Annotated in this window: 55 protein-coding genes and 2 tRNA genes (1 of these 57 cut by a window edge); 33 read left to right on the top strand and 24 right to left on the bottom strand. The window is 70.7% G+C overall.

Annotated elements, in window-relative coordinates:
• Both ACFFBG_RS11975 and lat read left to right on the top strand, forming a co-directional pair.
• Positions 1-100, top strand: partial view of an Lrp/AsnC family transcriptional regulator gene (locus ACFFBG_RS11975; protein WP_375478928.1) — the 3' portion only. It extends 401 nt beyond the left edge of the window; the window shows 100 of its 501 coding nt (coding positions 402-501); its start codon lies beyond the left edge, outside the window; its stop codon occupies positions 98-100.
• Between the two features lie 91 nt (positions 101-191).
• Positions 192-1,553, top strand: a complete 1,362-nt coding sequence (gene lat / locus ACFFBG_RS11970; RefSeq protein WP_375478926.1) for an L-lysine 6-transaminase — start codon at positions 192-194, stop codon at positions 1,551-1,553.
• Positions 1,554-1,571: 18 nt separating this feature from the next.
• On the opposite strand, the gene ACFFBG_RS11965 is transcribed toward lat, so the two are convergent.
• Positions 1,572-3,764, bottom strand: coding sequence for a thiamine pyrophosphate-dependent enzyme (locus tag ACFFBG_RS11965; protein WP_375478924.1), 2,193 nt, complete (start codon positions 3,762-3,764; stop codon positions 1,572-1,574).
• 54 nt (positions 3,765-3,818) lie between these two features.
• Here ACFFBG_RS11965 and ACFFBG_RS11960 point away from each other — a divergent pair, with 54 nt between their 5' ends.
• Positions 3,819-4,304 carry a MarR family winged helix-turn-helix transcriptional regulator gene (locus ACFFBG_RS11960; RefSeq protein WP_375478922.1) on the top strand — a complete coding sequence of 162 codons (486 nt, stop codon included), beginning with the start codon at positions 3,819-3,821 and terminating at the stop codon, positions 4,302-4,304.
• Positions 4,292-5,731 carry an MFS transporter gene (locus ACFFBG_RS11955; RefSeq protein ID WP_375478920.1) on the top strand — a complete coding sequence of 480 codons (1,440 nt, stop codon included), beginning with the start codon at positions 4,292-4,294 and terminating at the stop codon, positions 5,729-5,731. The genes ACFFBG_RS11960 and ACFFBG_RS11955 overlap by 13 nt, the downstream gene beginning before the upstream one ends.
• A gap of 185 nt (positions 5,732-5,916) precedes the next feature.
• Here the strand turns inward: ACFFBG_RS11955 and ACFFBG_RS11950 are convergent, their stop codons facing one another.
• Positions 5,917-7,758, bottom strand: a complete 1,842-nt coding sequence (locus tag ACFFBG_RS11950; protein ID WP_375478918.1) for a fibronectin type III domain-containing protein — start codon at positions 7,756-7,758, stop codon at positions 5,917-5,919.
• A gap of 197 nt (positions 7,759-7,955) precedes the next feature.
• Here ACFFBG_RS11950 and ACFFBG_RS11945 point away from each other — a divergent pair, with 197 nt between their 5' ends.
• From ACFFBG_RS11945 to ACFFBG_RS11930, 4 genes are read left to right on the top strand one after another with little or no spacing between them, the layout of a single operon-like run.
• Complete coding sequence (locus ACFFBG_RS11945; protein WP_375478916.1) at positions 7,956-8,333, top strand: group 1 truncated hemoglobin; 378 nt, start codon at positions 7,956-7,958, stop codon at positions 8,331-8,333.
• A gap of 20 nt (positions 8,334-8,353) precedes the next feature.
• A complete protein-coding gene (locus ACFFBG_RS11940) occupies positions 8,354-11,359 on the top strand; it encodes a BTAD domain-containing putative transcriptional regulator (RefSeq protein WP_375478914.1) in 3,006 nt (1,001 codons plus the stop codon).
• A gap of 56 nt (positions 11,360-11,415) precedes the next feature.
• Positions 11,416-11,649 (top strand): type II toxin-antitoxin system CcdA family antitoxin, encoded by a 234-nt coding sequence (locus ACFFBG_RS11935; protein ID WP_375478912.1) that lies wholly within the window; start codon positions 11,416-11,418, stop codon positions 11,647-11,649.
• Positions 11,624-12,028: a type II toxin-antitoxin system VapC family toxin gene (locus tag ACFFBG_RS11930; protein ID WP_375478910.1), complete on the top strand. Its 405-nt coding sequence runs from the start codon at positions 11,624-11,626 to the stop codon at positions 12,026-12,028. The genes ACFFBG_RS11935 and ACFFBG_RS11930 overlap by 26 nt, the downstream gene beginning before the upstream one ends.
• 164 nt (positions 12,029-12,192) lie before the next feature.
• Here the strand turns inward: ACFFBG_RS11930 and ACFFBG_RS11925 are convergent, their stop codons facing one another.
• The 6 genes from ACFFBG_RS11925 to ACFFBG_RS11900 all read right to left on the bottom strand — a co-directional run bounded on the left by ACFFBG_RS11925 (position 12,193) and on the right by ACFFBG_RS11900 (position 22,121).
• The gene (locus tag ACFFBG_RS11925) at positions 12,193-12,573 is read right to left on the bottom strand and encodes a hypothetical protein (RefSeq protein ID WP_375478908.1); all 381 of its coding nucleotides are present in this window, start codon (positions 12,571-12,573) and stop codon (positions 12,193-12,195) included.
• Positions 12,574-12,635: 62 nt separating this feature from the next.
• Positions 12,636-13,781, bottom strand: a complete 1,146-nt coding sequence (locus ACFFBG_RS11920; RefSeq protein ID WP_375478906.1) for a hypothetical protein — start codon at positions 13,779-13,781, stop codon at positions 12,636-12,638.
• A 36-nt stretch (positions 13,782-13,817) separates the two neighbouring features.
• Positions 13,818-16,451, bottom strand: coding sequence for a transglutaminase family protein (locus ACFFBG_RS11915; protein ID WP_375478904.1), 2,634 nt, complete (start codon positions 16,449-16,451; stop codon positions 13,818-13,820).
• 33 nt (positions 16,452-16,484) lie between these two features.
• Entirely contained in the window at positions 16,485-17,624 is a 1,140-nt protein-coding gene (locus tag ACFFBG_RS11910; protein WP_375478902.1) for a DUF58 domain-containing protein, read from the bottom strand.
• 25 nt (positions 17,625-17,649) lie between these two features.
• On the bottom strand, positions 17,650-18,639 hold the full coding sequence (locus ACFFBG_RS11905; protein WP_375478900.1) for an AAA family ATPase: 990 nt from the start codon (positions 18,637-18,639) through the stop codon (positions 17,650-17,652).
• 20 nt (positions 18,640-18,659) lie between these two features.
• A complete protein-coding gene (locus tag ACFFBG_RS11900; RefSeq protein ID WP_375478899.1) occupies positions 18,660-22,121 on the bottom strand; it encodes a hypothetical protein in 3,462 nt (1,153 codons plus the stop codon).
• Between the two features lie 334 nt (positions 22,122-22,455).
• Between ACFFBG_RS11900 and ctaD the strand changes: the two genes are divergently transcribed.
• Together ctaD and serB are read left to right on the top strand one after the other, a co-directional pair.
• Positions 22,456-24,249 carry a cytochrome c oxidase subunit I gene (ctaD, locus tag ACFFBG_RS11895; RefSeq protein ID WP_375478897.1) on the top strand — a complete coding sequence of 598 codons (1,794 nt, stop codon included), beginning with the start codon at positions 22,456-22,458 and terminating at the stop codon, positions 24,247-24,249.
• 133 nt (positions 24,250-24,382) lie between these two features.
• Positions 24,383-25,597, top strand: a complete 1,215-nt coding sequence (gene serB, locus ACFFBG_RS11890) for a phosphoserine phosphatase SerB (protein WP_375478895.1) — start codon at positions 24,383-24,385, stop codon at positions 25,595-25,597.
• A 112-nt stretch (positions 25,598-25,709) separates the two neighbouring features.
• Here serB and ACFFBG_RS11885 read toward each other — a convergent pair whose 3' ends face one another.
• The 4 genes from ACFFBG_RS11885 to ACFFBG_RS11870 form a co-directional block, all read right to left on the bottom strand.
• Positions 25,710-26,468, bottom strand: coding sequence for a hypothetical protein (locus ACFFBG_RS11885; RefSeq protein WP_375478893.1), 759 nt, complete (start codon positions 26,466-26,468; stop codon positions 25,710-25,712).
• Between the two features lie 54 nt (positions 26,469-26,522).
• Positions 26,523-27,092 (bottom strand): isochorismatase family protein, encoded by a 570-nt coding sequence (locus tag ACFFBG_RS11880; RefSeq protein WP_375478891.1) that lies wholly within the window; start codon positions 27,090-27,092, stop codon positions 26,523-26,525.
• A gap of 133 nt (positions 27,093-27,225) precedes the next feature.
• Complete coding sequence (locus tag ACFFBG_RS11875) at positions 27,226-28,584, bottom strand: nicotinate phosphoribosyltransferase (protein ID WP_375478889.1); 1,359 nt, start codon at positions 28,582-28,584, stop codon at positions 27,226-27,228.
• Positions 28,581-29,117 (bottom strand): hypothetical protein, encoded by a 537-nt coding sequence (locus ACFFBG_RS11870; protein ID WP_375478887.1) that lies wholly within the window; start codon positions 29,115-29,117, stop codon positions 28,581-28,583. Before ACFFBG_RS11870 ends, ACFFBG_RS11875 begins: the two co-directional genes overlap by 4 nt.
• 90 nt (positions 29,118-29,207) lie before the next feature.
• On the opposite strand from ACFFBG_RS11870, the gene clpS reads away from it, so the two are divergent.
• From clpS to ACFFBG_RS11820, 10 genes are all read left to right on the top strand, one after another.
• Positions 29,208-29,510 carry an ATP-dependent Clp protease adapter ClpS gene (clpS, locus tag ACFFBG_RS11865; protein WP_375478885.1) on the top strand — a complete coding sequence of 101 codons (303 nt, stop codon included), beginning with the start codon at positions 29,208-29,210 and terminating at the stop codon, positions 29,508-29,510.
• A complete protein-coding gene (locus tag ACFFBG_RS11860; RefSeq protein WP_375478883.1) occupies positions 29,507-30,025 on the top strand; it encodes a DUF2017 family protein in 519 nt (172 codons plus the stop codon). The genes clpS and ACFFBG_RS11860 overlap by 4 nt, the downstream gene beginning before the upstream one ends.
• A 60-nt stretch (positions 30,026-30,085) precedes the next feature.
• Positions 30,086-30,493, top strand: coding sequence for a Mov34/MPN/PAD-1 family protein (locus tag ACFFBG_RS11855; protein WP_375478881.1), 408 nt, complete (start codon positions 30,086-30,088; stop codon positions 30,491-30,493).
• A gap of 95 nt (positions 30,494-30,588) precedes the next feature.
• Positions 30,589-30,864 carry a MoaD/ThiS family protein gene (locus ACFFBG_RS11850; RefSeq protein WP_375478879.1) on the top strand — a complete coding sequence of 92 codons (276 nt, stop codon included), beginning with the start codon at positions 30,589-30,591 and terminating at the stop codon, positions 30,862-30,864.
• A gap of 88 nt (positions 30,865-30,952) precedes the next feature.
• Positions 30,953-31,915: a PLP-dependent cysteine synthase family protein gene (locus ACFFBG_RS11845; protein WP_375478877.1), complete on the top strand. Its 963-nt coding sequence runs from the start codon at positions 30,953-30,955 to the stop codon at positions 31,913-31,915.
• A gap of 292 nt (positions 31,916-32,207) precedes the next feature.
• A complete protein-coding gene (locus ACFFBG_RS11840; protein ID WP_375478875.1) occupies positions 32,208-32,765 on the top strand; it encodes a rhomboid family intramembrane serine protease in 558 nt (185 codons plus the stop codon).
• A 32-nt stretch (positions 32,766-32,797) separates the two neighbouring features.
• Complete coding sequence (gene murI / locus ACFFBG_RS11835; RefSeq protein ID WP_375479233.1) at positions 32,798-33,589, top strand: glutamate racemase; 792 nt, start codon at positions 32,798-32,800, stop codon at positions 33,587-33,589.
• Positions 33,590-33,597: 8 nt separating this feature from the next.
• Positions 33,598-34,353: an MBL fold metallo-hydrolase gene (locus tag ACFFBG_RS11830; RefSeq protein WP_375479231.1), complete on the top strand. Its 756-nt coding sequence runs from the start codon at positions 33,598-33,600 to the stop codon at positions 34,351-34,353.
• A 111-nt stretch (positions 34,354-34,464) separates the two neighbouring features.
• A complete protein-coding gene (locus ACFFBG_RS11825; RefSeq protein ID WP_375478873.1) occupies positions 34,465-34,641 on the top strand; it encodes a DUF1059 domain-containing protein in 177 nt (58 codons plus the stop codon).
• Entirely contained in the window at positions 34,619-35,803 is a 1,185-nt protein-coding gene (locus tag ACFFBG_RS11820; RefSeq protein WP_375479229.1) for an EAL domain-containing protein, read from the top strand. The genes ACFFBG_RS11825 and ACFFBG_RS11820 overlap by 23 nt, the downstream gene beginning before the upstream one ends.
• Positions 35,804-35,806: 3 nt before the next feature.
• Here ACFFBG_RS11820 and ACFFBG_RS11815 read toward each other — a convergent pair whose 3' ends face one another.
• Positions 35,807-36,220 (bottom strand): secondary thiamine-phosphate synthase enzyme YjbQ, encoded by a 414-nt coding sequence (locus ACFFBG_RS11815; RefSeq protein WP_375478871.1) that lies wholly within the window; start codon positions 36,218-36,220, stop codon positions 35,807-35,809.
• A 72-nt stretch (positions 36,221-36,292) separates the two neighbouring features.
• On the opposite strand from ACFFBG_RS11815, the gene ACFFBG_RS11810 reads away from it, so the two are divergent.
• Positions 36,293-39,460 carry a BTAD domain-containing putative transcriptional regulator gene (locus ACFFBG_RS11810; protein ID WP_375478869.1) on the top strand — a complete coding sequence of 1,056 codons (3,168 nt, stop codon included), beginning with the start codon at positions 36,293-36,295 and terminating at the stop codon, positions 39,458-39,460.
• Positions 39,461-40,300: 840 nt separating this feature from the next.
• Here ACFFBG_RS11810 and ACFFBG_RS11805 read toward each other — a convergent pair.
• Both ACFFBG_RS11805 and ACFFBG_RS11800 read right to left on the bottom strand, forming a co-directional pair.
• The gene (locus tag ACFFBG_RS11805) at positions 40,301-41,146 is read right to left on the bottom strand and encodes an ABC transporter permease (protein ID WP_375478867.1); all 846 of its coding nucleotides are present in this window, start codon (positions 41,144-41,146) and stop codon (positions 40,301-40,303) included.
• Positions 41,147-41,201: 55 nt separating this feature from the next.
• Positions 41,202-42,167: an ATP-binding cassette domain-containing protein gene (locus tag ACFFBG_RS11800; RefSeq protein WP_375478865.1), complete on the bottom strand. Its 966-nt coding sequence runs from the start codon at positions 42,165-42,167 to the stop codon at positions 41,202-41,204.
• A gap of 102 nt (positions 42,168-42,269) precedes the next feature.
• Between ACFFBG_RS11800 and rph the strand changes: the two genes are divergently transcribed.
• From rph to ACFFBG_RS11775, 5 genes are all read left to right on the top strand, one after another.
• Positions 42,270-42,992: a ribonuclease PH gene (gene rph / locus ACFFBG_RS11795; RefSeq protein WP_375478863.1), complete on the top strand. Its 723-nt coding sequence runs from the start codon at positions 42,270-42,272 to the stop codon at positions 42,990-42,992.
• On the top strand, positions 42,989-43,579 hold the full coding sequence (gene rdgB / locus ACFFBG_RS11790) for an RdgB/HAM1 family non-canonical purine NTP pyrophosphatase (protein WP_375478861.1): 591 nt from the start codon (positions 42,989-42,991) through the stop codon (positions 43,577-43,579). Before rph ends, rdgB begins: the two co-directional genes overlap by 4 nt.
• Before the next feature lie 357 nt (positions 43,580-43,936).
• On the top strand, positions 43,937-44,203 hold the full coding sequence (locus ACFFBG_RS11785) for a hypothetical protein (RefSeq protein WP_375478859.1): 267 nt from the start codon (positions 43,937-43,939) through the stop codon (positions 44,201-44,203).
• 54 nt (positions 44,204-44,257) lie between these two features.
• Positions 44,258-44,656, top strand: coding sequence for a VOC family protein (locus ACFFBG_RS11780; RefSeq protein WP_375478857.1), 399 nt, complete (start codon positions 44,258-44,260; stop codon positions 44,654-44,656).
• 140 nt (positions 44,657-44,796) lie between these two features.
• A complete protein-coding gene (locus tag ACFFBG_RS11775) occupies positions 44,797-45,207 on the top strand; it encodes an ATP-binding protein (protein ID WP_375478855.1) in 411 nt (136 codons plus the stop codon).
• Positions 45,208-45,410: 203 nt separating this feature from the next.
• Here ACFFBG_RS11775 and ACFFBG_RS11770 read toward each other — a convergent pair whose 3' ends face one another.
• Positions 45,411-46,532 carry an ice-binding family protein gene (locus tag ACFFBG_RS11770; RefSeq protein ID WP_375478853.1) on the bottom strand — a complete coding sequence of 374 codons (1,122 nt, stop codon included), beginning with the start codon at positions 46,530-46,532 and terminating at the stop codon, positions 45,411-45,413.
• A gap of 412 nt (positions 46,533-46,944) precedes the next feature.
• On the opposite strand from ACFFBG_RS11770, the gene ACFFBG_RS11765 reads away from it, so the two are divergent.
• Complete coding sequence (locus ACFFBG_RS11765; RefSeq protein WP_375478851.1) at positions 46,945-47,289, top strand: hypothetical protein; 345 nt, start codon at positions 46,945-46,947, stop codon at positions 47,287-47,289.
• A gap of 300 nt (positions 47,290-47,589) precedes the next feature.
• On the opposite strand, the gene ACFFBG_RS11760 is transcribed toward ACFFBG_RS11765, so the two are convergent.
• Complete coding sequence (locus ACFFBG_RS11760) at positions 47,590-48,168, bottom strand: hypothetical protein (RefSeq protein ID WP_375478849.1); 579 nt, start codon at positions 48,166-48,168, stop codon at positions 47,590-47,592.
• 677 nt (positions 48,169-48,845) lie between these two features.
• On the opposite strand from ACFFBG_RS11760, the gene ACFFBG_RS11755 reads away from it, so the two are divergent.
• Positions 48,846-49,151 carry a hypothetical protein gene (locus ACFFBG_RS11755; protein ID WP_375478847.1) on the top strand — a complete coding sequence of 102 codons (306 nt, stop codon included), beginning with the start codon at positions 48,846-48,848 and terminating at the stop codon, positions 49,149-49,151.
• Between the two features lie 1,136 nt (positions 49,152-50,287).
• On the opposite strand, the gene ACFFBG_RS11750 is transcribed toward ACFFBG_RS11755, so the two are convergent.
• Both ACFFBG_RS11750 and ACFFBG_RS11745 read right to left on the bottom strand, forming a co-directional pair.
• Positions 50,288-50,899: a hypothetical protein gene (locus tag ACFFBG_RS11750; protein WP_375478845.1), complete on the bottom strand. Its 612-nt coding sequence runs from the start codon at positions 50,897-50,899 to the stop codon at positions 50,288-50,290.
• Positions 50,900-50,954: 55 nt separating this feature from the next.
• Positions 50,955-51,473: a hypothetical protein gene (locus tag ACFFBG_RS11745; protein ID WP_375478843.1), complete on the bottom strand. Its 519-nt coding sequence runs from the start codon at positions 51,471-51,473 to the stop codon at positions 50,955-50,957.
• Between the two features lie 177 nt (positions 51,474-51,650).
• Between ACFFBG_RS11745 and ACFFBG_RS11740 the strand changes: the two genes are divergently transcribed.
• Both ACFFBG_RS11740 and ACFFBG_RS11735 read left to right on the top strand, forming a co-directional pair.
• The gene (locus tag ACFFBG_RS11740) at positions 51,651-51,875 is read left to right on the top strand and encodes a hypothetical protein (RefSeq protein WP_375478841.1); all 225 of its coding nucleotides are present in this window, start codon (positions 51,651-51,653) and stop codon (positions 51,873-51,875) included.
• 288 nt (positions 51,876-52,163) lie between these two features.
• Complete coding sequence (locus tag ACFFBG_RS11735) at positions 52,164-52,328, top strand: hypothetical protein (protein ID WP_375478839.1); 165 nt, start codon at positions 52,164-52,166, stop codon at positions 52,326-52,328.
• Positions 52,329-52,587: 259 nt separating this feature from the next.
• On the opposite strand, the gene ACFFBG_RS11730 is transcribed toward ACFFBG_RS11735, so the two are convergent.
• Positions 52,588-52,803, bottom strand: coding sequence for a helix-turn-helix domain-containing protein (locus tag ACFFBG_RS11730; RefSeq protein WP_375478838.1), 216 nt, complete (start codon positions 52,801-52,803; stop codon positions 52,588-52,590).
• 82 nt (positions 52,804-52,885) lie between these two features.
• Here ACFFBG_RS11730 and ACFFBG_RS11725 point away from each other — a divergent pair, with 82 nt between their 5' ends.
• On the top strand, positions 52,886-53,251 hold the full coding sequence (locus ACFFBG_RS11725) for a helix-turn-helix domain-containing protein (protein ID WP_375479227.1): 366 nt from the start codon (positions 52,886-52,888) through the stop codon (positions 53,249-53,251).
• Here ACFFBG_RS11725 and ACFFBG_RS11720 read toward each other — a convergent pair.
• The 4 genes from ACFFBG_RS11720 to orn all read right to left on the bottom strand — a co-directional run bounded on the left by ACFFBG_RS11720 (position 53,213) and on the right by orn (position 54,740).
• A tRNA-Lys gene (locus tag ACFFBG_RS11720) sits at positions 53,213-53,285 on the bottom strand. The genes ACFFBG_RS11725 and ACFFBG_RS11720 overlap by 39 nt on opposite strands.
• Positions 53,286-53,355: 70 nt before the next feature.
• Positions 53,356-53,955, bottom strand: a complete 600-nt coding sequence (locus tag ACFFBG_RS11715; RefSeq protein WP_375478836.1) for a pentapeptide repeat-containing protein — start codon at positions 53,953-53,955, stop codon at positions 53,356-53,358.
• Positions 53,956-54,026: 71 nt separating this feature from the next.
• Positions 54,027-54,102: transfer RNA gene (locus ACFFBG_RS11710), tRNA-His, on the bottom strand.
• 20 nt (positions 54,103-54,122) lie between these two features.
• Positions 54,123-54,740 (bottom strand): oligoribonuclease, encoded by a 618-nt coding sequence (orn, locus tag ACFFBG_RS11705; RefSeq protein WP_375478834.1) that lies wholly within the window; start codon positions 54,738-54,740, stop codon positions 54,123-54,125.
• Positions 54,741-54,806: 66 nt separating this feature from the next.
• Here orn and ACFFBG_RS11700 point away from each other — a divergent pair, with 66 nt between their 5' ends.
• Together ACFFBG_RS11700 and ACFFBG_RS11695 are read left to right on the top strand one after the other, a co-directional pair.
• Positions 54,807-55,115, top strand: a complete 309-nt coding sequence (locus tag ACFFBG_RS11700) for a 4a-hydroxytetrahydrobiopterin dehydratase (protein WP_375478832.1) — start codon at positions 54,807-54,809, stop codon at positions 55,113-55,115.
• Positions 55,116-55,550: 435 nt separating this feature from the next.
• Positions 55,551-55,842, top strand: a 292-nt coding sequence (locus ACFFBG_RS11695) for a hypothetical protein (RefSeq protein WP_375478830.1), incomplete at its 3' end; no start/stop codon positions are given.

Below are 55,842 nucleotides of genomic sequence, written 5' to 3'. Positions count from 1 at the left end.
CCGCGAGATCCGCCGCCGCGCGCACGTCTCGACCCGCACGACGGTTGTGTTGCAGACGTTCTTCGAACGCCGGGCAGCGCCGCGGCCAAAGACCAGTTGAGCGGACGAATCAGCGTGTTGACCCGCCTCAACCGGAATATTTCCGGTGAATAAGGCTGACCGACGCAAGAATGCCTAGTATCGTCGCGGACATGACTGCGTCGACCACGGACCCCCAGACCCTCCCCGCCGCCGATGTGCCCGCCGCCGATGTGCCCGCTGCTGATGTGACTGCCGCTGACGTCCACGCCATGATCGGCGCGCACATGCTCGCCGACGGCTATGACCTCGTGCTAGACCTCGAGGCATCGCATGGGTCGACGCTCGTCGACGCCCGCGACGGCGGCGAATACCTCGATCTGTTCACCTTCTTCGCATCGTCGGCCCTGGGCATGAACCACCCGGCGCTGACCAGCGCCGCGGCGCGCGCCGAACTCGCCGCCGCCGCGGTCAACAAGCCCAGCAACTCCGACGTCTACACCGTGCCCATGGCGCGCTTCGTCGACACGTTCGCCCGGGTGCTGGGCGACCCCCGCCTGCCGCACCTGTTCTTCATCGACGGCGGCGCGCTCGCCGTCGAGAACGCGCTCAAGGTCGCCTTCGACTGGAAGAGTCGTTGGAACGAGGCGCACGGCATCGATCCCGCGCTCGGCACCAAGGTGCTGCACCTGGCGAAGGCGTTCCACGGTCGCACCGGGTACACGATGAGCCTCACCAACACCGATCCGAACAAGGTCGCGCGGTTCCCGAAATTCGACTGGCCGCGCATTCCGTCGCCATCGGTGAATGGCAACGCCGACGTCGAGGCGGCGGAGCGCGAGACGCTCGCCGCCGCGCGGCGGGCGTTCGAGGCCAACCCGCACGACATCGCCTGCTTCATCGCCGAGCCCATCCAGGGCGAGGGCGGTGACAACCATTTCCGGCCGGAGTTCCTGCAGGGCATGCAGGCCCTGTGCCGGGAGTTCGACGCGCTGTTCGTCATGGACGAGGTGCAGACCGGCGTCGGGATGACCGGCACCACCTGGGCCTATCAGCAGCTCGGCGTCGAGCCGGACGTCGTCGCGTTCGGCAAGAAGGCGCAGGTCTGCGGGATCATGGCCGGCGGACGGGTCGACGAAGTTGCCGACAACGTCTTCGCGGTGTCCTCGCGGATCAACTCCACCTGGGGCGGCAATCTGACCGATATGGTCCGCGCCCGGCTGATTCTCGAGACGATCGAGCGGGACGCCTTGATCGAGCGCGCCGCCTCGATCGGCGCGCACCTGCAGCAGCAGCTGCGATCCTTGGCGCGCCGGCATCCGGTGGTCACCGAGGTCCGCGGCCGTGGGCTGATGTGCGCGTTCACGCTGCCGTCGGCGCACATCCGCGACGACCTCGTCGCCCGGCTGCGCGATGACGAGCGGGTGCTGGTGCTGGGCGCGGGTGAGCGCAGCCTGCGGGTGCGTCCCGCGCTCACCATCACCCTGGACGAGCTGGACCGTGGCCTCGCCGCGCTGGACCGGGCCCTGCCGTAGTCCCCTGACACCGGCGAGTCAGCGCGCGAGCAGCACCCGCGCGGCCCGCTCGATCTCGGCCTCGCCGAGCAGAACCAGGTTCGCGGCGTCGCCCAGCGGGACGAAGCTGTCCCGGCTCGCCACCCGGGCCAGCCGCCGTGACGGGTAGCCCGCCTCCACCAGCATCGCCAGCACGCCCTCGCCGACGCCGCCGCTGTGCCGCGTCTCGTCGGCCACCAGCACCCGCGTCGTGCCGGACACCGCCTCGAACAGGTTCGCGAAGCGCAGCGGCGTGATCCAGCGCAGGTCGACGACCTGCGCGGCGACGCCTTCGTCGACCAGCCGCTGGGCGACTCGCAGGCTCATCCGCACGCCGTTGCCAAAGGTGAGGATGGTGAGGTCGCTGCCGTTCGTGCCGAGGTCGTGGACGCGCGGCTCGCCGATCGGCGTGACGGCGTCGGGGGAGTACTCGCCCAGCCAGCCGCGGTCGCCGTCGGCATGCAGGTCGCGCTCGTGGTACAGCGCGATGGGCTCCAGGAACACGCCGACCTGGCCCGTCTCGGCGGCGGCGGCCAGCAGGCTGCGCAGCATCGGGGCGGCGTCCTCGGGCCGCGCCGGCACGCCGACCACCAGCCCGGGGACGTCACGCAGCACCGCCACGGCGTTGTCGTTGTGGAAGTGGCCGCCGAAGCCCTTCTGGTAGGCCAAGCCGGCGATCCGCACGACCATCGGGTTGGTGAACGCGCCGTTGGAGAAGAACCGCAGGCTGGCCGCCTCGCCGCGCAGCTGGTCCTCGGCATTGTGCAGGTAGGCGAGGTACTGGATCTCCGGCACCGGCAGCATGCCGCTGAGGCCGAGGCCGAGGCCGAAGCCGAGGATCGACTGCTCGTCGAGCAGCGTGTCGAACACCCGGGCGGCGCCGAAGCGCTGCTGCAGCCCGCGGGTGAGTCCGTACACGCCGCCCTTGCGCCCGACGTCCTCGCCGAACACCAGCATCGACGGCCGGGTGAGCATCGCGTCCGTCAAGGCGGCGTTGATCGCCTGCGCGAGCGTCAGGCGGCCGGCCCGCTCGGGCGGCTTGCCGTCGAAGGCCTCGGCCCGCGTGCTCGCAGCGGCAGGCTGCGTCGAGCGGACCGTGCCGCCCCGCGGCGCGAGCGGCGCCATGACCTCGCCGGCATCGGCCAAGGTCGGCGTGTCGGCGAGCTCGACGGTCAGCTTCTCGACCCGCTCGCAGATCTCGGCGTAGCGGTCGGCCAGCCCGGGCGCGCCGAGGCGCCTGGCAAGAGCGACCAACGGGTCCCGCTCGGCGTCGGCCAGCAGCTCGACGGAGCTGCGATACGCGGTCTCGAGATCGGACCCGGCGTGGCCGAGGTAGCGCACGGTGCGCAGGTGCACCAGCACGGGCGTCCGCTTGCGGCGCGCCTGTTCGGCGGCTTCCTCGGCTGCGGACCGCACCGCGTCCGGGTCGTCGCCGTCCGCCGCGAGGTACGCGACTCCCGGACGCTGGGCGGCCGAGGCCACCCAGCCCCGCGGCGTCGGCACCGAGATGCCCAGGCCGTTGTCCTCGCAGACGAAGACGACGGGCAGCGGCAGGCCCTGCGCCACCGCGTAGCCCGCCGCGTTGAGCGCGCCCGCGGCAGTGGAGTGGTTGATGCTCGCGTCGCCGAACGAGCACACGGTCACCGCGTCACGTGGCCAGCGCGACGGCAGGCCGAGCCGGCGTGCCCGGCCGATCGCCAGCGCGACGCCCAGCGCGCGCGGCAGGTGCGAGGCGATCGTCGACGTCTGCGGGATAATTGCCAGCGAGGCGTCGCCGAAGACCTTGTGCCGCCCGCCGGAGGCCGGATCCGCGGTGCCGGCGAGCATCCCGAGCAGCACCGCGCGCAAGGCGTCGTCCAGCGAGCGGCCGGCCTGCAGCGCCCGGGCGAGGAAGAACGCGCCGGAGCGGTAGTGCAGCAGCGCCGGATCGGTTGGCCGCAGCGCGGCGGCGACGAACGCGTTCGACTCGTGCCCGGCCGAGCTGATCGTGTAATGGCCGATGCCGCGATCGCGCAGCCGGCGGGCGCAGATGTCGAGCGCCCGGCTGCCGGCCATCGCGTCGAACAGCGGCAGCAGGACGCTGCTGGCCGAGTCCGCCGAGGCCCGCGGCGCGTCGTGGTCGAGGTCGTGGAGCGCGGCCCGGACGCGCCGGTCGAGGTCGTCGTGCGGAGAGGTGGCGCCGGCGCGGGTCACGCGCCAGATAATGCCAGACGCGGGTTGTGCATAAGGACGTTATATATTGCCGCTATGGGAAAACCGCTGCGCCAAAGTGACGTCGAGTCGCTGGCGTCCGGCATCGACCGCTTGGCGAACTCGCTTCGCCGCGAAGCGCCCGCGCGGGTCAGCATCTCGACGATCAGCGCCCTGGACCGGCTTCGCCTGGAGGGCCCGTTGCGGGTGTCCGAACTCGCCGCCCGCGAGCTCATGACGCAGCCGGGTGTCACGATCCTGATCAACCGGCTCGCCGAGGCGGGGTATGCCGTCCGGGTGCCCGATCCCACGGACGGCCGTGCCACCCTGGTTCGGATCACCGATGCCGGACTGGCTGTGCTGGCCGAGCGGCATGCGGCGCGCACTCGCGTGCTGCGCCAGCGGCTCGCCCGGCTGAGCGACGACGACCGGGAACTGCTCACCGCGGCGCTGCCGGCCGTCGAGCGGCTGGCCTCGTCGGCGCCCGCCGCCCCGGGCGCCTCCGGCGGCCCGCCGACGCCACGAGCGCCATGCCTGAGCTGAGTCCGCGCCGCCGCCTGCTCATCCTGGCGATCTGCTGCCTGAGCCTGTTGATCGTCGGCATGGACGCGACGATCGTGAACGTCGCGCTGAGCGCGATCCACCACGACCTGCACGCGTCGCTGCCCGACCTGCAGTGGACGATCGACGCCTACACGGTGGTGATCGCGAGCCTGCTGATGCTGGCCGGCTCCACCGCCGACCGCGTCGGGCGCAAGCGCACGTTCCTGACCGGCCTGGTCGTCTTCACGCTCGGCTCGCTGCTGTGCAGCCTGGCGCCCAGCCTGGGCTACCTCGTCGGCTTCCGTGCCGTGCAGGCGATCGGTGGCTCGATGCTCAACCCCGTCGCGCTGTCGATCATCACCAACATCTTCACCGAACCGCGCGAACGCGCGCGGGCCATCGGCCTGTGGGGCGGCGTCGTGGGACTCAGCCTCGGCCTCGGCCCGGTGGTGGGCGGCGCGCTGATCGACTCCGTCGGCTGGCGCGCGGTGTTCTGGGTGAACATCCCGGTCGGCGCAGTCGCATTCGTCCTCGCCGCCCTCTTCGTCCCTGAGTCCCGCGCGCCGCGGGCCCGTCGGCCCGACCCGGTCGGGCAGCTGTTCGTCATCCTGATCCTGGCCGGGACGACCTTCGGGATCATCGAGTCGCCACGGGTCGGCTGGTCGTCGGCGCAGACGATCGCCTCGCTGGCCGTCGCGCTGATCGCGCTCGTCGCCCTGCTGTATTACGAGCCACGCCGCGCTGACCCGCTGCTCGACCTGCGCTTCTTCTCCAGCGCGCCGTTCTCCGGAGCTGCGGTGATCGCGGTCTGCGCGTTCGGCGCCTTCGCCGGTTTCCTGTTCCTGATCACCCTGTACCTGCAGCAGGTGCGGCAGCTGAGCGCGCTCGCTGCCGGCGCGTGTCTGCTGCCGCTCGCCGCGGCGGCGATGATCGGCGCGCCGACGAGCGGCCGGGTGGTCGGCGCACGCGGTCCGCGGCTGCCACTGGCCTTCGCCGGCGCGATGCTGACCGCCGGCGGCCTGCTGCTGGCGCGGACGACCGCACACGAGTCCTACGGCGTGCTGATCGCGTGCATGCTCGTGTTCGGGCTCGGGTTCGCCGCGGTGAACGCACCGATCACGAACACCGCCGTGTCTGGCATGCCGCGCGAGCAGGCCGGGGTGGCGGCGGCGGTCGCCTCGACGAGCCGGCAGGTCGGCACCGCCCTCGGCGTCGCGGTGGTCGGCACGGTGCTGGCCAGCGGCGGCGCGACATCGCTGGGCACCGGATTCGTCGACGCCGCGCGGGTTGGCTGGTACGTGGTCGCCGGCTGCGGTTTCGCGGTGCTGGTGCTCGGCCTGCTGACCACCGGCCCGAGAGCCAGGGCATCGGCCGCGCGCACTGCCCGGCGCGTTGCCGAGCCGGCGCCGCTCGCGCGGGTCGGCTGACCCGCCAGCCCGGGTTGTCGGCAACGCCGGTTTGACCGGTGCCGAACCGCCCCGCATGAACGCGGCAGTGACGGGCGCACGAAGCGGGCTTGGCGCCTGACGAACCGCGTGGCCCCGCATCTCGTCTCGGACCGCGCAAAGGGCGGGCACCCGGTGGAGTGCCCGCCCTGGTCCTGCGCGTCGGGTCAGGTGCCGGTGATCGTGCGGACGGCCGTCACCGCCGCGGTGCCGTGGTAGGCCGCGGCGGGGACGTTCACGGTCCACTCGTACTTGCCGGACTGCACGGGCTCGGTCAGCGTCGCCTTGCCGGTCGCCCCGGCCGTGAGCTGCTTGGAGAGCTTCCAGGCCGTGGTGCCAGCCTTGCGGTATGAGAGGTTGAGCATCCGGCCCGCGCCGGGCGTGATGGTGATGGTGTTGCTGAGCTGCGAGCCGGTCTTGGCGGTCTTGCTGGTGCTGTCGAACCCGGCGATGGCTGTCTTGGCGACGAGCATGCGGGCCGAGGTCGCCTGCTCGGCGTACGAGCCGTTCGCCAGGGCGTGCAGTCGCCACATGGTGTACCCGGCGCCGAGCTTGATCGCGACGGTGAGCTGGCCGGTGGAATCGGTGTGGGCCGTCGAGTAAACCGTCCACGGCAGACCAGTTTGGTGGTACTGGATCTCGACCGGACGTCCGGCCGCGCCGTCCACGTGCACCTTGGCGGTGACCGTGGCGCCGAGCGGCTTCGTGACGGTGTCGGTCGGCCAGTTGTAGATCGTCGTCGTCTGGGCCGCCGTGGTGAAGGTTGCCCGGCTGGCGAGGGCGGTCAGTCCGTTGCCCAACACGCGGCTGACCACAAAGTCGTACGTCGTGGCCGGCTTCAGGTTTTCCATCGGGAATTCATGCTCGTCAACGTCGAGGAAACCCATGCTGTTCCAGGTGTTCGTGCCCTGCGCGCGCCATTGCACCTGGCTGGCGGACGGTCCGCCGACGGCTGGGAACGCGGTCGGGTTCCAGGACACGGTTGCCTCGGTGGGGAATTCGCCGGCCTCGATCGTCACGCCCAGGGTTGCCGGGCCGCTGGCGTCGGACTTGACGGGGACGTCCGGCACCACGTGCGTGAAGGAGGCGATGCCGGTGACCCAGTAGCGCATGTTGGCCACGTAACCGAGGGGGTCGTAGCCGGGCGACACGGCGTAGAGCGGGGTAGTGGCCGAACCGGTGGCGGTGGGCGCGAGCGGGTCGGCGATCGTGGTTCTGGTGTAGGCCTCGTCGAAGTTGGACTGGGTCCATTTCTCGTAGTAGGACGGGGAGTCCGGGACCCACCTGTCCATGTTGGTGTCGAAGTAGCCCCAGTAGTCGTCGTCGGCTGCGGCTGTCTGCGCCTCGATCGTGGGCCCCACCGTCCCGTGGCACGGCGTCTTCTGGAACAGCGGGATCTCCTGACCGTCGCTCAGCTCGATCTCGTGGTCCGGGTCCGAGTTCAATGGGCTGAGCGCGTGGTCGCCGGCCGTCGCGTAATCGTTCCAAGTGTCGTCGTTGCCGCACCGGCTGCGGCCCTCGAAGTCGCCGGCGCCGATGCTGTCGCCGTCCTTGATGACGTGGAACTTGTTGTAGGTGACCGATGCGTAGCGGATCAGCGTGGCGAAGCCGCCTGCGCGCATCCACGTCGAGCCGCCGGTGTCGGTGGCGTAGATCAAATAGCGGTAGGCCTTGCCCTGCGTGAAGCGGCTGGCGTCATTGACCGGCAGGTCGTAGCTCGAGCCCCAGCTGTTGTCATCCTTGACGAGGTAGGGCTTGGTGCCGTCATCGTCTGTGACGATGACCTTGACCCGCGACAGCGCTGAGGTGTCGAAGTCGAATCGCACTCCCTCGGGGGTTCCGCCGACAGTCAGGTTGGTGATGCAGTTGGTCTGGCAGGCGGTGCTCGCGGATGCGGCGGCGCTCGCGGACGCGGCGCCAGCGCCGACGCCGGCCCCGGCCAGGAGGGCGCCGGTCGTGATGGCGAGCGCGGTGGCCGTGCCGAGCGTCCGCTTGATGACGATGTGCATGAGGTGTTCCTTCGTCGATGGGTGTCGGTTGACTTCGGAACTGTGCGCCGGCGGCCTTGCACGCTCTTTGACGCGGCCGCCGCCGGGGCCGGCCGGCGAGTGCAAGGATCTTGCAAGTTCTGTGCAGGCGGCTCGGACGACGTTGGACACCTGCGCGGTGCTTCACTTGCACCGGGATGAGCGAAGGGAGCCGTCCGATGACTCTGTTGGACGCCATTGGCGGGCGCTCGGCTCTGACCCGCCTCGTGGACGAGTTGTACGAGCGAATCTGCGCCGACCCCGCGGTTGCCGGTTATTTCGACGGCGTCGACCTGGTCCGGGTGCGGAGTCACATGGTCGATCTGCTGACGGCCGTGGCCGGCGACGATCCGCACGCCTATCACGGCCGCGACATGCACGAAGCGCACGCGGCACTGGGCATCACGGACGACGACTTCGACCGGGTGGCCAGCCACATCGTGGACGTGCTGGGCGCGCTGCCGACCTCGGAACCGCTGGTCGATGAGGTGCTCGAGCGCATTGCTCCGTTGCGCGCCCTCATCGTGGTGCCGGCCCACCGGCCCACTCGCGCCTGATCGGCCGCGGCAGGCGCCTCATGCTCTCAGTTCGGTTGTACGGCGCGGTCGGCGTATTCGCTGACGGCGTCGAGGTGCCGATGGGATCGCTCAAACAGCGTGCTGTGCTTGCGCTGCTCGCCCTCGAGGCAGGACGAGTCGTCTCCGTCGACCGGCTACTCGACGAGCTGTGGCCGGACACGCCGCCCACGACCGCCATCTCGACCTTGCAGGTCTACCTTTCGCGGCTCCGGCGGCTGTTCGGGGACGACGCGGCGGTGCTGCGGCGGCGTCCTGGTTACGCGTTGGAGATGAGCGCGGATCGGATCGACGTGCACCGTGCCGTGCGGCTGCTCGACGCCGGCCGAGCGGCGCTGCAGGCCGGGGACGCAACCGCGGCACTCGCCGCCTTGACGACGGCCGGCGAGTTGACGTCCGCTCCGGCGCTGCTCAACCTGCGTGACCAGGCAGGCCCGGTCGTCGAGCGCGAGGTCGGCCACCTCACCGACATCGACCTTTCCGTACGCGAGCTGCACGTCGAGGCGCTGCTGGCCACCGGGCAGGCCGCCCCCGCAGTCGACCGCAGCCGGGCGCTGATCGCCGCCGCGCCACTACGCGAAAACGCCCATGTCCTGCTGATGCACGCGCTTTATCGAAGCGGACGCCAGGCCGAGGCTCTAGGCGCGTTCGACAAGGTCCGGCGACTGCTGGCCGAGGAACTCGGCGCCGATCCCGGCCCGGCGTTGCGACGCCTGCACGGCCAGATCTTGCAGCACGACCCGTCGATCGAGGACGCGGCCGGCGGTGGCTCGGCAACCCTCGCAGAACACGACGACGGGATCGTTCTCGGCTCGCCGTCGGCGCCGCCCGCGACCGGGATTACCCCGACTGTGGCGACTACTCCGACTGTGGCGATTGCGGGCCGAGTGGCGGGCGCGGCCGGGCTCGAGCCCGATGGCGGGTTGTTGGTCGGACGCGACGCGACGCTGCAGCAGCTCCAGGTCGCTCTCGACGCGGCCAGCGCGGGACACGGGTCGTTGTGGGTTGTCGAGGGCGAGGCGGGCGTCGGCAAGACAACGCTGGCCGGCGCGGTGGCCCGACACGCGAGCGCGATCGGTTTCGACGTTGCCTGGGGGCGGGCCGACGAGGCCGCGCTCGACGTGCCGTACTGGGTGTGGCAACAGTTGCTGCGCGCGCTGCCCGACCTGCCTGGGGAGGGCGGCATCGCGGCCCTTGCCGGTTTCCCCGCCCCGTCCAAGCCGCCCCCGGCCGGCTGGCTGCCGCTCGTCGCAGCGGTTGCGGACCGGCTGGCAGCGGTGCCGAGTGCCACGCTGCTGGTCGTCGACGACGTGCAGTGGGCGGACGACGCGTCGCTTGCGCTGCTCGTCGAACTCGGCGAGCGGGCGGGTCTGGCGCGCCTGGTCGTGATGTGCACTCACCGCACCGACGCGACTGACAGCCGCCTCCTGCCGTTCTTTAGCCGCCTCGCCCGCACCGGAGTGGGGCGCCGAGTCGAGCTGGTCGGCTTGGCGCCGGCGGATCTGCCGGCGATGATCGGCGCGGCCGTCCCGCCGGATGTCCTCGCGGCCGTGCACGAGCGGACCAACGGCAATCCGTTCTTCGTTGCCGAACTGGTCAAGGCGGCGACGACCGCCGATGGGCTGGACGTGGCGACGCTCGCCACGGCGTTGCCCGGCTCGGTGCGCGACGTGGTGCTGGCGCGTTGCGCAGCGCTGCCCAGCGGGACGCGCCGCCTGCTGGACACCGCGGCAGTCGCGGCCCCGACCGGTGATCTCGGCGTCGTCGAGGCCGTGGCGCGCCTCGACGACGCCATCTTCGACAACGCCCTGGACGCTGCGGTGCGGGCCGGCCTGCTCGTAGAGCACATGACTACGCACCCAGTAGTGCGGTTCGGGCACTCCCTCATCCGAGAGGTGATGCTTGCGCAGTTGCGGCCGAGCGCGCGAGCACGCCTGCACGCGGCCGTCGCGATGGAGCTGCTCGCTCGCCCCGTCGCCGACGGAGCGGACAGCGATCTCGTGCACCACCTGCTCAACGGCTCGGCCTACCTCGAACCGTCCGTCGTGGTGTCGGCGCTGGTGACGGCGGCGACCACCGGGCTGTACCGCTTCTCGATCGACACTGTCGAACGGCTGTTACGCCGGGCTCTGCAAGTGCTCGCGGCCACGCCGCAAAGCCCCACGAGTCCAGGGCAGGAACTGGCTGTGCAGCTCATGTTCGGCCGCACCGTCGCCGCCCGCATCGGCTGGCCGGCCGCCGAGGCGCAGGCCGCCTTTGCCCGTGCCGCTGATCTGGCCGTCGCCGCGCTAGCTGTCGGAGAGCCGGTAGACGAACTTTGTCTTACCGCGGTTGCCTACGTTGCGACCGCGCTGGCCATTCCCGGGGAGTCGTCCTCGTTGGCGGTTCTCGCCGACAGGCTGCAGCCGCACGCTGACGACGTCGCGTTGGGCCGGTTGCTGGACTTCATTCTCGGTTGCCGATGTCTAGTCGACGGCGCAGCCGAGGCAGCGGTCCCGCTCTTGCGCGCTGCGCTCGACCACGAGAAGTCGGACGCCCGCTGGTCGCTGCTGCTGCGTACGTTCGGCCGTGCCTACCTGGGTCTCGCGCTGTCCGCCGCGCCCGACGGCGCTGGCGCCGCGCTCGCGGTCGCCGCCGAGGCGGTCGAGGTCGGGACCGGAGAGTCGCCGCAAGACCGCGGCGCGATGCTGACCTGGCGCGCCGTCATCGCGGCCGCCGTCGGCGACCATGCGATCGCCGAGGCCGACGCCGCCGAGGCGCTCGAGCTCACCCGGGCCGGTGGCATGGCGGTATATGAGTCGTTCGCGGGCGTAGTACACGGTTGGGCGCAGGCGACAGCGGCGATGACAGAGGTAGACGCCGGGGCAGCGCTCGCCGCTCGGGTCGCCGCCGTCGACCGGGTGATCGCCGCACATGCGCGCTACCGGGCGGCCGGCCGGCACGCGATCGACCCCCTCATGGATCGCTTGAAGGCCGAGTCGTTACTCGCGGCCGGGCGGTCGAACTGACATCTCGATGCGGCAGCGCCGAGGCGCCCAGATCGCATGTGTGTATATAGTGTGTCGTGACTCGATTGAACGTCTACCTGCCGGACGAGCTCGCAGCAGAAGCAAAAGAGGCGGGCTTGAACCTCTCTGCGGTGACGCAGGAGGCCGTGAGACGAACTCTCGCCCAGCGCTCGACCGACGGTTGGCTCGCGATGACGACCACCACCTACTCGGCCGACAGCGTGCCGCACGACCGCGCCCTGAACGCCCTCGACGCCGCTCGGGATGAGGCGCCTACGCGACATGGCTGAGGTAGTCATCGACGCCTCCGCGATGGTGGATCTCCTACTCGACAACGAGTTGGCTGGCGCCGTCCGGCGGCGACTCGCCGGTAACGCGCTGCACGCACCGGCGCACCTCGACGCCGAAGTTTTAGCTGCGCTGGGACGATTACACCGGGCAGGCGAACTCGAGGCCGAGGATGTGGAGTCCAGGCTTCGCGCGCTCGTCGCTGCTCCGATCCAGCGCCACAATGTCAGTGACCTCCTCATCGGCTCCTGGTCGCGGCGCCACCAGTTGCGGCTGGCTGACGCCTTGTACGTCCAGCTGGCGGTCTCGCGCGGCCTCGCGCTGGTCACCACTGACCGCCGTCTCCATGCCGCGCCCGCCGCGGACGTCGTGGTCACCTGAACCTCGTCGCGCCTTTCGCGGTGGGACACGGGTGACAGCGGCGACAACGCCGTCTCCGGCGTGATCGACCGCGTCCGTCAATTGGCAGTTGTCAGCACCCGGCGCATTGGTCGGGCGCATTGTGCGTGATGCGGGTCAACGCGGGCCTGAGTAACGTGCGGCGGCTAGCGGGCGCGCCGGCGGACGCGCAACGCCCAGCCGATCAGCGGCGCCTGCAGCGGCACCCGCAGGATCGTGCCTGCGCGATACGCCGCCGAGTCCGACCCGCGCGCGTCGATCGCCATCTTGATGTTCGCCGGCAGGACGCCGGTGAACAGCAGCGCGGCGGCGAGCGCGCCGTGCCGGCGGGTCCGCCGCGCGAGCACGGCCGTGGCCACTGCGATCTCGACGACGCCCGAGCCGTAGGTCCACGTGCGCGGCTTGCCGGGCAGCTGCCGCGGGATCATCGGGTCGTAGAACGCCGGAAACGCGAAGTGCGTCGCGCCGGCGCCGACGAGCAGGCCGCCGAGCGCGACGGCGGCCAGCGGCTGGGGTGTCGGCGGCACGGCGACACTCTGCCATGAAACGCCGCCCCCCGCGCGGGGATTGCTCGGCGGCCGACCCGCGGTCAGTTCCCGCCGAGCAGTTCGGCGACCTGCGCCGAGCCGAAGAACGGCTCGAGGCGTTCACGCACGAGCCGTTCAAGCGATCCGTCGGCGCGCAGCCGCTCGAGCACCGGCGGCGCGAATCGCCTGATGTCATCGCGGATCCCGTCGCGATCGACGCCGAGCTCGGCCAGCAGCGCGTGCAGCTCGAGGTCGCCGTAGCGGGCGAAGAAGACCTCGACGCCGGCGTCGAGCGCGGCCGCCATCCACTCGGCGTCGCGCGCGGAGGACACCAGCCGCATCGTGATCTCGACGAGGTCGCGCAGGTCCTGCTTGCCGAGGTACTCACGCAGGCGGCTGATCGGCTCCTCGGCGTGCAGATCCCACAGCTCGAGCGCCGCTTCGTGCAACGGAGCGTCGTCGATGAGCTCGCGGGCGGCGTTGTTGGTGCGGCGCAAGGCGAACGACGCGCCCTTGCCCGCCGCGTCCCCGAGCAGTTGATCGAGATGCCGGTCGGTCACGCTGCGCACCCGGGACGCGGCGCCGCTGCCGAGGGACAGCAGCGACGACATGCCCGGCAGCTTCTCCGCGCGCGCCCGGTTCTGCGCCACGACATCGGCGATGATCTTGCCGACGAACTTGGCCGACACGTCGGCGACGAGCGGACTCTCCGTCAACCGATCCAGCGCGCGATCGCGCAGCTGCCGCATGGACAGCAGCTTGGCCACGAGGTCGACCACCGGGTCGCGCGGCACGACGTCGCCGAGCAGGTGGTCGTCGCTGGCCGCCAGGTCGTAGACCGCGTCGGCGACCTCGACGGCCAGTTCGGTGACGAGGGGGCTGCCGACGATCTGGTCGAGCACCCGCCGAGCGGTCAGCCGGACGTCGTCCGGCGACACGAGGTCAGCGACTTGCGACCCGCCGAGCGCATCGAGGAGGTCCTCGACTGCGCGGCCCAGCATGGCGGCGAGCCGCTCGCCGGTCAGCTCGCCGACGGCCCACGCGACCTGCGCCGCCAGCAGCCGCTCGGCGAGCTCGGCCCCGTCGGTCGCCACGGCTTCCGATGCGGGGTTGGCCGTGGGTTTGGGCGTGGGTCTGGCCACGGCTTTGCGCGCGGCTTTGCGCGCGGCTTTGGGCGCGGCTTTGGGCGCGGGACGAGCCGTTGGCATGCAGCGCAGGCTACGGCCCGTCCCGCGGCCAGCCGGTCACGGGCGCCGGCGGCCCGGTCGGTGGCGGGCGTGCTTGCCGCCGGCGTCGTTCGAGGCGGAGCGCGCCTTTGCGGCAGCCGCCCACGACTCGGGGCCGACCGGGAGGGCGGCCAGGCGCGGGCGGTGATAACGCAGTTCGGCGCCGATGCGCCGGCGCCAGTCCAGGCGGCGGCGCACCTCCCGGCTGAGCCTTCCGTGCGTCTGCCAGGCCGCGTCCGCCTCGTCGGCGCCGATCCACGACGTCGGGCTGAAGATGGCCGCGTTGGCCACCGCGCCGAGCTCGCGCACCTGCTCGGCCGGCTGCTCGCCGAAACGTCGGGCGGTCGCCGCGGACACCTCCCGGCTCGTCAGCGCCGTGAGGTCCGGCAAGCCGGATTCCTGTAGCACGTCGAGGGTCTCCTGCCAGGCGGCGAGCAACCGTCGGCGCGGGTCGCCGTAGCGGCGGCGGCGACGCGTGCGCAGCCGCTTGCGGGCGAGCAGCGTGAGGAAGAACAGCACCAGCGCCGCGGCCACAATGGCGATGATGAGGAGCACGAGGCCGACGACCTGTTCCTGATGTCCGGTCGGCTTGACGCTCGCCCGGCCCGTCGCATGGCCGCCGTCCGAGGCGCTGGTGACGAGCGCGTTCGACGGGGTCGCCGACGGCGTCGACGCCGCCGTCGCGCCGGCGGTCGGCTGTTGCGAACGGTTCGTGTAGCTGCTGGGCGAGGGGTCGAGCACCACCCAGCCCTGGCCCTCCACCGGGATCTCCACCCACGTCCACGCCTCGGCCGTGGTGACCGAATGCGTGCCCGCGCCGAGCCTCGTGGCGCCGCTGGCCAACGGCAGCCGGAAGCCGGTGACCAGCCGGGCCGGCACCTGGATCTGCCGGGCGATGAGGCACATCAGCGTGGCGTACTGCTCCGGCGTCGCCGCGTGGAACTGGCGGATCGAGGCGAGCACGTCGGCGAAGCTGGTGCCACCGGAATGCTGCGCGGCCGCCGACGCGCCGGCCGACGCGGCCGCTGACGCGCTGGATCGGGAGGCTGGCTGCTCGCCCGGTCGCGGAGTCGCCGAGGCGGTGGTCGAACTCGCTGAACCGGCCGCCGTCGGCGCGCTGTTCGCGCCGGTGCCGCCCGTGCCGCCGGACAACGAGGATTTGGTCTGGAACTCTCGCGCGACCGCCTTCAGGAACTGCACCTGCTCGGTCGGGGGGACGCCGGTCTCCTGTTGCAGCGAGGACACCAGCGGGCCGAGCGCGTTCTGCACCGTCAGGTTCGCCCCGGTGCTGAAGTCGACGGCCGGGGCGGACGAGCTGATCACCGCGTTGGCGCCCAGGGCCGCGAAGGTCGTGGTGGTGTCCGCCGAGGTGACGGTGTACGTGGCGCCTGCGCGCAGGCCGCCGCTCGGGACGATCATCCCATTGTCCGGGTCGACGTCCACCGACGCCCCGGTGACGTTCTGCGCCCGGTACACGTAGGGCATCCAGGGCGTGTCGGTCAGCGCGCCGGCGCGGATCAGGTAATTCTGGGTCAGCGGCGGCCCGGCCGGCCGCAGCTGGCGGTCGGCGTCTGCGGGCACGACGCCGCCGGACGGCCGGAAGGTCTGATCCGGGGCGAAACCCCAACTGTCGCCGTTGTAGACGTCGACGCTGCCGATCGAGATGTAGTTCGTGCCGGGGCGGTCGGTGGTGACCTGGAAGACGGACGTGCCGGCGCTGCGTGGGGTCTTCGGCCGCAGCCCGGACACGAACGCGAGCGGCGTCAGCGGGCGGGTCTGGTTCAACGGCGGGACCCGCGCGGGTGTCGTCGACGGCCCGGTGAACACCGAGGACTGCCCGAGCGCGGCGGCGGCGAGCGCGATGACGAGCGCGACGCTCGCGCCGATGGCGAGCCCGCGCAGCGGCAGGACGCCGTCCGGCTGCGTCGTCTCGGCGGCCCCTTCCTGGCTGATCCAGGCCTGCGCGGCGCGCATCAGCAGCAGCGCGAGCAGCATCGCGCCGGCCAACACGGTGTCGTAGCGTCGGCCGTCGTCGGCGCTCATCACGGCGCGGGCCGAGCCGGCGTAAGCGAGGCCGAAAGTGACCAGCAGCGTCCCGTAAGGCACGACCGTCTGCCAGCCGCGCGCGATGCACTCCCCGACGATTGCGCCGCAGACCCAGCCCAGCGCCACCGGCGCGACCAGGAGCGTGCGCGGGCTGACGAGTGGCAGCGCGAACGTCAGCACCTCCGACGGCCCGTGCACCAGGCCGGTCCACAGCTGGCCGAAACCGGCGGGGGCGCGCAACACCACGAGAAGCTCGTAGAATACGAACAGCGCCAGGTCGATCAGCGCGGTCGACCAGAGCCGCCGCACGCCGACCCCCACGACGATGAGCGGCGTGAGCACGCTGAGCACCGCCGCCCCGAACAGCGGCACCGCCAGCACCGACGAGGGGAACGCGCGCAACCAGGGCGAGCTCGCCAGCGCCGTCGCGATCAAGCCCAGCGGAAGCAGCAGCCACGGCACGGCACGGCGCATCAGCCGCATGAGCCAGCCGCGGCCGGGCCTCGGCACTGCGCCGCCGATCCGACGCGGCCCACGTCCGGACCGCGCGCCGCCCTGAGGGTCGCCGTCGGCGCGCGGAGGCCTGGCCGGCGTGACGGTGGTCATCTACGCCGTCTCATGCGAGGCGCCGCACGCACGTCATGTCAGCGCCTCGTGGTTCCACGCGGCCGCCGCGGTGTCCGCGTCGGGGGCGACGATCACCCGGACACCGGGGAACTCCACCGGCGCGCGATGATCCTCCGGGTCGATGGACACGACCACCAGCCGATCGAACCGGCGGCGCAGCGCCGCGACGGCCGGCAGGTCGCGCGGCTCGATCTCACCGGTGACGACGACGAGCGATGTGCCGCCGCGGGCCTGGCGCAGCAGCAGCAGTTGCGCGGCGAGCGAGCCCGCCGGGTCGGCGGAGATCCCGGTGAGGTGATCCAGCAGCGGTGTCACCTCATGCACGCGCGGGCCGCCGAGGGCCGAGCCGTCGGTCAGCCGCAGCTCGATCGGCGACTTGTGCGCGGAGGCGGCGACGAGCACCGACGCGGTGACATCGACGGCCTGCTCGAAGGACGCCTCGGTGTACAGGCTCGGTCGTTGGTCGAGCACCACGACGGTGTACGGCTGCGAAGTGTCGACGTTGTGCTTCACCAGCAATGCCCCGGCACGCGCGGAACTCCGCCAGTGCACGAGCCGCAGGTCGTCGCCGGGCACGTACTCGCGCAGCCGGTGGAAGGTGATGTTGCCCTGCGGCGAATTGTCCGACGACGGCCCCTCGAGATTGCGGATCTGCCCGGTCGCGAGGTCGCGCAGCGCCACGATGCGCGGATACACCCAGATGCGCTCTGGCTCGGCGTAGCGCCGGGAGAGCCGGAAGAACTCGAACGGGTCGCGCCGGGTGAGCTCCACCGGCTCGACGTCGAAGATGCCGCGCTGCTTCGTCGGCAGCCGGTAGGCGCGGGTGCCGCGCTCGCCGCCGCGCAGCTTCGGGATCACTGTGCGCACCAGCTGGCCGCTGAAGTGCTGGGTGGCGACGGCGACCGGCGCAGTGCGGCGGCCGCGGTTGACGAAGGACAGGAACGCGATGGCCGGCGAGCCTTTGGGCACCCGCGGCGGCTGGATCTCGCGCGTGATCGACAGCTGGGACGGCCGGGCCACGACCGCGAGCCCGATCGCGACGACCGTCAGCAGGCCGAGGCCGAGCAGGTCGAAGGTGAGCCAGCCGAAGGACAGGCCCAGCCCGAGCGACGCTCCGGCCGCCACCAGCGCGGCGAGTCCGAACAGCGTCACGGCGAACGTCTCATGGCGTGCGCGTTCAGGCCAGGACCGACCGCGGGACTGGCACGGTCTGCAGCGCGCGGGTGACGAGCTCGGCGCCGGTGCGGCCCTGCAGCTCTGCGTCCGGCTGCAGGATCACCCGGTGCGCGAGCACGATCGGCGCCATGTCCTTGATGTCCTCGGGCGTCACGTAGGGCCGGGCCGCGACGGCGGCGGCAGCGCGGGCCGCGCGCAGCAGCGCGAGGCTGCCGCGCGGGGAGATGCCCAGCCGAAGCTCGGACATGGTCCGCGTCGCGGCGGCGATCGAGACGATGTAGTGCTCCAGCGCGGGGGCGACCTCGACGGTCCTGATGACCTCGATCATCGTCCGGACGTCTTGTTCGCTGAGCACGGGGGACAGCCGGTCGATCGTCGAGCCCATCTTCTGGGTGCGCAGGATCTCGCTCTCGGCCTCGGCGCTCGGGTAGCCGACCGCCAGCTTCATCAGGAACCGGTCGAGCTGCGCCTCGGGCAGCAGGTAGGTGCCCTCCATGTCGATCGGGTTCTGCGTCGCGACGACCATGAACGGTCGCGGCAGCTGATGCACGACGCCGTCGGTGGAGAGCGTCCCCTCTTCCATGACCTCCAGCAGCGCCGACTGGGTCTTCGGCGAGGCGCGGTTGATCTCGTCGGCGAGCACGATGTTCGCGAACACCGGGCCCGGTTTGAACTCGAATGCGCCGTTCTGCTGGTTGTAGATCGACACTCCGGTGACGTCGGAGGGCAGCAGATCCGGGGTGAACTGGATGCGGTGCCAGGTCAGCGAGATCGAGGACGCGAGCGCGCGGGCGAGCGAGGTCTTGCCGGTGCCGGGCACGTCCTCGAGCAGCAGGTGACCTTGAGCGAGCATGCAGATGACGGCGTTGCGGACGACGTCGGACTTGCCCTGGATGACCTGGCCGATATTGCGGCACAGCTTGTCGACATCGGCGGCGACGCGGGTGATGCCGTCCGCCGCGACACGCGTGCTGCGATGTGGGCTGGGCAAGGTCGCTCCTGATCGGGTCGTCACTGCGGCGGCGGGCCAAGGGGGATGTCGGAGGGTATTTGGTCGTCGTTGCCGGTGTCGTCGTTGTGCCAGGTGATGTGGACGGTCCAGCCGTCGGCGGGGGCCGGTGAGCTGCATTGGACCACGACCGGCTGCCGCGGGTCGACGTCATCGACTTCGGCGCACGGTGTGTTGTTGTCCTGGTCGGAGAACACCTGGTAGTCGAAGTGCGAGCAGCCGCCGAGCTGGCCGACGTCGCCGGTGTAGCTGACCTGCACGCCGTCGCTCGCCGGCGTCTGCCACTCCGCGACGAAACCGGTCGGGTCGCAGGGCTGGTAGCCCGGCGGCGGGTTGTCGAGCGAGCTCGAGAAGTCGTGCTCGTCCTGGGTGGTGGCGTCGTGGTAACTCCAGCGCACCGTCCATTGCCCGCTCAGCCCGCCCAACGAGTCGACGCAGGCCTGCGAGACGTACAGGTGCAGCGTCGCGCCGGAGCTGCTGACGCCGTTGCCGCAGTCGGACTCGCCGTTCGGCGCGACGATCGAGCCGGTGTAGTTCGTCGTCAGCACCGCGAACAACGGATTGGACCCGGTGTAGGTCACCTGTGCGTTCGTCCCCCCGCCGGAGTCCCACTGGACGGCGAAGTCGCCGCTCGCGGCGGAAAGGACGCTGGGCGGGCCGAGGTCTAGTGGCGCAGTGAGGGTCTTGACGACCCCGCCGAAGACCTGCGGGCTCGCCGTCCCCGCCGTCTCGCCGACCGAGCCGGACAGCGTGCACGCGCCGAAGAACTGGTCCAGCTGGGACAAGGCGCCGATGTCGATCGTCGCCGGCAGGGTGAGCCCCGTCCGCTGGAAGTCCCGGCCGACGGACCCGCACTGCAGCGTGCCGGCGACGTCGAACTGCTCATCGTGCGCGTCGGCGCTCGACACGCCGGTCACTGCGACCGACAACTCGCAGGTGAGCGCGGCGCCTGGCTCGCACGTGGGGGTGAGGGCGAGGCTCGCCGGCCAGTCCGCGCGGGTGGTGACCTCGTTGGCGCGGACGGTGACTGTCCCGCCGCCGTGGTTGCTCGACACGGTCGCGCTGGCTGTATACCTGGCGCCGGCGCGCACGTCGCCGAAGTTGGCGGCGATCGTCGACTGGCCGGTGAATTGGAAAGGCCCGCGGGTCTGCGACACTCCGTCGCCGGTCAGGGTGAAGGTGACGCTCGCGCCGACGCCGCCCACGGCGCGTACTGGGTCGTCTCCGAGAGCGAGGGTTGCGGTCGTCGTGGTCGTGCCGCCGAAGGTCACGTTGGACGGTTGCGAGGCGGCGAGCTGCAGCGCCGCAGCCTGGGGCGGGCTGTGGCTGTACACGCAGCCGCTGGCGGCCGACGGCGTGCCTGCCTCGCCGTCGAGGCCAGTGCCCTGCACCTGGAAGCGCAGGCCGCGGCCGAGCAGCGCATCGCTGCCGGCGTAGACGGCCGGCGGCTGCGACTTGGCTGTCGAGTCGGCGGGCGCCGAGAGCGTCGCCGGGGCGCCCGAAAGGCCGAGGCCGTCGCAGAAGCTCGGCACGATCTTCCAGCTGCCGACCGGCACGCAGCCGCGCTGCACCGAACCGCAACCGGTCCACCGCAGCTGCCAGTCGCCCGACGCGTCGGCGGTGACGCGCAGCGCGGTCGGCGCGGCCGGCCCCTCCTTGCTGGTCACCACCTGGCGGGACTTGGACGACGTGGCTTGCTTGTTGAGCACGGCGGTGACGGTGATCGAGTATCGGGTCGAGGGGTAGAGGCCGCTGAGGTTGGTGCTGTCCTGGCCTTGGACGGTCACCTCGCCACCGGGGTCGGGCGCGTCCGGGCTCAACGCCGTCACGTTGACGACATAGGTCGTCGGCGCGCAGTCCGACTGGTAGAGCAGCGGGTAGCTCCAGGCCAGCGCGACGGAGCGGGAGCCCGGCGTGCTCTGCGTGATCAGCGGGATGTGCGGCTTCTGGTTAACCGTCTTGCAGTCGATGCGATTGTTGATCGGCTGCACGCGCACCTGCTTGGGCTTGGTGCCGCCGGTCTTCGGGACGGTGCCCTTCATGCCGTCGGCCGGGACCTCGCTGCGGGTCAGCGCCTCCGCGCCACCCGCCGCGCTCACGTCGACCGCGGAGCTCTTCTGGATGACATAGGGCTTGCGGCTGCCGTCGGTGAACAGCACCACCGCGTCCACGTGGGCCGGCGAGTCCACGATGACGCGCGGGCCGCGGGCCACGACGTAGGCGTCGGCGAAGTTGTTCGACTCGACGACCCGCCCGTTGCGCCGCGCCAACGGGTAGCGGGCGGCGCCCTGCACCGGCCCTGCGGCGCCGTCGACGCCGATCCGGTAGAGCCCGCCGCCGCTCTGGTCGATCGTGTACAGCAGGTCGTCGCTGGCCGCCGGCGGGGCGAGGTGCGCGGCGGCCGGCACCTGGCTCACCAGCGAGGGCCCGCGCAGGTCGCTGCCGTCCGCTCGGACGGACACGACCCACCAGCCGCGGTCGGAGTGCATCAGCCACGACATCCGCGACTGGCCGTTGCTGGCCGGCAGCACGGAGTCGACGGCGCCGAGCGCGCCGACGGCATAGGTCTGCCTCCGGGCGGCCGCGCCGGGCGGATAGACGGTGATCGAGCCGGGCTGCGCCACGCCGACCGAGGTCGCGCCGGCGCCGGCCTGTCCGGAACTGCCGGACACGACGCCGCTCGCGAGCGCGGCCACCGACTCGACCGAGCCGTGTTTCACGTCGCGCAGCTGGGCGCCGGCTTCGCTGTCGGCCGGCAGGGTGTACTCGTGCACCTGGCGGCTCGGTCCGGTCCCGGCCAGCAGCCAGAGGTCGCCGTTCGCGCCGACAGCGCCGCCGGCGGCCGTCTCGGCCGGGGCTGGGAGCTCGGCGCTCGCCCGCGGCTTGACGGTCGCGGATCGGACGGCGGTCTGCACCACCGACTGGTCGACCAAGTACACGTCGGTGCTCAGGGCGCCCACTCGAGCGAGATAGGTCAGGCTGGACTGGGCGCTGCCCGGCTGGTCGGCCGAGATGCCGATCGATGTCGTCCGGTCCGTCCGGGCCGGCAGCGGAACGCCGCCGCCGTCGTGCTTGATGACGAAGCCGGTCGCGTCGACGATGTTGAACTCGCCGGTGGAACGATCGAGCAGCACGGTGCCGCCCTGGACCGGCACCACCGACAGCGCGGACGCGTTGGCCGCGCCGACCTGCTTCTCCGCGCCGACGAGCCGCAGAGTGGGCTTTCCGGTGGCGAGGTCGACGGCGACCGGCGCGATCTGGTCGGCCAGGAAGACCTGGCCGCGCAGCAGGTCGAAGGAGCGCGCACGATCGGGGCGGACGGCGTAGGACACCGCGGCGACCGCCCCGGCGACCATGAGCAGCACCGCGATCAGGGCGACGGCCTGGCGGCGGGAAGGGCGTGCCGGTGGCACGGCGGCGGGGTCGGCCCGGAAGGCCGACGCTTCGCTCCACCGTGAGCTCACGCAAACTCCCCGCATCTGCCGTAAGTCAGTCGGCGCACCGGACGCGCACCAGCAAGTCCCCCTCCGGACAGCGACCGGCTTGAGGCGGCGACGCTGGCACTGGTTACGCGCGTACGCCGTGTAGAGCCTATCCGAAATTCAGCAAAGTTCACCCCAACTAAACACGCCGGTTTTGCGGACATCCTGGCGCGCCCGCCGCCGCCCGGGGCGCGGGCGCGCGAAGGCAGCGACTATTCTCGAGAGGCCGTCGCTGCCCGAGGCAGTGCCGGCGGGCCTTGCCGCTCTCTCACAGCGGAGCTTTTGAGGAGTTCACGAAGTTGTCAAAGGGGTCAGCGTGACAACAACCGCGGAGCCGACTCCGGCGCCGGGCGCGAGCCCGCAGCCGATCATCGCTCGGCCGTTCCCGGTCCACACCGCGGCCAAGGGCTCGATGTTCAGCCAGCTGCTGCGCACGACCGACCCGAAGCTCATCGGCCGCATGTACCTGGTGACGTCGCTGTTCTTCTTCGCCCTTGGCGGCGTCATGGCGCTGCTGATGCGCATCGAGCTCGCGCGCCCGGGCCGGCAGTACCTCTCGGCCGAGCAGTACAACCAGCTGTTCACCATGCACGGCACGATCATGCTGCTGTTCTTCGCGACGCCGATCGTGTTCGCGTTCGCAAACCTGGTGCTGCCGCTGCAGATCGGCTCGCCGGACGTCGCGTTCCCGCGGCTCAACGCCTTCTCCTACTGGCTGTACCTATTCGGCGCGATCACCGCGACGTCCGGTTTCTTCACGCCCAACGGCGCGGCCGACTTCGGCTGGACGGCGTACTCGCCGCTGACCAACGCCACGAACTCGCCCGGGGCAGGCGCCGACCTGTGGATCCTCGGCCTGGCGCTGTCCGGCCTGGGCACGATCCTCGGCGGCGTCAACATGGTCACCACCGTGATCACCATGCGCGCGCCCGGCATGACGATGTTCCGGATGCCGATCTTCACCTGGAACATCCTGGTGACGAGCCTGCTCGTGCTGCTCGCGTTCCCGATCCTCACCGCGGCGCTGCTGGTGCTCTACGCCGACCGGCATCTGCACTCGCAAGTGTTCGAGCCGAGCAACGGCGGCGCGATCCTGTGGCAGCACCTGTTCTGGTTCTTCGGCCACCCCGAGGTGTACATCATCGCCTTGCCGTTCTTCGGCATCATCACCGAGGTCATCCCGGTGTTCAGCCGCAAGCCGCTGTTCGGCTACAAGGGCATGGTGCTCGCGACGCTGTCGATCGCGGCGCTGTCGCTCACCGTATGGGCGCACCACATGTTCACAACAGGCGCCGTTCTGCTCCCATTTTTCAGCATCATGACGTTCTTGATCGCGGTGCCGACCGGCATCAAGTTCTTCAACTGGATCGGCTCGATGTGGGGCGGCGCGGTCACTTTCGACACGCCCATGATCTTCGCGGTGGGCTTCCTGGTCACCTTCCTGTTCGGCGGCCTCACCGGCGTCATGCTGGCCAGCCCACCGCTGGACTTCCACGTCGCCGACAGCTACTTCGTCGTCGCGCACTTCCACTACGTGCTCTTCGGCACGATCGTGTTCGCCGTCTATTCGGGCATCTACTTCTGGTTCCCCAAGTTCACCGGCCGCTTCATGGACGAACGGCTCGGCAAGTTCCACTTCTGGCTGACCTTCGTCGGCTTCCACCTGACGTTCCTGGTGCAGCACTGGCTCGGCGCGAAGGGCATGCCGCGCCGATACCCCGACTACCTGCCGACCGACGGCTTCACCACGCTGAACACGGTCTCCACGATCGGCTCGTTCGTGCTCGGCGCCTCGCTGCTGCCGTTCGTGTGGAACATGTACAAGTCCTACCGCTACGGCGAGATCGCCACCGCCGACGACCCGTGGGGCTTCGGCAATTCGCTGGAGTGGGCGACGTCCAGCCCGCCGCCGCGGCACAACTTCCGCTCGATTCCGCGCATCCGGTCCGAGCGCCCGGCGTTCGAGGCGCACTACCCGCATCTGCTCGATCGGCTGGAGGCCGAAGCTCACGCCGGCGGGCGGCACAAGAACCCGCACGCCGAGCCGGTCGCGGCCGGCGTCGGGTCGGCCGGACCGCGCCAGGGCCAGAGCGACCCCGACCCGCAGTGACGCGGCGCCAGCGCTGATCGCCGCGCGTCGCCTCCTCGCGGGCCGTACCGTGCATGCCGGGGCTGATGTCCTGGAGTGAAACGGCGCGCGATCGTGCAGCGATCTGTGCGGAGCGATTTCGTGGGGAGGTGCGGTGGAGCCGACCACGGTGCTCGCCACCATCTCCGGCCGAGATCGGCCAGGGGTGACGGCCTCGTTCTTCAGCGCGCTCGCCGCGCACGATGTCGACGTCCGCGATGTCGAGCAGGTCGTCATCCGCGAACGACTGGTGCTGGCCGTGCTGTTCGATCTGCGCGGCGACACCGCGGCCCTGCGTAAGTCCGTCAACCAGACCGCACAGGCGCTGGGCATGGACAGCGAGGTGACCGTCGCCGACGATCCCGAAGCGCCCCAGCCGGGCGAGCGCGGGGGCCACGGGGGGCACGGGGGGCGCAGCCACGTCATCGTGCTCGGCCATCCGCTGCGGCCGGGCGCGCTCAGCCACATCATCCAGCGCGTCGCCGACCTCGGCTCGAACATCGAGTCGATGACGCAGCTGTCCACCGAGCCCGCGTCCAGTCTCGAGCTGATCGTCCGCTCGCCGGACCCGGCGCTGTTGCGCGCGGAGCTGGTCCGCGCGGCCGAGGACACCGGCCTGGACATCGCCGTCGAGCCGGCCGCGCTGCGCCGGCGAGCCAAGCGGCTCGTCGTGCTCGACGTCGACTCCACGCTCATCAGCGACGAGGCGATCGACGTGTTGGCGCGACGCGCTGGCGTCGAGGACGAAGTCGTCGCGATCACCGAGCGCGCGATGGCCGGCGACCTTGACTTCGCTGAATCGCTGCGCGCGCGGGTTGCGCTGCTCGCCGGGCTCGCCGAGGCCGACGTGGCCGAGGTCCGCGACTCGCTGCGCCTGACGCCCGGGGCTCGCACGTTCGTGCGCACGCTGCGCTGGCTGGGCTACCTCGTGGGGGTGGTGAGCGGCGGCTTTACGTTCGTCACGCAGCGGTTCGTGACCGAGCTGTCGCTGGACTTCGTGGCGGCCAACACCCTCGAGATTGTCGACGGGGTGGTCACCGGCCGGCTGCTGGGCGAGATCCTCGACCGGCCGGGCAAGGCGCGGGCACTCGAGCGCTTCGCCGAGCAGTACGGCGTGCCGCTGTCGCAGACGGTGGCGGTGGGCGACGGCGCGAACGACATCGACATGCTGCAGACCGCGGGGCTGGGCGTTGCGTTCAACGCGAAGGCGGCACTGCGCAGCGCCGCGGACACCTCAGTGAACCTGCCGTATCTCGACGCCGTGCTGTTCCTGCTCGGCATCTCCGGCGAGGACGTCACAGAGGCCGCGGAGTCCCCGGGCGCCGGGTGATCGACGCACTCGGAACAGCTCGTGCGACCTGTCTTGGGCGGTCAATCAGGTGAAAGGGCGTGTCGAGGCGTCAGGCCCGGCGGGTCAGGCCCGGCGGGTCAAGCCCGGCGGGTCAGACCTGGCGGGTCAGACCTTGGCGGGGGCCGATCGCCGCTCCGATGCCGGCCAACGCGAAGCCGATCACCGCGAAATAGAAGCCGATCCGCGTCGCCTTGAGCTGGTCGATGTACCGCTCGCCGGCGCCGAAGTTGATCGCCAGGAAGGCGAGTCCGGCGGCGGCCAGGCCGTCGACCACGCCGATGATCCGAAAGACCCGCATCGCCGGGGTGGGCACGCTGGACAGCACGCCGGCGATGACGACGAGGATCAGAAAGAACCAACCCAGCCAGCCGAAATAGGCCTTGCTGAACCCGTTGACGGCGCTGCCGGCGTCGCTCAGCGCCGAGCTCTGGTCGCTGAAGCTGATGTTCTTGCGGAACCACTCGATGCCGAGGAACGACACGAGCACGAGGATCCCGCCGATCAGCGTCAACACGGTGCCGACGATGCCGAAGCTCTCGCTCTGCTCTAGCCGGTTCTGCGGGCCGCCCGGGCCGTAACCCGGCTGGCCGTAGCCCGGCTGGCCGTAGCCCGGCTGGGTGTATCCGGGTTGGCCGTATGCGGGTTGGCTGTAGCCCGGCTGGCCGTATGCCGGCTGGGTGTATCCGGGTTGGCCGTATGCGGGTTGGCTGTAGCCCGGCTGTGCGCCCGGCGGGGGATAGCCCGGGTGGCCGTAGCCGGCGGGATCCTGGTAGGCGTCGCCGCTGCTCGGGATGCGCGTGGTCGGCTGCTGCCCGTATGGGTCGCCCTGCGGCCCGTTCCACTGCGTCATACCGGCGACCGTACCCAAAGTCAGCGGGTCACCCAAGCCCGCGCCGACCCGACATCAGCCCTCGACGACCGGCTCGCCGACGAGTGTCACGCCGGCCGCGCGCAGTGCGTCGAGGGCGCTCGCCACGGTCGGCGCGGCGACTCCCGCCGTCAGGTCCAGACGCACGGTGGTCGCGAAACCCAGCCGGGCGGCGTCCAGCGCCGTGGCCCGGATGCAATGGTCGGTGGCGATCCCGACGACCTCGACGACGTCGACCCGGCGCGCGCGCAGCCAGTCGGCCAGGGCGACGCCGTCGGACACCGCCTCGAAGCCGGAGTAGGCGGCTGCGTACTCGCCCTTGTCGAACACCGACTCGACGTGGGTGGTGTCCAACTCGGGGTGCAGCTGCACGCCGTCGGTGCCGACGACGCAGTGCGGCGGCCAGGTGTCGGCGAAATCGGGATCGGCGGCGAAGTGCGCGCCGGGGTCGATGTGGTGGTCGCGGGTGGCGACGGCGTGGTCGTAGCCGCCGTCGGCAAGGCGGCGGCTGATCTCGCGGGCGACTTGCGCGCCGCCGGACACGGCGAGCGAGCCGCCCTCGCAGAAATCATTCTGGACGTCGACGACGATCACGGCGCTGGCCACGACTCGACGATAGCGAGCCGTCCCACCGCCTCGGCCCCCACGCTGCTCGCCCCTCGCCATCTCAACTTGTCCTCGCTTCGTCGGGCTGTGGGCCGACGACACGCGGACAACTTGCGAAGTGGGGTGGGGGCGGTCAGGCGTCGGCGCTGGTGCGGGTGGGGATCGCCGGGTCGCCGCGGGACAGCTTCAGCCCGTCCCACGGCAGGCTCACGATCGCCGCCCGCAGGTGCTCGCGGGATTCCTCGAGCGTGGGCAGGTCGGCGACCGGCGACCCGGCACGCACGAGCGGGCGCTGCAGCAGCCGCTGGCCCGGGCCGGGCTTGCCGACCGGCGCCGCGAGAACGATCTCCTCGACTGCCGTCCCGGTCGGCTTGTAGCCGCGCAGCGCGGTCTTCCGGCCACCGCGGGTGGCCTTGTGCTCGGAGCGTTTGGCGACCTGTCGGCCGTCCACCTCGACGAGCTTGTAGACCATCTCCGCGGTCGGCGCGCCCGAGCCGGTGACCACCGCGGTGCCGGCGCCGTAGCTGTCGACGGGACGCGCGGCCAGCGCGGCGATCGAGTACTCGTCCAGGTCGCCGCTGACCACGATGCGCGTGCCGGGCGCGCCGAGCGAGTCGAGCTGCGCGCGCGCATGGTCGGCCAGCACCCCGAGATCGCCGGAGTCGATGCGCACCGCCCCGAGCTGGGGCCCGGCGACCTCCACCGCCAGCTCGATGCCGCGGGTGATGTCGTAGGTGTCGACTAGCAGCGTCGTCGACGCGCCGAGCGAGTCGACCTGCGCCCGGAACGCCGCGCGCTCGTCGTCGTGCAGCAGGGTGAACGCGTGGGCGGCGGTGCCGGCCGTCGGCACGCCGTAGCGGGTGGCGGCGGCCAGGTTCGACGTGCTTGCGAATCCGGCGAGGTAGGCCGCGCGCGCCGCGGCCACGGCCGCCTGCTCGTGGGTGCGCCGCGAGCCCATCTCGATGATCGGCCGGCCGGCGGCGGCGGTGACCATGCGCGCCGCCGCCGAGGCGATCGCGCAGTCGTGGTTGTAGATCGACAGCGCGAGCGTCTCGAGGACGACCGCGTCGGCGAACGTCCCGCTGACGGTCAGCACCGGCGAGTAGGGGAAGTACAGCTCGCCCTCCGGGTAGCCGTCGATGTCGCCGCCGAACCGGTAGCCGGCGAGGTGCTCCGCGGTCGGGTCGTCGATGACCTGGTCCGCGCGGAGGGCCGCCAGGACGTCGGCGTCGAAACGGAAGTCGGCCAGGGCCTCGAGCAGCCGTCCGGTGCCGGCCACCACGCCGTAGCGCCGGCCGGCCGGCAGGCGGCGGGCGAACAGCTCGAATACGCAGGCGCGCCCGGCGGTGCCGTCGCGCAGCGCCGAGCCGAGCATCGTGAGCTCGTAGCGGTCGGTGAACAGGGCGGTGCTGGTCCCGCGGCCGCCGGTCCCGGGGCTGCCGGTCCCGGGGCTGCCGGTCCCGGGGCTGCCGGTCCTGGGGCTGCGGGTCATGGCGCGCTCCTCGGCCCGCGCACGGCGCCGATCGCCGCGGTGGCGTAGCCGATGATCGCCGCCCACATGCCCCAGGTGGAGTTGTAGAGGACGCTGTGCGTCGAGCCGGTGGCGTCGAAGTGCTGCAGCAACGCGTAGTACGTCGCGACGGCGCCCACCGTGCCGAGCGCGAAGCCGAGCACCCGCAGCGGGTCCGCCGCGCGGGTCGGCAGCGCCGCCCAGGTGCCCGCGACGATCACCCCGATCAGCGCTGCCCAGGACAGCCAGTCGAAGTAGGCCAGCGCCACGCCCGCGCCGCCGAGCTGACGCGTGCTGGCTCGCAGCGCGCTGAACGTCACGGCGCCCGCGGTGTCGGCGGTGCTCTGCGGCGCGGCGTACCAGTCGAGGACCTCGAAGGACAACAGAACCAAGGCGGCGCCGATCAGGACGAGGCTGATCGCGGCGCCGTTGACCGAACCGCGCCGCGCGGCGGTCTTGGCTGAACTGTGGCGCGCCGCGGCGTGAGCGGCGGGACGGGCGTCGGGTGCCGGCACGGCGTCGAACGTAGCGAAACCCGCGCCACGACTGGTGCGCCGCCGGTGCGCTGCCGCGCGTTATCGCGCGCCGTCGTGCACCATGGGGGCATGGCGGGGACGCTGGCGCCGCAGCGCGAGGCGGCCGAGCAGGCCGAGGGCGAGGTCGTCGCCGACCCGGACCGGCCGTGGATCACGATTGTGTGGAACGACCCGATCAATCTGATGTCGTATGTCACGCACGTCTTCATGACGGTCTTCGGCTACCCCAAACCGAAGGCGGAGAAGCTGATGCTCGACGTCCACGAGCGCGGCCGGGCGGTGGTGTCCTCCGGGACGCGCGAACGGATGGAGCTGGACGTCTCGACGCTGCACGAGTACGGCCTCTGGGCGACGCTCGAACACCAGACGTGAGGGTTACCGGGCGACGCGGGCGGGCCCGGCTGCGGCTAGAGCCGGTCGAGGCGCAGCTGTTGCTCGGCCTGTTCGACGAGCTGGACACGTTGCTGGCCGAGCCCGCTCCCGGCAGCGCCGCGTCGTTCGGCGCCCCGGGCTCGGCCCCGACCGCCGGGTCGGACGCCGAAGTGCTGGCCCGGCTGTTTCCGGCCGCCTATCCGGACGACGAGTCCGCGGCGGCGGAGTTCCGGGCGCTCACCGAGACCTCGTTGCGCTCAGCGCGCGGCGATCGGATCGGCGCGTGCCGGGTGGAACTGGCTGGCGGGCGGGACGTCGAGCTCGCCGATCCCGAGGTGGGCCGGCGTTGGATCCAGGTGCTCAACGACCTGCGGCTCGCCCTCGGCACCCGGCTCGGCGTCACCGAGGACGACGACCACGTCATCGATCCCGACGACCCGGGGCATCAGGATCGGCTCGTCTATCACTGGTTGACGGCCGTCCAGGACTCGATCGTCCAGACGCTGCTGACCTGAGCCTCGGGGACCGGCCGCTGCGGCGGACCGGCCGCGGCACGGCCGGTAGTCTCGGGCCCCGTGCTGCGCATCGCGAGAGATCTGCACGACGCGATCGTCGCCCACGCTCGGCGCGACCATCCGGACGAGGCCTGCGGCGTCGTCGCCGGGCCCGAGGGCAGCGACCGGCCGGAGCGCTTCGTGCCGATGCTGAACGCCGCTCGCTCGCCCACGTTCTACGAGTTCGACTCCGCCGACCTGCTGGCGTTGTACAAGGAGTTCGACGCCAATGGCGAGGAGCCGGTCGTCGTCTACCACTCGCACACGGCGACCGAGGCCTACCCATCGCGCACCGACGTCTCCTACGCCAGCGAGCCCAACGCCCACTACGTCCTGGTGTCTACGCGGCACGACGACATCGCCGAGTTCCGCTCGTTCCGGATCGTCGACGGCGAGGTCGCCGAGGAGCCGGTGGAGGTCGTCGGCTGAGCCCGTCGGCGCGTGCGGGACGATATGGACGGCAACCGACGTTGGAGTTCTGCGGACCACTCGCCGCTCACTCCCGGACAAGGAGCACGTATCAGATGGCCATCGAGGTCAAGATCCCGACCATCCTGCGCACGTACACCGGCGGCGCGAAGGCCGTCGAGGCGAAGGGCGACACGCTGAGCGCCCTCATCGACGACCTCGACGGCGCCCACACCGGGCTCAAGGGCCGCCTGCTCACCGACCAGGGCGCGCTGCACCGCTTCGTCAACGTCTACGTCAACGACGAGGACGTCCGGTTCACCGGCTCGCTCGAGACCGCGTTGAAGGACGGGGACACCGTCACGATCCTGCCGGCCGTCGCCGGCGGCTGACCCATTCGCCGATCGCCTGAAACCGCGCAGGTCGCCGGGTCGACCGCGGCTGTCGGCCCTGGACGAAGGCGATCGGGAGGACACTGACATGGCTCGCTACGACTCGCTGCTCGAGGCCCTCGGCAACACGCCGTTGGTGGGCCTGCCGCGCCTGTCGCCGCGGTGGGCGGGCGACAACCCGGTCCGGCTGTGGGCGAAGCTCGAGGACCGCAACCCCACCGGCTCGATCAAGGACCGGGCCGCGCTGGCGATGATCCGGGCCGCCGAAGCCGACGGCCGGCTGACGCCGGGTTGCACCATCCTCGAGCCGACATCGGGCAACACCGGCATCTCGCTGGCGATGGTGGCCAAGCTGCGCGGCTACGGGCTGGTGTGCGTGATGCCGGAGAACACCTCGATCGAGCGCCGCCAACTGCTGGAGATGTTCGGCGCGCGGATCATCTCCTCGCCGGCGGCCGGCGGGTCCAACCAGGCCGTCGCCACCGCGAAGCAGCTCGCCGGGCAGTATCCGGACTGGGTGATGCTCTACCAGTACGGCAACCCGGCGAACGCGCAGGCCCACTACGACGGCACCGGCCCGGAGCTGCTGCGCGACCTGCCGACGATCACGCATTTCGTCGCCGGCCTGGGCACGACCGGCACCTTGATGGGCGCTGGCCGCTACCTGCGCGAGAAGGTCCCCGACGTCGCGATCGTCGCCGCCGAGCCGCGCTACGGCGAGTTGGTGTACGGCCTGCGCAACATCGACGAGGGCTTCGTGCCGGAGCTCTACGACGACTCGGTGCTCACCACGCGGTTCTCCGTCACCTCATACGACGCGCTGCGCCGCACTCGCGACCTGATCGACGCCGAGGGGATCTTCGCCGGCATCTCGACCGGCGCGATCCTGCACGCCGCGCTGTCGATCGCCGAGCGGGTCGCCGGCCGGGGCGAGCGCGGCGACATCGCGTTCGTCGTCTGCGACGGCGGGTGGAAGTACCTGTCCACCGGGGCGTACACCGGGACGCTGCAGCAAGCGGCCGAGCGGCTCGAGGGGCAGCTCTGGGCCTGAGCGAGCGGGCGCTGCGCGCGCTCGCAGTGCGTCCGCGCGGCGTCTGCGCGCGCTCGCAGTGCCTCTGCGCGGCGTCGCCGTCGGGGTCGGCGAGCTCAGCCAGCCGCCTTACGCTTTGCCGGTGAGCTCGCCGCGCCCGTCGCCGTTCCCCCGCCGGGACCCGCCTGCGCCCATGTCTGCTTCTCCTGGTTCCGTGACGTCCAAAAATCGGCCGAAAACGAACCGCACGGGACCAGGAGAAGCGAACCGCGGCGGCGGGCGGGCACCGGGGTGGGGCGTCGCCCTCGCGCTCATGTGCGGCTTCGCGGCGGCGCTGTGGATCGTGCAGCTGATCAACGCCGGCCTCGACTACCGCCTCGACCGGTTCGGGGTCACGCCGCGCGCGGTCGGCGGCCTGTGGGGGGTGCTCACCGAGCCGTTTCTGCACGCGAACTACCGCCACTTGCTGTCCAACACGCTGCCGGTGATCCTGATCGGCTGGGTGGTGATGCTGTCCGGCATCCGGCTTTGGGCGCTCGTGACCACCCTGGTGAGCGTGCTCGGCGGGCTGCTGACCTGGGCCGTCGCGCCCAGCGGCGTCATCGTCGTCGGCGCCAGCGGGCTGGTGTTCGGCTGGCTCGGCTACCTGCTCGCCCGCGCGGTCTTCTCCCGTCGGCTGAAGTGGATCCTCGTCGCGGTCGGCGTGCTGTCCTTCTTCGGCACCCTGCTGGTCGGGCTGTTCCCGACGCTGAACTCGGAAGTCTCCTGGCAGGCGCACGTGTGCGGGTTCGCCGCGGGCCTCCTGGTCGGCGCCGCGCTGCATCCACGCGGAGGCGACATCCGGCGGCTGCGCAGGGCGGCCGTATCGTGACGCCCGTGCGCAGCAGCGAAGCACCGATCGGGATGATGGACTCCGGCGTCGGCGGCCTGACCGTGGCCCGCGCGCTGCTCGATCAGCTGCCGCACGAGGCGCTGCACTACGTGGGCGACACCCTGCATGGCCCGTACGGACCGCAACCCATCGCCAGCGTCCGCGAACACGCGCTCGGCGTCATGGACGACCTGGTCGAGACGGGGGTCAAGGCGCTCGTGATCGCCTGCAACAGCGCCAGCGCGGCCTGCCTGCGCGACGCCCGCGAGCGTTACGACATCCCGGTGGTCGAGGTGATCCTGCCCGCGGTGCGGCGGGCGGTCGCCGCCACCCGCACTGGCCGGGTCGGCGTGATCGGCACCGTCGCGACCGTCACCAGCGGCGCCTACCAGGACGCGTTCGCCGCGGCGGCCGGCGTGACCGTCACGGCTGCGGCCTGCCCGCGGTTCGCGGACTTCGTCGAGCGCGGCGTGACCAGCGGCCGGCAGCTGTTGGGCCTCGCCGAGTCTTACCTCGCGCCGCTGAACGCCGCCGGCGTCGACACGTTGGTCCTCGGCTGCACCCACTACCCGCTGCTGACCGGACTGCTGTCGATCGTCATGGGCGACTCGGTGACCCTCGTGTCCAGCGCGGAGGAGACCGCCAAGGACGTCTACCGCACCCTCGGCCAGCACGATCTGCTGCGCCCCGACGACAGCCCGCCGCCGCGGCACGTGTTCCGCGCCACCGGGCCGGCCGAGCCGTTCGCCCGGCTCAGCGCCCGCTTCGTCGGCCCGCAACTGACGCCGGCAACCGCCGTCGGCGTCTACGGCGGCGCCGCATGAGCACAGGCCTGACCGTCACCGTGCTGGGCTGCTCAGGCAGCGTTCCGGGGCCTGACTCGCCGGCGTCGGGGTACCTCGTCGAGGCCGAGGGGTACCGGCTCGTCGTCGATCTCGGGCATGGCGCGTTCGGCGCGCTGCAACGCCACGTTTCGCCGGCCGACATCGACGCGATCGTCGTCTCGCACCTGCACGCCGACCACTGCATAGATCTCACCGCCTACATCGTTGCGTTGCGCTATGGCACGGACGGCTATCACAGCCAGCCCGGCCGGCGTATCAAGCTCGTCGGGGTGCCGGGCACCCGCGACCGGCTCGAAGCGGCCTACGACCCGTTGGCGCGCAAGCTGTCGCTGCACGAGATCTTCGCCTTCGCCAAGCCGGCGGCCGGCGAGCTCGGCCCGTTCACCATGTCGTACGCGCCGATGAACCATCCGACGCCGACGAACGCGATCCGCATCGAGCACGGCGGGCGCGCGCTCGTGTACTCGGCCGACACCGGGGAGTCCGCCGAGCTGGTGAAGCTGGCGGCCGGCGCGGATGTGCTGCTCTGCGAGGCGTCCGTGGGCCGACGGGAGCCGCAGCTGCCCGACCTGCACCTGACCGGGCGGCAGGCCGGCGAGCACGCCGACCGCGCAGGGGTGGACCGGCTCGTCGTCACCCACGTCCCGCCGTGGAATTCGCCAACCGAGGCCGCCGAGGACGCGGCGGAGGCGTTCGCCGGGCCGGTCGAGCTCGCCAAGCCGGACGGCCGAATTGTCGTGTGAGCGAAGCGTCGCCCGCTGTGCTCAGGTTTGCGGGGCGCCGGCCGATCAGGTCGGGTGGATCGTGCCGGCCCACTCGCGGTCCGGCAGGCGTGCACGCCGAAGGAGTCAGTGATGAAGACTTTTGCTTGCGGCGATGTCGTGCCGGGATGCAACGCCCGGTTCGTCTGCTCGTCCGAGGAGGAGCTGCTCGCCCAGGTGGCGGCGCATGCCCGGGCCGACCACGGCATGGCCACAGTCCCGCAATCGCTCGTCGACGAGGTGCGTTCTGCCATCGTCACCACCGCCTGATCCCACCGCCCGGCCGTCTGCGGACACCCGCCGGCTGGATTGGCAGGACCTGCTGGCTGACGCGTGCGCCGGACGAGGCCTGTCGACGGTCTACCAGCCCATCGTCGACCTGTCCCGCGGCACCACGGTCGGCTATGAGGCGCTAGCCCGTTTTGACAGCGTGCATGCCGGCGCCGACTGGGTCGAACGCAGCCCGCAACGCTGGTTCGACGCGGCGCGCGCGCGTCGCCGGCACGCCGAGCTGGAGGCGGCCGCGCTGCGCAGCGCGTTGGCCGCCCGGCCGACCCTGCCCGCCAACTGCTTCCTCACCGTCAACATCTCGCCGGACCTGATTGGGCACGAACGCGTCCGCGCGGTGTGGGCCGAGCAGGGCGACCTCGCCGGGCTGGTGATCGAGTTCACCGAGCAGGTGCGCATCGAGTCGTTCGCGGCGGTCGGGCAACACCTGGACGAGCTGCGTCGCGCCGGCGCGCTGATCGCGATGGACGACGCCGGCTCCGGGTACGCGGGACTGCAGCACTTGCTCGCGCTGCGGCCCTCGATCATCAAGCTCGACCGTGGACTGGTGTGCGACGTCGACCGCGACGAGGCGAAGCTGGCGCTGGTCGAGATGGTCGGCAGGTTCGCCGGACGGATCGACGCCTGGCTGCTCGCCGAAGGAATCGAGCGCGACGGCGAGCTCGACGTGCTCGCCGGTCTCGGCGTGCCGCTCGCGCAGGGATACCTGCTCGGCCGCCCCGGGCCGCCGTGGGTGCGGGTCGACAGCGAGGCGGCGTTGCGGGCGGCCGCCCGGCAGCGTGGCGCGGACCGCGGCACCGTGCGGCATCTGATCGAGACGAGCGCCGTCGCGACGTCGACGGGCGAGGCCGAGGCGCTGCTGCGCCGCGACGAGGCCTCGGCGGTGGTGCTGGTCGACGCGCATGGGCGTCCCGTCACCGTCTACCACCCGGGCACGGCCCGGCAGCACGACGCCGAGCACGGGCTGCGGGTCAATGTCGACACGCCGATCGACGCGGCGTTGCTGCGCGCCACCACGCGCCCGCCCACGACGAGATACGAGCCGCTGATCTGCACAGACAACGCCGGCCGGCTGCTCGGCGTGCTGCGGATCGAGCGGCTGATCCACGCGCTGGCCAGCGGCGCCGAGAACGCGGTGCGCTGAGCTCTAGCCGGTCAACAGACTGAGGCGCACGGTGCGCTCTGCGTTGTCGACGTTGGTGTCCACCAGGCAGATCGACTGCCAGGTGCCGAGCTGCAGCCGGCCGGCCAGCACCGGCACGGTCGCCGTGGGCGCGACGATGGCCGGCAGGACGTGATCGCGGCCGTGGCCGGCGCTGCCGTGCCGGTGTCGCCAGCGGTCGTCGGTCGGCAACAGCTCGTCGAGGATCGCGAGCAGGTCGTCGTCGCTGCCCGCGCCCGTCTCCAGGATGGCGACGCCGGCGGTGGCGTGCGGCACGAACACGTTGAGCAGGCCGCTGACGTCGCGGCCGGCGCCGGCGACGAAGTCCGCGCACCGCCGAGTGAGGTCGTGCACCGTCGGACGGCCGCCGGTGCGGATCGAGATGGTCTCGCTGCGCATGGTCCGATCCTGCCCCTGCCGCGGATGCCGCGAACCGGCCGTGCCGGCGCGCGCCGTGGGACAGTGGACGCCGTGCAGATCGCCGTCCTCGGGCCGCTGGAGGTGCTCGCCGAGACCGGCGCGCCGATCGAGGTCTCTGGCGCGCGGGTGCGCACGCTGCTTGCCCGGCTGGTCGTCGACGCCGGCCGTCCGGTGTCGGTGTCGGCTCTCATCGACGCCGTCTGGGGCGCTCACCCGCCGGCGGAGGGCGCCAACGCGCTGCAGACGCTCGTGTCCCGACTGCGCAGGGCGTTGGGCGACCCGGCGCTGATCACCCAGTCCCAGGCGGGTTACCGCCTCGCGGCCGAGCGGTCGGACGTCGACGCCGCCCGGTTCGAGCAGCTGTTGGCCGCCGGGGCCGTGTCCGAGGCGTTGGCGCTGTGGCGCGGGCCGGCTTTCGGCGACGTCCAGGATGCCGGCGGCGCCATCCACGCAGCGGGCGCGCGGCTGGCCGACCTGCGCGTGAGCGCCGTCGTCGACCGGGTCGAGGCCGACCTCGACGCCGGCGCGCCGGTGCTGATCCCCGAGCTCGAGCAGCTCGTCGCCGAGAATCCGCTGCACGAGCGATTGACCGGCCAGCTGATGCGCGCGCTGGCCGCCGGCGGCCGGCAGGCCGACGCGCTGCGCGCTTTCGAGCGGCTGCGCGCTCAGCTCGCCGACGAGCTCGGCGTCGACCCGGGCGGCGCGCTGCGCGACATCCATCTGGCGGTGTTGCGCGGCGAACTGCAGGCGGTCGCGCCGGCCCGGGCGCGGCGCTCGAATCTGAAGGCGCAGGTGAGCAGCTTCGTCGGCCGCGAGGACGACGTCGCCCGGATCGGCAAGTTGCTCGATCAGAACCGGTTGGTCACCCTGGTCGGGCCCGGCGGCGCCGGCAAGACGCGGCTTGCGGCGGAGGCGGCCGCCGACGTGCTCGACCGGTGCCCGGACGGCGCCTGGCTCGTCGAGCTCGCGCCGGTCACGACCTCGGCCGACGTGCCGCAAGCGGTGCTCGGCTCGCTGGGGCTGCGCGAGACCCACCTGCTGGAACGGCGCGGTGCCATATCCGCGCAGGACGCCACGACCAGGTTGACCGAGAGCCTGGCCGATCGGCAGCTGCTGGTGATCCTCGACAACTGCGAGCACCTGATCGAGGCGTCCGCGCACCTCGCCGACCTGCTGCTCGCGCGATGTCCTGGCCTGCGGGTGCTGACCACGAGCCGCGAGCCGTTGGGCATCGTCGGCGAGACGCTGTTCGCGGTGGCGCCGCTAGGGCAGCCGGACGCGACGGCAGCGCCCGCCGAGGCGCAGACGTACCCCGCGGTACGGCTGTTCGTCGACCGTGCTTCGTCGGTGCGCCCGGAGTTCGTGCTGGACGACACGTCGGTCGGCGATGTCGTCGAGATCGTCCGGCGACTCGACGGCCTCCCGCTGGCGATCGAGCTCGCGGCCGCGCGACTGCGCACGCTGCCGCTGCCGCAGATCGCCGAGCGGCTGTCCGACCGGTTCCGGTTGCTGACCGGGGGCAGCCGCACCGCGTTGCCCAGGCACCGGACGCTGCGCGCCGTCGTCGAGTGGAGCTGGGATCTGCTCGCCGCCGACGAGCGGAACCTGGCCGAGCAGCTGTCGGTGTTTCCGTCGGGCATCACGGCCGACAGCGCGGGCGCGGTCGCCGATCTCGACGAATTGGCGGTCGGCGACCTGCTCGCGTCCCTGCTGGACAAGTCGCTGCTGCAGCCGGTCGACGGCGGCCGGCGGATGCGCATGCTCGAGACGATCCGCGAGTTCGGCGCCGACCGGCTCGGCGAACGGGGCGCGCTCAGCGCCGCGCGGCAACGCCACGCCGCGCACTTCGCCGAGGTGCTCGCCGAGGCCGAGCCGCACCTGATCCAGGCCGATCAGCTGCCGTGGTTCGCCCTGCTCGCCGACGAGCGTGACAACATCCTGGCGGCGATGCGGTATCGCAAGGACGCCGGAGACCTGAACGGCGCGCTGCGCGTGGCGCTGGGGCTCGGGATCTGGGCAATGCTGCTCGGCGAGCACGGCGAGATCGCGAACTGGCTGTCCGACGTGCTGAACGCGGCGAGGGTCGAGGACGCCGACGTCGACCCGCAGCTGCTGCTGGCCGTCACCGCGTTGTACGTGGTGAATGGGAGCGCCAGCGGGCCGCCGGAGGGGCTGGTCCCGAACCTGCCGAGCCGACCCGATCTCGCCCGGCAGATGGCCGACCTCCGTCCGAGCGGCTCGCCGCTGGTCGGGCTGCTGCGCGCGGCCGTCGCGTTTTTCGGCGGCGAGGAGGAGCTCGCGCAGCGCTGCATCGACGAGCTGATCGAGTCAGGCGACACCTGGTCCAGGGCGGCCGCCCGGATGTTCGCCGGCGGCCTGGCCGAGAACGCCGGCGACATCGACACGCTGCGCACGCAGACCGAGCTCGCGCTCGCCGACTTCCGCGAGCTTGGGGAGCGGTGGGGGCTCACCAACGTCCTGCGCGAGCTCGGCCAGCTGCGCGCGATGGACGGCGATCTCGACGGGGCGGCGGCCGCCTACGACGAGGCGTTGCGCCTGGCCGCGGAGATGAAGTCGCGCGAGGACGAGGCCTTCCTGCTCGCCCGGCTCGCCGATGTGGCGCTGCGTCGCGGCGACGTGCCGAGCGCGCGACGACACATGGAGCGTGCCGCCGTCTCGGCCGAGACGCGTGGCGCGCCCGCCGAGGAGCTGCTCATGCTGGCGCTCACGATCGCCGTCGAAGAGGCGGACGGAAACGTCGACGAGGCGCGCCGGCTGGGGCGGGCGGCGGTCGACCGGATGGCCGCGCTGCCCGTCCCGCACCCCGTCCAGGGACACGTCCATGCGGTCGTGCTGTCGATCGCCGCCCGGGGCGCCGCGCGCGACGGCGACCTCGTCGCCGCGGCCGGCTTCCTCGACCGGGCGTTCGAGGCGGCCCGTGGCACCCGCGACCAGCCGTTCGTCGCCTCGGTGGGCGTCGCCGCCTCCGCGGCGACCGCCGCCGCCGGCGCGCACGAGCAGGCGGCGCAAATGCTCGGCGCCGCCGCGCGGCTTCGCGGAGCGGACGACCCGACCGCGATCGACGTGCGGGACATGCGGCAGACACTGGTCCCGCAGCTCGGCGAGGCGCGCTTCGCCGAGCACTACGCGCGCGGCAAGGCGCTCGACCGCGACACCGCGGTCGAGTGCCTCATGACCTATCCGCGGCCGGCCGGCTGAGTGGGCCGAGGACCTACGTCGGCGATGAGCCAAATCGACGGCACGCCGCACCCGCCGCCGACCGTCGGGTTGCTCGATGCCTCGATCAGGATGCTGATGAGTCTGCCGTGCTTCGTCCACGTCAATGTCGTTTCAGCGTGTCGACGCTTCGAATAGTGATAGAGCAGGCGTACGCCATCACAGGTCACGTGTTGCCATCCGGTCCGCTTCTTGAAATAGGCGTACCGCTTGGCCAGCGGCTTTCCCTCGAATCGGATCCGAGGCGAGCTCGCCTCCACACTGGTCACGCGTCCGCCCCGGGAACGGGAATATGTGACATGAAGTTTGATGCCGGCCTGTCGATAGTTCCGAATTCCTTGCCCGGCACGCTTGCCAGCACCCAAGTGTGACGACACCGCGCGCCGCGTGTGACGCAGTATTGCCCAGCCAATGCCTTTGCCCGCAGAAAGCGTCACGTGTTTGACTCGGGCTGCGCCAGATTTGCTCGCGGCGCGCGCGGATGACTTGCCCGGTCATTCGGAACTCGAATAATCACGCTGCCGCCGTATTCTTCCGACACGTTGTGATACCGGGTGCCGAAATTGGCGTGCGTCGCGACTGGGAAAACCCATGCCAATAGCAGCAGAAGTATGGAAGCTGCGCTCAGCGCGACCCTAGGTCGTAAGAAGAACGATGGCATGCCAGCCATAGCGGCGGACGCTAGTTGCGGCAAAATATGCTGTCAAGCTGCGGGTCGGTATTCAGCTGATCATAAATCGAGGTTTGTCCAGCGATTCATCCTCGAGGTGCAGGCGCGGCCTTCGGATCGTGATCGGAGGGATGCGCTTTTCGGCGCGGAGCTCACGCCCGGCGGCGGTAGGCGCGCATCGCGAGCGGCACGAACACGGCGAGCAGCCCGGCCATCCAGGCGAGCGTCGCGAGCAGGTTGGTCGTCAGCGGCCCGCCGACGAGCAACGCGCGCACCGAGTCCACGAGGCGGGTGATCGGGTTGACCTTGTTCCAGCCCTGCAGCCAACCCGGCATCGTCGATGTCGAGACGAACGCGCTGCTGCCGAACGACAGCGGGAAGATCAGCAGGAACATGACGCCCTGCACACTGCCCGGCGTCCGCGCCTTGAGCCCGACCCACAGCGACACCCAGCAGAAGCAGAGCGCGAACGCCAGCGCGACGCCGATCCCGGCGAGCAGCGCCAGCGGATTGGTCGAGATGCGGAAGCCAACGAGGTAGCCGAAGCCGAGGGTCATCATGCACACGAACAGGTAGCGGACGAAGTCGGCCAGCACCGCGCCGACGAGCGGGACCGACCGCGCGATCGGCAGCGAGCGGAACCGGTCGAACACGCCCTTCTCGATGTCGGCGTTCATGTTCTGCCCGAGCGCGATGCTGCCCATCGCGATGCCCTGGGCGAGCAGGCCGGGCAGCAGGTACTCCAGGTAGGCGTGCCGGGAGCCGTGCCCGATCGCGCCGCCGAAGACGTACACGAACAAAGCGATGAAGATCATCGGCTGGATCGTCACGTCGATGAACTGCTCGGGCGTGCGCGCCGTCTTGATCAGGTTGCGCTGGGCGAGCACCAGGGCGTGCCGGAGGTTTCGGCGCGCAGGATGGCGTTTGCCGGCGGACGACGGCTTCGCCGCGGGCGGCGGCATCGCCGCGCTGGTTGTGGAAAGGGTGGCGGCGCTCATCCGGGGCCCCCTCGGGATCGTGAGCGTTCTTTGCGAGCGATTTCGTGGGGTGATCTCACGCTGCGTCCTCCTCGGTGGTGGCGGCGGTTTCGGCCGGTCGGCCGGTGAGGGTGAAGAAGACCTCGTCGAGGCTGGGCAGGTGCAGCGACAGCTCGGTCAGCGCGATGCCGGCCGCGCGCAGCTCGGTCACCGCCGTCGGCAGCGCGGAGTCGTCCGCGACGGCGACGCTCAACGTGTCCCGGCCGGCGCTCTCGACCGGCTTGCCGCTGAGCGCGCCGAGCACCGCTCGCACGTCCTCGAGCCGGTCGGGTTCCGCAGGCCGGACGGTGAGCCGCTGGCCGCCGATCTGGCGTTTGAGGCCGAGCGGCGTGTCGTGGGCGATCACCCGGCCGCGGTCGATGACGGTGATCTCGTCGGCGAGCGCGTCGGCCTCCTCCAGGTACTGCGTGGTGAGCAGCACGGTCGAGCCGTCGGTCACCAGGCGTCGGACCACGTCCCACATCGCCTCGCGCTTGGCCGGGTCGAGGCCGGTGGTCGGCTCGTCCAGGAACACGACGGCCGGCCGGCCGACCAGCGACGCGGCCAGGTCGAGACGGCGTCGCATGCCGCCCGAATAGGTCTTCGCGACGCGGCCGGCGGCTTCCTCGAGGTCGAACCACTCCAGCAGCTCGCCGGCCCGCCGTTTCGCCTCGCGTGCCGAGAGGTCGAGCAGCCGGCCGATCATCACCAGGTTCTGCACGCCGGTGAGGTCCTCGTCCACCGAGGCGAACTGGCCGGTGAGCCCGACCTGTTCCCGGACCTGCTGCGGCTGGCTTGCCACGTCGAAGCCCGCGACGGTCGCCGAGCCGCCATCGGCTCGCAGCAGCGTGGCGAGGATGCGCACCGCCGTCGTCTTGCCGGCCCCATTGGGCCCGAGCACGCCGAGCACGGTGCCGGCGCCGGCGGCGAGGTCGACGCCGGCGAGCGCCTGGGTCTGTCCGTACCGTTTGGTCAGGCCGTGCGCCTCGATCGCGTTGGTCATGGCGACAGCGTGCGGGCCGGCGCTGACACGGCGCGGTCAGCGCGCTGGCGCCGGTCCGCACGCCCTGCCAGGGCTGCGCCGGCCGCGGATAGGGTCGCGGGCATGCCACGTCCCGACGCTCGCGCCAACGACCAGCTGCGCCCGGTCACCATCACCCGCAACTGGCAGGCGTTCGCCGAGGGCTCGGCGCTCGTCGAATTCGGCGAGACGAAGGTGTTGTGCGCGGCGTCGGTGCAGCAGGGCGTGCCGCGCTGGCGGCGCGGCAGCGGGCTGGGCTGGGTGACGGCGGAGTACGCGATGCTGCCGCGGGCCACGCTGACCCGCAACGACCGCGAGTCGGTGCGCGGCAAGGTGGGCGGCCGCACGCACGAGATCTCCCGGTTGGTCGGTCGCGCGCTGCGCGCCGCGATCGACCTGTCCGCGCTGGGCGAGAACTCGATCGCGCTGGACTGCGACGTGCTGCAGGCCGACGGCGGCACCCGCACCGCGGCGATCACCGGGGCCTACGTGGCGCTCGCCGACGCCGTCTCCTGGTTGCGCGAGAAGGGCGCCCTCGCGCGACCCGAGCCATTGATCAACTCGATCTCCGCGGTGTCCGTCGGCGTCATCGACGGCGAGCCGCGGCTCGACCTCATGTACGAGGAGGACGTGCGCGCCGAGACGGACATGAACGTCGTCGTCACCGGCACAGGGGAGTTCATCGAGGTGCAGGGCACGGCCGAGGGCGCGCCGTTCCGCCGCGACGAGCTGGACGCGCTGCTCGATCTGGCCGTCGGCGGCTGCGCGACGCTGAGCCGCGTCCAGCAGGAGACCCTCGCGGGGTGAGCCGGATCCTGCTGGCGAGCCGCAACGCCAAGAAGCTGGCGGAGCTGCGGCGGATTCTGGGGCCGGCCCTCCCGGGCCTCGAGGTCGTCGGCCTGGCCGACGTCGACCCCTATCCGGAGGCGCCCGAGTCGGGCGCCACGTTCGCCGACAACGCGCTGATCAAGGCCCGGGAGGGCCTGCTGCACACCGGGCTGCCGAGCGTCGCCGACGACTCCGGGCTGAGCGTCGAGGCGCTCAACGGCATGCCCGGCGTGCTGTCGGCCCGCTGGGCCGGCCGGCACGGCGACGACGCCGCGAACCTGCGACTGGTGCTGGACCAGCTCGCCGATGTCCCGGACGAGCGGCTGGGCGCGGCGTTCGAGTGCGCGGTCGCCTACGTCGACGTCGACCGGGAGCTGCTGAGCGCCGGTCGGATGCCCGGGCGGCTGGTGCGTGAGCCGCGCGGCGACAACGGCTTCGGCTACGACCCGATCTTCGTGCCAGACGGACATGCGCGCACGAGCGCCGAGCTGTCGGTGGCGGAGAAGGACGCGATCAGCCACCGCGGGCAGGCGTTGCGGGCGATGGCGGAGCTGCTCGTCAGGTGATCGCGGACTCCTCGCCAGGGGGTGGTCAGTCCATTGGCCGAGGGGCGCCACGCGAGGTTGTGAAATCGCGGCGAAACTGGCGATTTCTGGGACAAGACGTCACCGAAATTTAACTACCCGGGCACTACAGTTGATCACGTAATCCCCCGACGAGTCCGGCGCCGGGGCAGTCGCAACCCCCCGCGTTCGTCACGGCGCCGGACTCATCCATGCCCAGATGCGGCCCGCCGTCTGGCGGCTTTCGCGGCTTCCTACAGATCGAGGCATTTCTGCCGATAACGAAGGTGACGCTTGCGAGCGGTCCCCTCGCGGCGGCCATCGAGGCGCATTTCAGCGGCCCTGGCGGAGCGAGGTCTCATGACGTGGTGGCAGGTCCTGCTGCTTGTCTGGGGCGCCAGCAGCGTCCCCTTCGCGTTCCTGGTGGCGCGGTTCCTGCGTGGGCCGGCGCTGCCGCCGGCGCGGTCGCGGATCGAATTCGTCCCGGAGCGGGTGGAACATCCCGGCCATCCGATCGGCCGACTCGAGCATCCTGTGGAGCGCCCCGGGCATCTGGTGGCGCGCGCCGAGCATCTCGTCGAACGGGCCGACCATCTGGTCGAGCGGCGCGACGACCAAGTCGCCTGACCGCGTCCGTCCGTACGGCTGTCGTCGATCGCTCCGAGCGGCGATGATCGGGGCATGACACCGAGCACCGATCACAACATCTGGGCTGGGCTGACCTGCGAGGACGCGCTCGCCATGCGCGGATGGCTCGTCGAGCTCGGTTTCGTCGAGGGCGTCCTGGTGCCCGGCGCCGGAGATGGCGAAGTTCAGCACAGCGAGATGCTCTGGCCGGAGGGTGGCCGGGTGATGATCTCGTCCACCCGCGATGCCGACGACGCGTTCGGTGTCGCGCCCGGCGGCGCGTCGCTGTACGTCGTCGTCGACGACCCGGACGCGGTGCTCGTGCGGGCTCAGCGGCTCGGGGCGCAGCTGATCCGCGCGATGGAAGACACGGATTACGGCTCCCGCGGTTTCAGCATCAAAGACCCGGAGGGCAATCGCTGGAGCTTCGGCACCTACGCCGGCGAGGCCTGAGGAACTCGCCCCTCCCCGCGCGCTCCTCGCCGCCAGTAGACGTGACCTCGAACGAGGGACTTTCGCGCCGAGATAGTGCCGATGTCGGTGGGTAGGCCGCACCAGACGGCGGCCAGTCGTCCCACAACGGGAAGACGCACATGCTGCTCACGCGCACCAGCCGGTACCAGGCAGGCGACGCCTCGGCAGTAACCCAAGCCCGGCATTGGTGCCGAAACGAGTTGTCTAGCGCTCTGCCGCAGTCGGCAGAGGTCGGCTACGACGTCGAGCTTGTCTTGAGCGAACTCGTCACCAACGCCATCCGCGCCCGGTGTCGCGACCTGCAGGTCACCCTCGTCGTTTCCGAGCGGTCGGTCCGCGTCGAGGTCTTCGACGACGCGCCGGGAACGCCGGCGCTCGTCGCATTCCAGCCCGATTCCGATCACGGTCGCGGGTTGGCCATCGTGGCCGCAGTGAGTCAGGAGTGGGGGGTTCGGCCGGCCGTCGATGGAAAGCACGTCTGGGCGGTGCTGAGCGTGCACGTCGGCGCCCCGACCAACACGTCGCACTGAATCCGCCTTCGCGCCGACGAGACGGTTCTCGCTAGTCGCTCCGCGCTCGATGAACAGCTCGGCGACACCATGGGTTGGCCTGCTCGCTGAGCACGACCGCCTCCTCCGCCGCGAGATCGATCGCTATGACGGAAGTGGCGGTCGAGACGATCGGCGACGGATTCATGGCGGAGAGCACCGGCCGGCCCCAGCTCCGCGGCAGGTCAGCGGTGCCGCGGTGTGGCCGGGCGGCGTCGGCGAGCGGCCGCTGACAACGTCAGCCCGATCCCCACGAGCAGGGCGCTGAAGATCAATAAGCGGCGCAGGTCTCCCGCTCCGGTGCTCGCGAGGGTCGTCGTGGTCAGGGCCGTTGACGTGGTGGTGTGCGCGGAGCTGGAGTCCGTGGCTGATACAGATCCCCCTCGCCCAGTTCCCTGTGCGCCTCGCGCCTCGTCGGATGACGATCCACCGCCCGCGGTGGCTATCGCGGAGCCGGAAGCCGGCGTGCTCGCCGCGGTTGTCCCTGGTCCGGACGTGCCTGTGCCGCTGCCTGTGCCTGTGCTCGAGGGCGCGGCGCTCGTCGTCGGGGAGGTTGTCGCACAAGTTGACGCGGTGAAGACGTTGTTGTCGAGCGTCACGGCTGCGTTTCGAGCGAGCGCGCGGCCCTCCACGGTCGTTCCGGTGGTCACGGTGATGGAATCGAGCGCCATGATCGTGCCCACGAAACTTGAATTGGTGCCGAGCGTGGCGGAGCTGCCGACCTGCCAGAAGACGTTGCACGCCTGTGCCGCACCGGTCAGCACGATGTGGCTGTTCGACGCGGACGTGAATCCCGATCCGACCTGAAAGACGAACACCGAGTCCGGATCGCCCTGCCCGTCAAGGGTGACGGTGCCGCTCATGTCCAGCGCGCTCGCGGCGTTGTACACGCCAGGATCATGAGTGCCGCCCACCAGGGCGGACCCCAGGTCGCCGCCGGTCGGAGTCAGGCCGGCGGCCACGTTGTACGCGGTGGTCAGGTCCGATTCCGCCTGGGCGGCCTGCGAGTCGTTGTCGTGGGTGGCGCCGCCGATGACGGCGGTTGAGAAACCGGTGATGGCGTAGCCCGGACTGACGCCCAGATCTCCACTCAGCACGCTTGTGCCGGTATTGGTCGCGGTCGAGCCCGCCAGTACGGAGTACGACGCCGCTGAGCCGAGACCCGGAGCAGCCGCGAACGCCGGCGACGAGGTTGCGACCCCGGCAGCCAGAAGCGTTGCGCTGAGGGCGGCGCCGACGCCGACGAGACCCAAGCGTCGGGCGCCGACTGGGCGCCCGGGAGCAGCCACGGCCTGACAAGGAGTCATTGGGCACCTTTCGCGGGAAGTGTCATGCGCCCCAGCGCTGTATCGCCACGCGTCTCATGGCGAGTCGAGATTCGCTCAGCCTCGGTCGCTCGGCGCCGACGGGGAATCGGCGATGTCGCCGACATCCACTTCATCGGCCGGCCGTTGGTCCGCTGCCAGTGACAAAACGTCATGACTTTCCGGCGCCGGCGGCACCCCGCTGAGCATTCCGACGCGCCCGCCGGTTTGCCGTGCGGCTAAGCGCTCGCCCTGATCAATGCGAGTGGTCGCCTTCGCCGCCCCCGATCGTGCGTACTACCCGAGCGCCCGTGCTTACCCGGATCACCCACCGGGTACAAAACGGTTCGCCGGTTTCCAACTGTGGGGTGGGGGAACAAACATGCTTAGTGGCGTGCGACGACTTGGTGTTGCCGTGGTCGGCGTCGGCCTGGCGGTGAGCGCGTGCAGCAGCAGCGGCGGCGGCGGCGTGAGCCAGTCGCAATTGGAATCGAAGCTGAAGAACGAGCCGTCGCTGAAGACGTTGGTGTCGCAAGGTGGCGCCAAGGGCAAGGTCGCAAATCAGCTTGTCGACTGCATCGCCAAAGCGATAAAGAAGGACGCTGATCAAAGTGACTTGAAGAAATACGTGGACGGCAAGCTGAATATCAACGATTTGGGCGGGAAGTCAAAGGGCGCTGGAAACAACGCCGCGGCGGTCGCGAAGTCGTGCGCCCAGCACGCGGTCCAGAGCGACAAGTCGTCCTCGCCCGCGTCATGATTGGCGGTCGTCACGTGGCATGGGCATCGTGATGTTCACGATCGGCACCACGAGGTAAGCGCCTCGGACTTGTGTCGAACACCCGTTTGAGGCGGCCCGGAATGTGCGGGCCAGTCGACTTGGCCAGCTTGTAATGCGAGGTCGGAGCCGTCGAATGGCCAGCAGTTCGGGCGGCGCCATCGCTCACGAACACCGTCACCTCGACGTGCTCTGTCCCTGTAGCCCGTCGGCGAGGAGGCCGAAGCCGGCAGCGGTAATCGGCGTAGATCCGCGGTAGTGGCCAGTTTGTATCAGGCTCGGTTAGTCCAGGGCGATGGGCGGGTCGAAGGCGGCGGTCGTGAACTGTCGGATCTGCGTGGCGTGTGCAGTGGTGTGCCCGACCAGGCTTGTCACGATCCATGCGTAGGGTCGGCCCGCGTAGCGGTGCGCTGGCGGCAGCAGTGTCGCCGCCTTGTCCTCGGTCATGCCGAAGAGCGTGTCGCGTACCCGCTGTCGGCAGTAGTCGGTGTAACCGCTGATCTCCGACCGCGACCAGGGGACGGGCAAGCTAGTGAATGTTTGCCAGTGCGGCTTGCCAGCGAACGGGGGCGGCGGGGCCCACGTGTTCAGCTCGCCTGCGAGGTCGTAGTCGAGGACTTCCAGGGCATGCCAGGCCACGCTCCACGGTGCCGACCACCGCTGGACCATCGCCTCGCGCTGAGCAGGATCGGTGACCGGTCTGCCGCTGACGTCGCGTGCCTCTGCGACGATCTCCGAGGCCTGTACCCGCCACATAGGCGCCCGCCACAAGTCGTCCGGGCAGTCCCGCACAGTCTCGGCGAACAAGTCTAAGGCTTCGTCGAGGCTGCGACCGACGCTCGCTTGCCAGACTGACGGCATCGAGCGATGCTACTGGCCCCGGCCTCGAGCAAGCCAGCGATCTCGGCCAATGTCCAGACGTGGTCTGCGAAGCCCGCCGCCATCGCCAGGGTTGTGGGCTAGCCGTTGTTGGTCAGGGGTCGCGGCACAGCCGTCTCAGATCGTTACCCGCTGTAGACGGCACTTGGCTGTCATTTGATCTTGGCTGGGCAAACGGCTCAAACGCTGCAGGTGCCGGATTTACTGGGCTGTGGTGTGGTGCCCCGTGAGGGAATCGAACCCAATCCGGCTGATTCTAAGAAGATACGGTCCAGACCGTATCGTGTCTGTCTGACCCGCAGAATACGGGGGTTCTGACATCCCGGCCCGACCCGCGACCCAGCTAGTTTCTAGCCACTAAACGGACAGTGAAGACGATCAAGACGAGTGATCTGACACGCGGTAGCGTCAAGCCATGTGGGGGACTGGCCGAAGCACCAGAAAAAGGAGCTACAAGACCTCCTCGTCGAGTTCGACGGAGCCGGCTGGCGAGTGGACAAAACCTCGACCTACTATCGAGTCCGCTGTCCCTGTGGGCAACACAAACGGATGGTCCACCTGTCACCCAGCGACCCGAACTACGCCCGAAACGCGAGAAGCTGGCTCAAGCGCCAGGTTTGCCCGCCGATAGAGTCGACAGAAGCGGACAAGGAGGAACCATGATCGTGTCAGTAGGTCTCAACTACACCTTCACCGTGGTCGGCGCAGTCGATCTCGACGCCGAATCCGACCAGCTCATGGACGAACTCCTCAAACTCGAAGGCACCACCCTCACCGACTCGGCGGTCAGCGCCGACCTCGCGGCCAGCGAAGTCGCCCTCGAGATCGTCGGCCACGGCGACACGTTCGAAGAAGCCTGGGCACGCGCCAACGCCGCCATCCGCAGCGCCATCCACGCCGTTGGCGGCTACACGCCCAACTGGGAAGCGTTGCAGACCTCGCAGCACGCCGAACTCGTCAGCTAGCCAGCCGAATCGTCCACGTTGTCCCCCCGGGCGAAAGCCCGGGGGATAGCCGCGTGCTCGGCCGGGTGTAGATGCGCTAGGTGGCAACGGAGCATGTCTGGGTCCACCCACATCTCGTCAGCGGCCTCGCCGACGCCGTTTGCCCACGGCAGCACATGAAGCAGGCGGTCGAGCGACAACAACAACTCGCCGCGGCGTGCTCGACCGCTTCCTCGTCCCGTTCGTCGCACACGATGTCTCGGCGGGCGACATGCTCGGCTTCGTGCGCGATCGTGCTCCGGCGTTCCGCCTGCCCGAGCCGCTTGTCGATCCAGATCGTGCGCAGCTCGCGGTCAGTCTCACCGCACACACCGTCCGGCAACATGACGAACTTGATCTCCCAGTCCGGCCAACGCTGCCCGAACTCCCTCCACGGATGATGCATGCCCCCACTTTGGGGGATCGGCACCGACAGAAAACAGGCCAATACGTGACGGGTGATGCGCCCCGGGGCGAAAGTCAGTCGTTCGTGAGGACTGTTGTCACTCGTTCTCCGGTGGTTTGCGACGACCACGGGCCGCTCGGGCGGAAGGCGCAGTGTCATCCCGTTGAGCTGCGACGCACTTCTGCTAGGTCCGCGACGCCTCGGTTGCCGCAGTGCTGTTGACCAAAGAGTCATGGAGCTGGTTCAACAGGGCTGGCCGCTGCCCCATACGCGGCCCTGCTTGCGCGCGCGCGGGTGTCGACGACTACTCGCGCTAGCGCGGCTGTCGTGGTTGAGCGGTACGAGCATGCGACGAGGAAATCTGGCCGGCGTGTAATTCGTGCGCACTTCCGCGCGGACGCCGTATCGTCTCGGTCTTGCATCGTCACCCCTCTTGGCGAGCGCCACGGCCTTCCGGGGCGTAGTGGTCCGCCGCTGCCCCCTTCCCATTGCGGGTGTAGCTCAGCGGCTAGAGCACCGGTCTCCAAACCGGTACGCGCACGTTCGAGTCCTGCCATCCGTGCGCTCGCCTCTCACAGTAATTACGTCCGAATTCCCGTCCGGAGCTTGTCCTCGCAGGCACCTGAAAGCCCCCTAGCCGTCTTGTGGCATGGCAGCGGCCCCGGAACTCCGGGGCCGCGTTCGGGTGAGTGACGGGGCTCGAACCCGTGACTCAGGACTCGACCTCGACGCTCGTCACCTTCGCTCGTAGCTTCGTTCCCGACGAGGTCGTCTGGATCGACTCGGAGTCGTCGAAGGACGCTTGCCCGTCCTTCAAGGTGAAGGTGTTGACCTGCGGGCCGTCCTGACCACCTCGCACGACGTAGGTGACTTCCCATGATCCGCTGCTGATGTCCTCGATGCCGTTGTACTGCGGGTCGATCTGGTACGTGAGGTCGCAGCCGGCCGACCCGAAACACTCCTTGCTCCTAACGCGCAGCTTGATCGTGAAGTCGGACGGCGCGAGGTTCGGAGTTGTCGGTGACGGCTCCTCGGTCGGAGTGTCGGTGGGCTCGGCCGGCGCGCTGGCCAAGATCGAAGGCGAGTCATCGGTGGTGGCTGCCGCTGTTGCCGTTCCCTTGTTGTCGTGGCGTGAGTCGCCGAAGACGTAACCGACGGCAACCCCGATGACGAGCGCGATGACGACGGCGGTCCAGAGCAGCGGGCTGCCGTTGCGCTGCCTTGGTGGAGGTGGGGGAGGTGGGGGAGGCGTCGCCGTCGAAGGGTGGTATCCCGGCGGTGTGTAGTAGGGAGTCGGCGACTGCTGCCACTGCGGGTCCGTCATCGCGCATCCCCTCCCGAGAGACGGTAAGAGCGTAAAGCCAGCGCCGGGGTCGCGTCTAACGGTCGAGCAGGCGTGCTGCGTCGGCCGAGACGATGGTGCGGCCAATGTTGACGTCGAGCGTCATTGAGGGCTTGGCGTGGCCGAGCTGGTCGGCGACCTGCCTGCTGGATATGCCGCCTTCGTCGAGACGCGTCGCGACCACTGCGTCGTCGGGACCTGCTGGCACGGAGTCCGCGGCGGCGACCCCCACCGGTGCGGTATTCGCCGCCGGCATGGCCGTCGCCCAAACCACCTTCCACGGCACCCCCGGGGCCGCGTCCGGCGTCGACCGACACATCCAAGTGCAGGGCACCGTAAACCAGTGGTGGCCCACCAATGTGTGGATGGAGAAATGCGATAAGGCCGTCGAGGTCGGCGCAGGCGGCTTCGGCCCCGCTTCGTTCAGCTGGGTCGGCGGCCAAGCCGCCTCCCACACCGCGAACATCACCCTCGACTGCGCCGTGCTGCCCGTTCTGACCGCCGTCAGATTCGGTGCCGACTCCTGGACCGGCACCGGCACCGGCAACACCGTCACCGCGACCCCCGGTCCTCACCGTCGACCTGTCAACTGCTCCGAGGGCTTCGCTAACGGCTTGGTCCCGACGACCGGATACGACTTCGCCACGGCCACGTCCGACGAAGTGGACGGTGTTCTCCCGGTCGCAGTCGGCCTCGCAACTTTCCGTCGCCCACCCTGTCGATCGGCCTGGCCGTGGCCAGCGGCAGCACCAGCTATCACCGGGCCGGCGGCGGTCGCGCCCGCGTGGGCTACGACGGTGGCGGCACCGTCGTGTCCGACGCCGGCGGCGCGCGCCCTGTGTACCTCCAGGCGGGGGCCTCGGGATCGGCCCGACGCGGCGTCGGCGTGGACAGCGCCGGCAACCCTGCGCTCGCCTCAGGGGCGACTCTCGCCTCGGGCGTCGGGGCCGGGGGGTAGGCGTCGTGCTGATCGCCAATGCGACCACCGTGCCGAGAGCCAACGCGACCGCCGGCGGCATCGTCTATGTCAAGGCCGGCGCGCTCAAGTATCGCGGCTCGTCCGGGACGGTCCCCCGTGCTTGGGCCAGCATGATCATCGCCAGCGTCGAGTTGGCGAACACCGTCTCGGGCTACGTGCAGCTCGCCGGCACCCCCCGGCATCGGCGCGCTGAGCTGGTGGGCCGCCAAGCGCCAGATCAAGCGCAACGACTCGACCACCGAGGCGCTCGCCGAGATCACCCGCGGGTTGGCTGTGCTCGGCGCCGGCGCCGGCGCCGGCGCCGATTCCGAGCGCGAGGACATCACCGAGCTCAAACGCGACGTCCGCGACCAGGCCCAACGGCAGGCGTCACTGGGCGAGGCGATCGCCTCACTCGAACGACCGTCGACACCGACGTGGGCCACTCAATAAGGCGGAGGGCGTCCCAGTTAGCAAACACCCCATCAAGGACCGCAGCGTCGAACTGGCGGCCGGCTTCGTGCTGTTCCTCGCCGGCGCCTACCTGATCCGCGACGCCTACGAGGGCCGCGGCAAACCGCGCCCATTCGCCGCGCACCTTGTGCTGCCATGAGCGCGCCGGCCGCCGGCGGGCGCAGCTTCACCCTGCAGCGTGGCGCGAGCGCCACGCTGATCACCGAGAACGCGCGCAGCGACGACCCCGTCACGCTGATCAACACCAGCCCGACCGAGCGTGCCGCGGCCCACAGCGTGGCCGCGGGGCGCTCGCTGCGCGGGCGACCTCGCTGCCGGCGAACACGTAGCCGCCGCCGACTCGCTTCGCGGGCGTCAAACGCCCGGAGTTGACCCAACGGTGAACGGTCCTCGGGTCGATCCCGAGAGCCGCAGCTGCTTCGCGGACGGTGAAGAGCACCGGCTGCGCGTGCATGCCGTGTAGCTTCTCTGGATCGTGTCGCCAGAGGCGGCAACTTGGTACGCCCGGCGTGTCGCCGTTGCGCAATTAGCCGCGCATGGCGACACTTCTCATCATGACGACCGCCAGCCAGATTCCGACGGCGACACTGCCGTTTCGCCTGCGCATGTCGCTCAACCACGCGGGGATGTCGAGCGGCCAGATGGCGCTCTACCTCGGCGTCAGCCGCAGCGCGGTCAGCGAGTGGCTCAACGGCCGGTCCGAATTGAAACTGGGCATGCTTCGCGCTTGGTCGGAGCGCACGGACGTCTCGCTTGAGTGGCTGTGTGACGGCGACCCGGGGGCGCGGCAGGCGTATGAACTGGCGAAGGCTACCGAGCGCTACCGCGAATTGCGGCCCGATCATGACCCGAACGTGGATTCGTGCGCCGTGAGGGAATCGAACCCCCAACCCGCTGATTAAGAGTCAGCTGCTCTGCCAATTGAGCTAACGGCGCGGGGTCAAGCAATCGGCCCACCGAAGTGGGCCGAGACATCACATTAGCACTGCTCCGAAGGCCGAATCCTTCAGTCCGGCACGACGTCCAGCCCGAACGCGGCCGCCAGCACCACGGCCTGCTCCCAGGTGATTCTTGCGCCGGCGAGGCTGACGTTCGCCGGGTCGATCGACTCCAGATCCGATCCGCGCAGATCGCAGCGGTCGAGCACGGCGTTGTGCCACTGCGCAGCCTCCGTGCGGCAGGAGCGCAGAAATCCGCCGCGCGCGTCGATGCCGCGAAGATCGCACTCACGCATCCGCACGTCGCTGAACCGGGCGGTGCGCAGGTCGGCCGCGCGCAGCATGGCGAACGACCAGTCGCCGCCGGTGACCGTGGTCCGGCCGAGGTCGCACCGCTCGAACGACGACCCGACCAGTTTGCAATCGCGCAGGACCGTGCCCACGAACCGGCACCCGACGAAGACGCAGTTCACGAAAGCGGCCGACGTGTGCTCCGCCAGGTCGAAGGCGACCTGGCGGAACGTGCAGTTCTCGAAGGCCAGCCCGCCGTCGGACGTCGACTCGGCCATGTCGACACGAATGAACTCGACGCCGGCGTGCACCCGGCCGCTCAGGTCGTCGAGGCTCCAGTCCTCGTCCGCCACTCGATCCGACCCACCACTCGACATCCGGCCGACGCTAGCGCTCCAGAGGAGGCAGAAGACGCCGCGGCCCCCAGCGAGAGAGCGGGGGGCCGCGTTGGGGTGAGTGACGGGGCTCGAACCCGCGACATCCTGGACCACAACCAGGTGCTCTACCTGCTGAGCTACACCCACCATGCCGGTGTCGGCGCGAGTCAGCTTACCTGCCCGGGCTCGATACCCAGAACTGCGTTTGCCGCCGCCTTCGCCTCCTCCGACGACGGGCCGGGCAATGCGACGAACAGCGTGCGCCGGTAGTACTCCAATTCATGGATGCTCTCCCGGATGTCGTCAAGCGCGCGGTGGGCCAGCCCCTTCTGCGGCTGGGACTGGTAGACCCGCGGATACCACCGCTTCGCGAGCTCTTTCACCGACGAAACGTCGATCATCCGGTAATGCAGGTGCTCATCGAGCGTGGGCATGTCGCGGGCCAGGAAGCCGCGGTCGGTGGCGATCGAGTTGCCGCACAGCGGCGCCGACTTCGCCTCGGGCACGTGTCGCCTCACGTGTTCGAGCACTGCCGTCTCCGCCTCGCCCAGCGTCAGGGTGGACGCGCGCACCGCCTCGGTCAGACCAGAGCGGGTGTGCATCTCCTGCACGAACGGCACCATCGTGTCGAGCACGTCGTCGGCCGCGTGGACGATCACGTTCAGTCCGTCGTCAAGCGGTTTCAGGTCGCCGTCGGTGACGATCACGGCCACCTCGATCAGCGCGTCCCGGCGCAGATCGAGTCCGGTCATCTCGCAGTCGATCCACACCAGCCGGTCGCTCATGTCGTCGCACGCTATACGGCCTCGCTACGGTTGGCCTCGACAACCTCGTCAGCAGAAGGTGTCGCGATGCCTGCAACCGTGCTGGACCAGCCCGCCATCGACGAGCGGCTGGCCGCGCGCCATCCCGGTTGGGCCGGCTCGCCTGCGAAGCTGACCCGCGCGATCGAGTTCGCGGACTTTCCGACCGCCGTCGAGTTCGTCAACCGCCTCGCGCCGCGCTGCGAGGAACTCGACCATCACCCCGATCTCGGCCTGCGTTGGCGCTGGGTCGACGTTGAGCTGAGCACGCACAGCGCCGGCGGCGTGACCGAGCTGGACCTCACCCTTGCCGAGATCGTGGACGAGGTCGCCGCCACGCTGCCGTTGGCGGACTAGCCGAGCTGCTTGGCCGGACGCTGGAGAAGTCTCGATTTGGACCCGAGATCGACGCCGGGTCCACTCCTTCTCGGCGCAGGACTCGAGGACGACCGGAGACCGCGTACTTGACGGTGGCGGGCCGGCTCCAATAGCCGGTGTAGAGGCCCCGGGCCGCGCGAAGTCGGATTCATCGGCAGCAGCAACTCATTTGCGGGCTAGGACCAGGTGGTCAGTTGGACCTCGTTGTCTGACGAGTCGCCATCCACCGAGTTGCTCAGGGAAGCGCCGCCAGAGCCCGAATCGATGTAGTCCGGGGCGGTGCTGGTGACGGTGATCGAGGGTAGGGAGCCCCCGGCCGGTACCGCGTTGGAGGTGGAGCAGGTTCCGCTGGTCGTGCAGGTCCATCCCGACCCTGAGTAGCTCGGGTGGGCGAACGGGGCATACACGTTTACGGTGGTCGTTCCTGAGCTGGCGGCGCTGCCGGTGTTGCGGACCACCACCGAGTCGCTGGTCGTGGCGCCGGCAGCGACTGGCTTCGTTGGCCCGGCAATGGTGGCGACCAGATCCACCGGCGGCTGGATCATCGGCGTCCCCAGCGCCGCACTGTTGTTTTCGGTGTCACCGTCAGACCCGTTCGACAATGACGCGCCGCCGTCGGTCGCGCTCCCGAGCCAGGGTCCGTCGTGGGTGGGGGCGGTGCTGGTGACGGTGATCGAGGGTAGGGAGCCCCCGGCCGGTACCGCGT

The sequence above is a fragment of the uncultured Jatrophihabitans sp. genome, assembly GCF_964251945.1.
GTDB lineage: Bacteria > Actinomycetota > Actinomycetes > Mycobacteriales > Jatrophihabitantaceae > Jatrophihabitans.
Note: the sequence above shows the minus strand (reverse complement) of the source record. Positions and strands in the feature narration are given on the sequence as shown.

Excerpts from the sequence above, each read along its gene's own strand:
- lat (WP_375478926.1), top strand. The coding sequence starts at position 192 with ATGACTGCGTCGACCACGGACCCCCAGACCCTCCCCGCCGCCGATGTG.
- ACFFBG_RS11960 (WP_375478922.1), top strand. The coding sequence starts at position 3,819 with ATGGGAAAACCGCTGCGCCAAAGTGACGTCGAGTCGCTGGCGTCCGGC.
- ACFFBG_RS11955 (WP_375478920.1), top strand. The coding sequence starts at position 4,292 with ATGCCTGAGCTGAGTCCGCGCCGCCGCCTGCTCATCCTGGCGATCTGC.
- ACFFBG_RS11950 (WP_375478918.1), bottom strand. The coding sequence starts at position 7,758 with ATGCACATCGTCATCAAGCGGACGCTCGGCACGGCCACCGCGCTCGCC.
- ACFFBG_RS11945 (WP_375478916.1), top strand. The coding sequence starts at position 7,956 with ATGACTCTGTTGGACGCCATTGGCGGGCGCTCGGCTCTGACCCGCCTC.
- ACFFBG_RS11940 (WP_375478914.1), top strand. The coding sequence starts at position 8,354 with ATGCTCTCAGTTCGGTTGTACGGCGCGGTCGGCGTATTCGCTGACGGC.
- ACFFBG_RS11930 (WP_375478910.1), top strand. The coding sequence starts at position 11,624 with ATGAGGCGCCTACGCGACATGGCTGAGGTAGTCATCGACGCCTCCGCG.
- ACFFBG_RS11920 (WP_375478906.1), bottom strand. The coding sequence starts at position 13,781 with ATGCCAACGGCTCGTCCCGCGCCCAAAGCCGCGCCCAAAGCCGCGCGC.
- ACFFBG_RS11915 (WP_375478904.1), bottom strand. The coding sequence starts at position 16,451 with ATGACCACCGTCACGCCGGCCAGGCCTCCGCGCGCCGACGGCGACCCT.
- ACFFBG_RS11885 (WP_375478893.1), bottom strand. The coding sequence starts at position 26,468 with ATGACGCAGTGGAACGGGCCGCAGGGCGACCCATACGGGCAGCAGCCG.
- ACFFBG_RS11875 (WP_375478889.1), bottom strand. The coding sequence starts at position 28,584 with ATGACCCGCAGCCCCAGGACCGGCAGCCCCGGGACCGGCAGCCCCGGG.
- clpS (WP_375478885.1), top strand. The coding sequence starts at position 29,208 with ATGGCGGGGACGCTGGCGCCGCAGCGCGAGGCGGCCGAGCAGGCCGAG.
- ACFFBG_RS11850 (WP_375478879.1), top strand. The coding sequence starts at position 30,589 with ATGGCCATCGAGGTCAAGATCCCGACCATCCTGCGCACGTACACCGGC.
- ACFFBG_RS11845 (WP_375478877.1), top strand. The coding sequence starts at position 30,953 with ATGGCTCGCTACGACTCGCTGCTCGAGGCCCTCGGCAACACGCCGTTG.
- ACFFBG_RS11840 (WP_375478875.1), top strand. The coding sequence starts at position 32,208 with ATGTGCGGCTTCGCGGCGGCGCTGTGGATCGTGCAGCTGATCAACGCC.
- murI (WP_375479233.1), top strand. The coding sequence starts at position 32,798 with ATGATGGACTCCGGCGTCGGCGGCCTGACCGTGGCCCGCGCGCTGCTC.
- ACFFBG_RS11825 (WP_375478873.1), top strand. The coding sequence starts at position 34,465 with ATGAAGACTTTTGCTTGCGGCGATGTCGTGCCGGGATGCAACGCCCGG.
- ACFFBG_RS11815 (WP_375478871.1), bottom strand. The coding sequence starts at position 36,220 with ATGCGCAGCGAGACCATCTCGATCCGCACCGGCGGCCGTCCGACGGTG.
- ACFFBG_RS11805 (WP_375478867.1), bottom strand. The coding sequence starts at position 41,146 with ATGAGCGCCGCCACCCTTTCCACAACCAGCGCGGCGATGCCGCCGCCC.
- ACFFBG_RS11800 (WP_375478865.1), bottom strand. The coding sequence starts at position 42,167 with ATGACCAACGCGATCGAGGCGCACGGCCTGACCAAACGGTACGGACAG.
- rph (WP_375478863.1), top strand. The coding sequence starts at position 42,270 with ATGCCACGTCCCGACGCTCGCGCCAACGACCAGCTGCGCCCGGTCACC.
- ACFFBG_RS11785 (WP_375478859.1), top strand. The coding sequence starts at position 43,937 with ATGACGTGGTGGCAGGTCCTGCTGCTTGTCTGGGGCGCCAGCAGCGTC.
- ACFFBG_RS11780 (WP_375478857.1), top strand. The coding sequence starts at position 44,258 with ATGACACCGAGCACCGATCACAACATCTGGGCTGGGCTGACCTGCGAG.
- ACFFBG_RS11775 (WP_375478855.1), top strand. The coding sequence starts at position 44,797 with ATGCTGCTCACGCGCACCAGCCGGTACCAGGCAGGCGACGCCTCGGCA.
- ACFFBG_RS11770 (WP_375478853.1), bottom strand. The coding sequence starts at position 46,532 with ATGACTCCTTGTCAGGCCGTGGCTGCTCCCGGGCGCCCAGTCGGCGCC.
- ACFFBG_RS11760 (WP_375478849.1), bottom strand. The coding sequence starts at position 48,168 with ATGCCGTCAGTCTGGCAAGCGAGCGTCGGTCGCAGCCTCGACGAAGCC.
- ACFFBG_RS11755 (WP_375478847.1), top strand. The coding sequence starts at position 48,846 with ATGATCGTGTCAGTAGGTCTCAACTACACCTTCACCGTGGTCGGCGCA.
- ACFFBG_RS11750 (WP_375478845.1), bottom strand. The coding sequence starts at position 50,899 with ATGACGGACCCGCAGTGGCAGCAGTCGCCGACTCCCTACTACACACCG.
- ACFFBG_RS11730 (WP_375478838.1), bottom strand. The coding sequence starts at position 52,803 with ATGCACGCGCAGCCGGTGCTCTTCACCGTCCGCGAAGCAGCTGCGGCT.
- ACFFBG_RS11725 (WP_375479227.1), top strand. The coding sequence starts at position 52,886 with ATGGCGACACTTCTCATCATGACGACCGCCAGCCAGATTCCGACGGCG.
- ACFFBG_RS11715 (WP_375478836.1), bottom strand. The coding sequence starts at position 53,955 with ATGTCGAGTGGTGGGTCGGATCGAGTGGCGGACGAGGACTGGAGCCTC.
- orn (WP_375478834.1), bottom strand. The coding sequence starts at position 54,740 with ATGAGCGACCGGCTGGTGTGGATCGACTGCGAGATGACCGGACTCGAT.
- ACFFBG_RS11700 (WP_375478832.1), top strand. The coding sequence starts at position 54,807 with ATGCCTGCAACCGTGCTGGACCAGCCCGCCATCGACGAGCGGCTGGCC.